58 protein-coding genes are annotated in these 57,339 nt (G+C 45.9%); 36 read left to right on the top strand and 22 right to left on the bottom strand.

Annotated features, from left to right (window positions below; translation table 11 throughout):
* Positions 1-12: 12 nt before the first annotated feature.
* Positions 13-1,434, bottom strand: coding sequence for a chromosomal replication initiator protein DnaA (gene dnaA / locus ATB74_RS21825; RefSeq protein ID WP_019825569.1), 1,422 nt, complete (start codon positions 1,432-1,434; stop codon positions 13-15).
* A gap of 311 nt (positions 1,435-1,745) precedes the next feature.
* Here dnaA and ATB74_RS21820 point away from each other — a divergent pair, with 311 nt between their 5' ends.
* From ATB74_RS21820 to ATB74_RS21705, 24 genes are all read left to right on the top strand, one after another.
* Entirely contained in the window at positions 1,746-2,495 is a 750-nt protein-coding gene (locus ATB74_RS21820; RefSeq protein WP_050649810.1) for an amino acid ABC transporter substrate-binding protein, read from the top strand.
* A gap of 135 nt (positions 2,496-2,630) precedes the next feature.
* On the top strand, positions 2,631-3,302 hold the full coding sequence (locus tag ATB74_RS21815) for an amino acid ABC transporter permease (protein WP_009848134.1): 672 nt from the start codon (positions 2,631-2,633) through the stop codon (positions 3,300-3,302).
* A complete protein-coding gene (locus ATB74_RS21810) occupies positions 3,299-4,036 on the top strand; it encodes an amino acid ABC transporter ATP-binding protein (RefSeq protein ID WP_048610829.1) in 738 nt (245 codons plus the stop codon). The genes ATB74_RS21815 and ATB74_RS21810 overlap by 4 nt, the downstream gene beginning before the upstream one ends.
* Before the next feature lie 206 nt (positions 4,037-4,242).
* A complete protein-coding gene (gene rpmH, locus ATB74_RS21805) occupies positions 4,243-4,377 on the top strand; it encodes a 50S ribosomal protein L34 (RefSeq protein ID WP_004735800.1) in 135 nt (44 codons plus the stop codon).
* Between the two features lie 45 nt (positions 4,378-4,422).
* On the top strand, positions 4,423-4,746 hold the full coding sequence (gene rnpA / locus ATB74_RS21800; RefSeq protein WP_017055478.1) for a ribonuclease P protein component: 324 nt from the start codon (positions 4,423-4,425) through the stop codon (positions 4,744-4,746).
* Entirely contained in the window at positions 4,713-4,970 is a 258-nt protein-coding gene (gene yidD / locus ATB74_RS23965) for a membrane protein insertion efficiency factor YidD (RefSeq protein ID WP_004735802.1), read from the top strand. Before rnpA ends, yidD begins: the two co-directional genes overlap by 34 nt.
* A 2-nt stretch (positions 4,971-4,972) precedes the next feature.
* Positions 4,973-6,595: a membrane protein insertase YidC gene (gene yidC, locus ATB74_RS21795; RefSeq protein ID WP_060983466.1), complete on the top strand. Its 1,623-nt coding sequence runs from the start codon at positions 4,973-4,975 to the stop codon at positions 6,593-6,595.
* Positions 6,596-6,725: 130 nt separating this feature from the next.
* On the top strand, positions 6,726-8,087 hold the full coding sequence (gene mnmE, locus ATB74_RS21790) for a tRNA uridine-5-carboxymethylaminomethyl(34) synthesis GTPase MnmE (RefSeq protein ID WP_061019746.1): 1,362 nt from the start codon (positions 6,726-6,728) through the stop codon (positions 8,085-8,087).
* A gap of 50 nt (positions 8,088-8,137) precedes the next feature.
* The gene (gene mioC, locus ATB74_RS21785; RefSeq protein WP_060983467.1) at positions 8,138-8,572 is read left to right on the top strand and encodes an FMN-binding protein MioC; all 435 of its coding nucleotides are present in this window, start codon (positions 8,138-8,140) and stop codon (positions 8,570-8,572) included.
* 482 nt (positions 8,573-9,054) lie between these two features.
* The gene (mnmG, locus tag ATB74_RS21775; RefSeq protein ID WP_060983468.1) at positions 9,055-10,950 is read left to right on the top strand and encodes a tRNA uridine-5-carboxymethylaminomethyl(34) synthesis enzyme MnmG; all 1,896 of its coding nucleotides are present in this window, start codon (positions 9,055-9,057) and stop codon (positions 10,948-10,950) included.
* On the top strand, positions 10,950-11,582 hold the full coding sequence (gene rsmG, locus ATB74_RS21770) for a 16S rRNA (guanine(527)-N(7))-methyltransferase RsmG (protein ID WP_017058801.1): 633 nt from the start codon (positions 10,950-10,952) through the stop codon (positions 11,580-11,582). Before mnmG ends, rsmG begins: the two co-directional genes overlap by 1 nt.
* 14 nt (positions 11,583-11,596) lie before the next feature.
* Positions 11,597-12,370, top strand: a complete 774-nt coding sequence (locus ATB74_RS21765; RefSeq protein WP_019825554.1) for a ParA family protein — start codon at positions 11,597-11,599, stop codon at positions 12,368-12,370.
* Between the two features lie 23 nt (positions 12,371-12,393).
* The gene (locus ATB74_RS21760; RefSeq protein WP_061019725.1) at positions 12,394-13,275 is read left to right on the top strand and encodes a ParB/RepB/Spo0J family partition protein; all 882 of its coding nucleotides are present in this window, start codon (positions 12,394-12,396) and stop codon (positions 13,273-13,275) included.
* 192 nt (positions 13,276-13,467) lie between these two features.
* Complete coding sequence (locus ATB74_RS21755) at positions 13,468-13,857, top strand: F0F1 ATP synthase subunit I (protein ID WP_060983471.1); 390 nt, start codon at positions 13,468-13,470, stop codon at positions 13,855-13,857.
* Positions 13,858-13,865: 8 nt separating this feature from the next.
* Complete coding sequence (atpB, locus tag ATB74_RS21750) at positions 13,866-14,663, top strand: F0F1 ATP synthase subunit A (protein WP_009848124.1); 798 nt, start codon at positions 13,866-13,868, stop codon at positions 14,661-14,663.
* Between the two features lie 49 nt (positions 14,664-14,712).
* Positions 14,713-14,970 carry a F0F1 ATP synthase subunit C gene (gene atpE, locus ATB74_RS21745; RefSeq protein ID WP_004411110.1) on the top strand — a complete coding sequence of 86 codons (258 nt, stop codon included), beginning with the start codon at positions 14,713-14,715 and terminating at the stop codon, positions 14,968-14,970.
* 58 nt (positions 14,971-15,028) lie between these two features.
* Positions 15,029-15,499 (top strand): F0F1 ATP synthase subunit B, encoded by a 471-nt coding sequence (gene atpF, locus ATB74_RS21740; RefSeq protein WP_010433231.1) that lies wholly within the window; start codon positions 15,029-15,031, stop codon positions 15,497-15,499.
* 15 nt (positions 15,500-15,514) lie between these two features.
* Positions 15,515-16,048 carry a F0F1 ATP synthase subunit delta gene (gene atpH, locus ATB74_RS21735; protein WP_009848122.1) on the top strand — a complete coding sequence of 178 codons (534 nt, stop codon included), beginning with the start codon at positions 15,515-15,517 and terminating at the stop codon, positions 16,046-16,048.
* 13 nt (positions 16,049-16,061) lie between these two features.
* Positions 16,062-17,603 carry a F0F1 ATP synthase subunit alpha gene (atpA, locus tag ATB74_RS21730; protein ID WP_010433235.1) on the top strand — a complete coding sequence of 514 codons (1,542 nt, stop codon included), beginning with the start codon at positions 16,062-16,064 and terminating at the stop codon, positions 17,601-17,603.
* 48 nt (positions 17,604-17,651) lie between these two features.
* A complete protein-coding gene (atpG, locus tag ATB74_RS21725) occupies positions 17,652-18,518 on the top strand; it encodes a F0F1 ATP synthase subunit gamma (RefSeq protein WP_016794171.1) in 867 nt (288 codons plus the stop codon).
* Positions 18,519-18,552: 34 nt separating this feature from the next.
* Positions 18,553-19,956 carry a F0F1 ATP synthase subunit beta gene (gene atpD / locus ATB74_RS21720; RefSeq protein ID WP_048610850.1) on the top strand — a complete coding sequence of 468 codons (1,404 nt, stop codon included), beginning with the start codon at positions 18,553-18,555 and terminating at the stop codon, positions 19,954-19,956.
* Between the two features lie 18 nt (positions 19,957-19,974).
* A complete protein-coding gene (locus tag ATB74_RS21715; protein WP_004735742.1) occupies positions 19,975-20,397 on the top strand; it encodes a F0F1 ATP synthase subunit epsilon in 423 nt (140 codons plus the stop codon).
* A gap of 182 nt (positions 20,398-20,579) precedes the next feature.
* A complete protein-coding gene (glmU, locus tag ATB74_RS21710) occupies positions 20,580-21,938 on the top strand; it encodes a bifunctional UDP-N-acetylglucosamine diphosphorylase/glucosamine-1-phosphate N-acetyltransferase GlmU (protein WP_048610853.1) in 1,359 nt (452 codons plus the stop codon).
* 220 nt (positions 21,939-22,158) lie between these two features.
* Positions 22,159-23,778, top strand: coding sequence for a sensor domain-containing diguanylate cyclase (locus ATB74_RS21705; RefSeq protein ID WP_061019724.1), 1,620 nt, complete (start codon positions 22,159-22,161; stop codon positions 23,776-23,778).
* A gap of 71 nt (positions 23,779-23,849) precedes the next feature.
* Here the strand turns inward: ATB74_RS21705 and punC are convergent, their stop codons facing one another.
* Entirely contained in the window at positions 23,850-25,061 is a 1,212-nt protein-coding gene (gene punC, locus ATB74_RS21700; protein WP_017063021.1) for a purine nucleoside transporter PunC, read from the bottom strand.
* A gap of 163 nt (positions 25,062-25,224) precedes the next feature.
* On the opposite strand from punC, the gene punR reads away from it, so the two are divergent.
* The gene (gene punR / locus ATB74_RS21695; RefSeq protein WP_017067697.1) at positions 25,225-26,139 is read left to right on the top strand and encodes a DNA-binding transcriptional activator PunR; all 915 of its coding nucleotides are present in this window, start codon (positions 25,225-25,227) and stop codon (positions 26,137-26,139) included.
* Between the two features lie 99 nt (positions 26,140-26,238).
* On the opposite strand, the gene ilvA is transcribed toward punR, so the two are convergent.
* The 5 genes from ilvA to ilvG are packed head-to-tail and all read right to left on the bottom strand — an operon-like array spanning position 26,239 to position 32,574.
* Complete coding sequence (ilvA, locus tag ATB74_RS21690; RefSeq protein ID WP_048611225.1) at positions 26,239-27,783, bottom strand: threonine ammonia-lyase, biosynthetic; 1,545 nt, start codon at positions 27,781-27,783, stop codon at positions 26,239-26,241.
* Positions 27,784-27,785: 2 nt separating this feature from the next.
* Positions 27,786-29,627, bottom strand: coding sequence for a dihydroxy-acid dehydratase (ilvD, locus tag ATB74_RS21685; protein WP_061019723.1), 1,842 nt, complete (start codon positions 29,625-29,627; stop codon positions 27,786-27,788).
* A 33-nt stretch (positions 29,628-29,660) separates the two neighbouring features.
* The gene (locus tag ATB74_RS21680; RefSeq protein ID WP_061019722.1) at positions 29,661-30,629 is read right to left on the bottom strand and encodes a branched-chain amino acid transaminase; all 969 of its coding nucleotides are present in this window, start codon (positions 30,627-30,629) and stop codon (positions 29,661-29,663) included.
* Positions 30,630-30,641: 12 nt separating this feature from the next.
* Positions 30,642-30,926: an acetolactate synthase 2 small subunit gene (ilvM, locus tag ATB74_RS21675; RefSeq protein WP_017055442.1), complete on the bottom strand. Its 285-nt coding sequence runs from the start codon at positions 30,924-30,926 to the stop codon at positions 30,642-30,644.
* A 1-nt stretch (position 30,927) separates the two neighbouring features.
* A complete protein-coding gene (ilvG, locus tag ATB74_RS21670; protein WP_061019721.1) occupies positions 30,928-32,574 on the bottom strand; it encodes an acetolactate synthase 2 catalytic subunit in 1,647 nt (548 codons plus the stop codon).
* Between the two features lie 472 nt (positions 32,575-33,046).
* Between ilvG and ATB74_RS21665 the strand changes: the two genes are divergently transcribed.
* Positions 33,047-34,570 carry a YifB family Mg chelatase-like AAA ATPase gene (locus ATB74_RS21665; protein WP_061019720.1) on the top strand — a complete coding sequence of 508 codons (1,524 nt, stop codon included), beginning with the start codon at positions 33,047-33,049 and terminating at the stop codon, positions 34,568-34,570.
* A gap of 75 nt (positions 34,571-34,645) precedes the next feature.
* Here the strand turns inward: ATB74_RS21665 and ATB74_RS21660 are convergent, their stop codons facing one another.
* The 6 genes from ATB74_RS21660 to ATB74_RS24340 all read right to left on the bottom strand — a co-directional run bounded on the left by ATB74_RS21660 (position 34,646) and on the right by ATB74_RS24340 (position 39,762).
* The gene (locus tag ATB74_RS21660) at positions 34,646-35,599 is read right to left on the bottom strand and encodes a DUF2860 domain-containing protein (RefSeq protein WP_061019719.1); all 954 of its coding nucleotides are present in this window, start codon (positions 35,597-35,599) and stop codon (positions 34,646-34,648) included.
* Between the two features lie 140 nt (positions 35,600-35,739).
* Positions 35,740-36,339, bottom strand: coding sequence for a thiol:disulfide interchange protein DsbA/DsbL (locus tag ATB74_RS21655; protein ID WP_012605095.1), 600 nt, complete (start codon positions 36,337-36,339; stop codon positions 35,740-35,742).
* Between the two features lie 55 nt (positions 36,340-36,394).
* Positions 36,395-37,381 carry a serine/threonine protein kinase gene (locus ATB74_RS21650; RefSeq protein WP_060983478.1) on the bottom strand — a complete coding sequence of 329 codons (987 nt, stop codon included), beginning with the start codon at positions 37,379-37,381 and terminating at the stop codon, positions 36,395-36,397.
* A 73-nt stretch (positions 37,382-37,454) separates the two neighbouring features.
* Positions 37,455-38,873, bottom strand: coding sequence for a cytochrome c oxidase accessory protein CcoG (gene ccoG / locus ATB74_RS21645; RefSeq protein WP_061019718.1), 1,419 nt, complete (start codon positions 38,871-38,873; stop codon positions 37,455-37,457).
* 326 nt (positions 38,874-39,199) lie between these two features.
* A complete protein-coding gene (locus tag ATB74_RS21640) occupies positions 39,200-39,463 on the bottom strand; it encodes a YihD family protein (protein WP_009848104.1) in 264 nt (87 codons plus the stop codon).
* Positions 39,464-39,594: 131 nt separating this feature from the next.
* On the bottom strand, positions 39,595-39,762 hold the full coding sequence (locus ATB74_RS24340; RefSeq protein ID WP_179946936.1) for a hypothetical protein: 168 nt from the start codon (positions 39,760-39,762) through the stop codon (positions 39,595-39,597).
* Between the two features lie 283 nt (positions 39,763-40,045).
* Between ATB74_RS24340 and ATB74_RS21635 the strand changes: the two genes are divergently transcribed.
* Both ATB74_RS21635 and trhA read left to right on the top strand, forming a co-directional pair.
* Entirely contained in the window at positions 40,046-40,837 is a 792-nt protein-coding gene (locus ATB74_RS21635) for a sporulation protein (RefSeq protein WP_060983480.1), read from the top strand.
* 144 nt (positions 40,838-40,981) lie between these two features.
* Complete coding sequence (gene trhA / locus ATB74_RS21630) at positions 40,982-41,635, top strand: PAQR family membrane homeostasis protein TrhA (protein WP_061019717.1); 654 nt, start codon at positions 40,982-40,984, stop codon at positions 41,633-41,635.
* Here trhA and ATB74_RS21625 read toward each other — a convergent pair.
* The 6 genes from ATB74_RS21625 to def all read right to left on the bottom strand — a co-directional run bounded on the left by ATB74_RS21625 (position 41,632) and on the right by def (position 48,144).
* Entirely contained in the window at positions 41,632-42,207 is a 576-nt protein-coding gene (locus ATB74_RS21625; RefSeq protein ID WP_061019716.1) for a DUF3157 family protein, read from the bottom strand. The genes trhA and ATB74_RS21625 overlap by 4 nt on opposite strands.
* 26 nt (positions 42,208-42,233) lie before the next feature.
* A complete protein-coding gene (locus tag ATB74_RS21620; protein WP_061019715.1) occupies positions 42,234-43,679 on the bottom strand; it encodes a TrkH family potassium uptake protein in 1,446 nt (481 codons plus the stop codon).
* Positions 43,680-43,760: 81 nt separating this feature from the next.
* A complete protein-coding gene (trkA, locus tag ATB74_RS21615) occupies positions 43,761-45,137 on the bottom strand; it encodes a Trk system potassium transporter TrkA (RefSeq protein WP_004739332.1) in 1,377 nt (458 codons plus the stop codon).
* 109 nt (positions 45,138-45,246) lie between these two features.
* Positions 45,247-46,527: a 16S rRNA (cytosine(967)-C(5))-methyltransferase RsmB gene (gene rsmB / locus ATB74_RS21610; RefSeq protein WP_061019714.1), complete on the bottom strand. Its 1,281-nt coding sequence runs from the start codon at positions 46,525-46,527 to the stop codon at positions 45,247-45,249.
* Between the two features lie 119 nt (positions 46,528-46,646).
* The gene (gene fmt, locus ATB74_RS21605; protein ID WP_061019713.1) at positions 46,647-47,594 is read right to left on the bottom strand and encodes a methionyl-tRNA formyltransferase; all 948 of its coding nucleotides are present in this window, start codon (positions 47,592-47,594) and stop codon (positions 46,647-46,649) included.
* Positions 47,595-47,631: 37 nt separating this feature from the next.
* Positions 47,632-48,144: a peptide deformylase gene (gene def / locus ATB74_RS21600; protein ID WP_048611208.1), complete on the bottom strand. Its 513-nt coding sequence runs from the start codon at positions 48,142-48,144 to the stop codon at positions 47,632-47,634.
* Positions 48,145-48,284: 140 nt separating this feature from the next.
* Between def and ATB74_RS21595 the strand changes: the two genes are divergently transcribed.
* Genes ATB74_RS21595 through ATB74_RS21580 form a run of 4 tightly spaced genes read left to right on the top strand, consistent with a single transcriptional unit; the run spans position 48,285 to position 51,546 of the window.
* Positions 48,285-49,376, top strand: coding sequence for a LysM peptidoglycan-binding domain-containing protein (locus tag ATB74_RS21595; RefSeq protein WP_061019712.1), 1,092 nt, complete (start codon positions 48,285-48,287; stop codon positions 49,374-49,376).
* Entirely contained in the window at positions 49,373-50,485 is a 1,113-nt protein-coding gene (gene dprA / locus ATB74_RS21590; protein WP_061019711.1) for a DNA-processing protein DprA, read from the top strand. Before ATB74_RS21595 ends, dprA begins: the two co-directional genes overlap by 4 nt.
* Positions 50,486-50,487: 2 nt before the next feature.
* Positions 50,488-50,964, top strand: coding sequence for a DUF494 family protein (locus ATB74_RS21585; RefSeq protein WP_048657837.1), 477 nt, complete (start codon positions 50,488-50,490; stop codon positions 50,962-50,964).
* Positions 50,965-50,976: 12 nt separating this feature from the next.
* Complete coding sequence (locus ATB74_RS21580; protein WP_061019710.1) at positions 50,977-51,546, top strand: DNA topoisomerase family protein; 570 nt, start codon at positions 50,977-50,979, stop codon at positions 51,544-51,546.
* A gap of 105 nt (positions 51,547-51,651) precedes the next feature.
* On the opposite strand, the gene ATB74_RS21575 is transcribed toward ATB74_RS21580, so the two are convergent.
* On the bottom strand, positions 51,652-52,782 hold the full coding sequence (locus tag ATB74_RS21575) for a 5-(carboxyamino)imidazole ribonucleotide synthase (RefSeq protein ID WP_061019709.1): 1,131 nt from the start codon (positions 52,780-52,782) through the stop codon (positions 51,652-51,654).
* Positions 52,783-52,787: 5 nt separating this feature from the next.
* The gene (purE, locus tag ATB74_RS21570) at positions 52,788-53,273 is read right to left on the bottom strand and encodes a 5-(carboxyamino)imidazole ribonucleotide mutase (RefSeq protein ID WP_004735777.1); all 486 of its coding nucleotides are present in this window, start codon (positions 53,271-53,273) and stop codon (positions 52,788-52,790) included.
* Between the two features lie 195 nt (positions 53,274-53,468).
* Between purE and ATB74_RS21565 the strand changes: the two genes are divergently transcribed.
* The 4 genes from ATB74_RS21565 to ATB74_RS21550 all read left to right on the top strand — a co-directional run bounded on the left by ATB74_RS21565 (position 53,469) and on the right by ATB74_RS21550 (position 56,157).
* The gene (locus ATB74_RS21565) at positions 53,469-54,026 is read left to right on the top strand and encodes an L-threonylcarbamoyladenylate synthase (RefSeq protein WP_060983489.1); all 558 of its coding nucleotides are present in this window, start codon (positions 53,469-53,471) and stop codon (positions 54,024-54,026) included.
* 19 nt (positions 54,027-54,045) lie between these two features.
* Positions 54,046-54,963, top strand: coding sequence for an oxygen-dependent coproporphyrinogen oxidase (gene hemF / locus ATB74_RS21560; RefSeq protein WP_061019708.1), 918 nt, complete (start codon positions 54,046-54,048; stop codon positions 54,961-54,963).
* A 76-nt stretch (positions 54,964-55,039) separates the two neighbouring features.
* Positions 55,040-55,870: a shikimate dehydrogenase gene (gene aroE / locus ATB74_RS21555; protein ID WP_060983491.1), complete on the top strand. Its 831-nt coding sequence runs from the start codon at positions 55,040-55,042 to the stop codon at positions 55,868-55,870.
* A gap of 17 nt (positions 55,871-55,887) precedes the next feature.
* Positions 55,888-56,157, top strand: coding sequence for a DUF1488 domain-containing protein (locus ATB74_RS21550; protein ID WP_060983492.1), 270 nt, complete (start codon positions 55,888-55,890; stop codon positions 56,155-56,157).
* On the opposite strand, the gene ATB74_RS21545 is transcribed toward ATB74_RS21550, so the two are convergent.
* On the bottom strand, positions 56,154-56,699 hold the full coding sequence (locus tag ATB74_RS21545) for a gamma carbonic anhydrase family protein (RefSeq protein WP_060983493.1): 546 nt from the start codon (positions 56,697-56,699) through the stop codon (positions 56,154-56,156). The genes ATB74_RS21550 and ATB74_RS21545 overlap by 4 nt on opposite strands.
* Between the last annotated feature and the right edge of the window lie 640 nt (positions 56,700-57,339).

Below are 57,339 nucleotides of genomic sequence, written 5' to 3'. Positions count from 1 at the left end.
GAATACTGTGTATTAAGAAGAAAGGGTACGAATCAAGTTCGAATAATCTTCTTTAATGTCGTGGCTCTCTTCGCGCAGCTGAGCAATCTTGCGACAAGCATGCAGTACCGTCGTGTGGTCACGACCACCGAATGCATCGCCAATCTCAGGCAAGCTGTGGTTTGTTAGCTCTTTCGCCAGAGCCATCGCCAATTGACGTGGACGAGCAACAGAACGAGAACGACGCTTAGACAATAGATCAGCGACTTTGATTTTGTAGTACTCGGCGACTGTCTTTTGAATGTTATCAATAGTGACCAATTTTTCTTGCAGTGCAAGCAGGTCACGCAGTGCTTCACGCACGAAGTCGATCGTGATCGGGCGGCCAGTGAAGTTTGCATTCGCAATAACACGGTTCAATGCGCCTTCCAGCTCACGAACGTTAGAGCGTAGACGCTTGGCAATAAAGAACGCTACTTCATCCGCAAGGTGAATTTGGTGGTCTTCGGCTTTCTTCATCAAGATCGCAACACGCGTCTCAAGCTCTGGTGGCTCAATCGCTACCGTCAAACCCCAGCCGAAGCGAGATTTAAGACGATCCTCTACCCCGTTGATCTCTTTTGGATAACGGTCAGACGTTAGGATGATCTGTTGGTTGCCTTCAAGCAGCGCGTTAAAGGTATGGAAAAACTCTTCTTGAGAACGCTCTTTGTTAGCAAAGAATTGGATATCATCGATAAGCAATGCATCAACACTACGGTAGTAGCGCTTAAATTCTTCGATCGCGTTGTTTTGCAGGGCCTTTACCATATCCTGAACAAAACGCTCTGAGTGCATGTAAACCACTTTCGCATTCGGCTTATTATCAACAATGGCGTTACCCACCGCATGCAACAAGTGCGTTTTACCTAAACCAGTGCCGCCGTATAGGAACAACGGGTTGTAGGCTGTACCTGGATTATCAGAAACCTGACGTGCCGCAGCCAAACCCAGTTGGTTCGACTTACCTTCAACAAAGTTATTGAACTTATGTTTTGGGTTCACGTTTGAGCGGTGATTCAAGTCAACCGCGACAGGCTCTTCATCACGCCAGATATTATGGACAGGCTTGCGAGCTTGTAATTGCGCAGGTGCTGATGACTCAGCGGCCACATCAGCTGCAGTACGAGTCTGAGTCGGTGCCGGTGTCGCAGGCTTTGGTGCAATCACACGCTTGCTTCCCACTTCAAAATGAAGATGTGGGATATCGTTACCGCAATATTCTTGCAGCAGACGGTTAATGCTATTTAGATACTTATCACGAACCCAATCGAGTACGAAACGGTTCGGTGCAAATAGAGTTAGAGTATTGTCATTGAGTTCCGCTTGTAACGGACGAACCCACATACTGAATTCTGTAGCTGGTAACTCTTCTTGAAGCTGTTGCAAACACTGCAACCAAAGCGAAGATGACACGGTGCCCTCACTCTATTTAAAGTAATATGAAATGACCGCTAATTTTACCTGTTGATAAGTCAGATCACCAGCAATTGATCACAGATCCAGTGAATAAGATCCAAGTTATTCACAATAAATTTGTAATTTATCGGTGGATCCACACATCTTGCCCCTAATTTACTCACACAATGATCCACTTATGCCCGGATCCTTGCTAGTTATCCCCAAATCGGGAATTCAATCTGGTTATGGTTAATAACATCTGGTTATTTATTCTAGTGAGCATTTTCCCAGTAACATCCAAACCCATAAATATAAGGAGTTACCAAATGAATAACTGGATTAAGGCTGCAATTGCGGCTATCGCACTCTCTGCTGCTACTGTTCAAGCTGCGACTGAAGTTAAAGTCGGCATGTCTGGTCGCTATTTCCCGTTTACATTCGTTAAACAAGACCAACTACAGGGTTTTGAAGTGGATTTATGGGATGAGATCGGTAAGCGTAACGATTACAAGGTTGAATACGTAACGGCAAACTTCTCTGGTCTGTTTGGTCTTCTTGAAACGGGTCGCATCGATACCATTTCAAACCAAATTACAATGACGGATGCACGTAAAGCGAAATACCTATTCGCAGACCCATACGTAGTAGACGGCGCACAAATTACCGTTCGTAAAGGTAATGACAGCATTAAAGGTATCGAAGACCTTAATGGCAAGACAGTTGCGGTAAACCTAGGTTCAAACTTTGAACAACTGCTTCGCAGCTACGACAAAGATGGCAAGATCAATGTAAAAACCTACGATACAGGTATTGAACATGATGTGGCACTGGGCCGTGCCGATGCATTCGTAATGGATCGCCTATCAGCACTAGAGCTTATCAAGAAGACTGGTCTACCATTACAACTGGCGGGTCAGCCATTCGAAACCATTGAAAACGCTTGGCCTTTCGTCGACAACGATAACGGCAAAAAACTGCAAGCAGAAGTAAATGAAGCATTAGCAGCAATGCGCGCAGATGGTACGCTAGAAAGTATCTCTCAGAAATGGTTTGGTGCGGACATTACTCAGAAGTAATTACTCACTTTCTCCATTCAAGGCCCACTGCTTTATACAGCGGTGGGCTTTTTGCTTTTGTGCACTGATTAAAAAACCTGATAGAACAGTACTTACATATAGAACAACACTGCCAATAAAAATACGAGATAGATTATGGGATTTGACTTTAATTACATGCTAGAGCTGTTGCCGATACTACTGAAGTATTTAGGCACCACGATGGAGATGGCGACTTGGGGCTTGTTCTTTGCTCTGATCCTGTCTCTGATACTGGCGAATATTCGTGTATTCAAAATCCCAGTACTCGACCAATTGAGCCAGCTGTACATTAGCTTCTTCCGAGGCACCCCACTGCTGGTGCAGCTGTTCCTCCTTTATTACGGCTTACCACAAGTCTTCCCGTGGATGGTTGGGTTAGATGCCTTCAGCGCCGCTGTGATTGGCTTAACCCTGCACTTTGCCGCGTATATGGCAGAAAGTATTCGTGCGGCGATTATCGGTATTGATCGCAGCCAGATGGAAGCCAGCCTTTCGGTCGGTATGACAACCAGCCAAGCGATGCGCCGAGTGATCTTACCGCAAGCAACTCGCGTGGCACTGCCGTCGTTGATGAACTACTTCATCGACATGATCAAGTCGACTTCACTTGCCTTCACCCTAGGTGTCGCCGAAATCATGGCTAAAGCTCAGATGGAGGCTTCTTCAAGTTTCCGCTTCTTCGAGGCTTTCTTAGCGGTCGCGCTGATTTACTGGGGCGTGGTGGTTATCCTCACTCGTATTCAAATTTGGGCCGAAGTGAAACTGAATAAGGCGTATGTACGATGATCAAATTACAAAATATCCACAAGCAGTTTGGTGACACCGAAGTTTTGAAAGGGATCGACCTAGAAATCAAGCAAGGCGAGATAATTGTCATCATAGGTTCAAGTGGTACGGGTAAATCTACCCTACTGCGTTGTGTGAATTTTCTAGAGCAAGCCGATCAAGGCACGATTTCGATTGATGATATCAAGGTTGATACTCAGAAACACACTAAGGCAGAGGTGCTTGCACTGCGTCGTAAGACCGGTTTTGTGTTCCAAAACTATGCACTGTTCGCTCACCAAACCGCGAGACAGAATATTGCTGAAGGTTTAATTACCGTTCGTGGTTGGAAAAAGCAGCAAGCCCATGAAAAAGCACAACAAATACTTGATGATATTGGCTTAGGTGACAAAGGTGATAGCTACCCAGCCGCGCTCTCTGGTGGCCAGCAACAACGAGTGGGTATTGGCCGTGCAATGGCACTACAACCCGAGCTTTTACTGTTTGATGAGCCGACTTCAGCGCTCGATCCTGAGTGGGTTGGCGAAGTGCTTAACCTAATGAAAAAGCTGGCAAATCAGCATCAAACCATGCTGGTGGTTACCCATGAAATGCAGTTCGCTAGAGAGGTCGCAGACCGAGTGATCTTCATGGCTGACGGCCATATTGTAGAGCAGGGATCTCCACAGGATATTTTTGGTAATCCACAGGATCCTAAATTAAAAAAATTCTTAAATAAGGTTGGGATCGACTAAGGATCCTTGTGATTTTAGTTATTCTACGTATAATCCCCCGACCGGAATTTTAGTTAACCCAATCATTGACACTTTTTGTGACAGTGATTACAATTCCGCCTCTTTGTTGAGAGGCGTCGGTTTTCCTTTCTTATATAAAGAAGAGAAAAAATGCCCACGCCGGGTTTAACAAAAACCTAAAACTACTGATCAGTAAGGTAATTACAATGAAACGCACTTTTCAACCTACAGTTCTAAAGCGTAAGCGTACTCACGGTTTCCGTGCTCGCATGGCTACTAAGAACGGTCGCGCAACAATCAATGCACGTCGTGCAAAAGGCCGTAAGCGTCTTTCTAAGTAATCTTTGATTATTTTGAATAAGCTAGCCTTCGGTCGGGAGTTACGCTTGTTAACTCCCGAACATTATCAAAATGTCTTCAAGCAAGCTCATCGAGCTGGCTCCCCTCATTTCACCATCATTGCCCGAAATAACTCTCTTTCAAATCCTCGCCTTGGATTAGCCGTTCCGAAAAAGCAGATTAAAACCGCCGTGGGTCGTAACCGATTCAAGCGTCTTACTCGTGAAAGCTTTCGTAACACTCAACACAAACTTCCTAACAAAGATTTTGTTGTAATCGCAAAGAAGAGCGCGCAAGATTTAAGCAATGAAGAAATGTTCAAGCTACTCGACAAATTATGGCTTCGCCTGTCTCGCCCTTCGCGTGGATAGCGCTAATACCCATCTATTTTTATAGATGGTTTATTAGTCCACTCATCGGCCCACGCTGCCGATTTACTCCAACCTGCTCTTTATATGCGATAGAAGCGTTGAAAGCTCACGGTTTTGTAAAAGGGTGTTGGTTATCAGGCAAACGTCTATTAAAATGCCATCCTTTGAACGAAGGGGGCTTTGACCCCGTTCCACCAGTCCAAAAACAAGACAGAGATAAATAACGATGGATTCTCAACGTAATATCCTGTTAATCGCATTGGCTTTGGTTTCTTTCCTACTGTTCCAACAATGGAACGTAGCTCAGAATCCAGCACCACAAGCGGTTGAGCAGGCACAATCTGGCAGCACCCTACCAGCGCCATCTTATGCAGATGATCTAGACCCGGCTCCTGGTCAAGTTGCTTCTTCTGCTAAAACTATCACAGTAACAACTGATGTACTGACTCTGTCAATTGATACGGTTGGTGGTGATGTCGTTAAAGCAAACCTAAACGATTACTCTGCTGAGTTCGATTCTGAAGATACGTTTGTTCTTCTTAAAAACGAACCAGGTCACCAATTTATCGCTCAAAGCGGTCTAGTGGGTCCTCAAGGTATCGATTTAAGCAGCACTAACCGCCCTAGCTACACGGTTTCAGCAGATAGCTTTACGCTAGCTGAAGGTCAAGATGAACTACGCATCCCAATGACTTACCAAGCGAACGGCCTTGATTACACAAAAACATTCGTACTTAAACGCGGCAGCTACGCGATTGACGTTGAATACGATGTAATCAACAACTCTGGCAATAACGCAACATTCGGCATGTACGCTCACCTACGTCAAAACGTTATGGATGACGGTGGTAGTCTAACAATGCCAACTTACCGTGGTGGTGCTTACTCTACGGAAGATACGCGTTACAAAAAATACAGCTTCGACGATATGCAAGATCGCAACCTGTCTCTTAACCTAGCAAACGGTCAAGGTTGGGCAGCGATGATTCAGCACTACTTTGCAAGTGCTTGGATTCCACGCGACGAAGCAGGCAGCAACCTTTACACTCGTGTAATTGGTAACCTTGGCGATATCGGTGTTCGCATGCCGAACAAGACCATTGCTACTGGTGACGAAGCAAGCTTCAAAGCAACGCTTTGGGTTGGTCCTAAACTTCAAGACCAAATGGCTGCTGTTGCACCAAACCTAGACCTAGTAGTTGACTACGGTTGGTTATGGTTTATTGCTAAACCACTTCATACTCTGCTTTCGTTCATTCAAGGCATCGTTGTGAACTGGGGTCTGGCAATCATCTGTCTAACTTTCATCGTTCGTGGTGCTATGTACCCACTAACGAAAGCTCAGTACACGTCTATGGCGAAAATGCGTATGCTTCAGCCTAAGCTGACTGCAATGCGTGAGCGTATTGGCGACGACCGTCAACGCATGAGCCAAGAAATGATGGAGCTTTATAAGAAAGAGAAAGTAAACCCACTAGGTGGCTGTTTACCTATCCTTCTGCAAATGCCTATCTTCATTTCGCTATACTGGGCACTAATGGAGTCTGTTGAACTGCGTCACTCACCGTTCTTCGGTTGGATTACTGACCTTTCAGCACAAGACCCATACTACATCTTGCCACTTCTGATGGGTGCTTCAATGTTCCTAATCCAGAAGATGAGCCCGACAACTGTAACGGATCCAATGCAGCAGAAGATCATGACCTTTATGCCGGTTATGTTCACATTCTTCTTCCTGTTCTTCCCTTCAGGTCTGGTTCTTTACTGGCTAGTATCGAACATCGTAACTCTGATTCAGCAAACGCTTATCTACCGCGCGCTGGAAAAGAAAGGCTTACATTCTAAGTAAGTTCGATAATAGAAAGAGATAAAGAAAGGCGACCAAAAGGTCGCCTTTTTGTTTTTAGCTGATTACAATTCAGCTAATTGATTAATCGTGAGCGCCCCTTTTTGGCTTTCACATGCTAGCAGGCACAACTATGACTACAGATACGATTGTTGCTCAAGCGACTGCACCCGGCCGTGGCGGCGTCGGTATTATTCGCGTTTCAGGCCCACAAGCAGCCCAAGTTGCGCTTGAAGTTACCGGCAAAGTGCTAAAACCACGTTACGCTGAGTACACCCCTTTTAAATCTCACGATGGTTTAGAGCTAGACCAGGGCATCGCGCTTTACTTTCCTAACCCGCACTCGTTTACCGGTGAAGACGTATTAGAGCTACAAGGCCACGGTGGCCCTGTGGTAATGGATATGCTCATCAAACGCATCCTCGCGATTCCAGGGCTACGCGCAGCACGCCCAGGTGAATTCTCGGAGCGTGCCTTCTTGAACGACAAGATGGATTTAACCCAAGCAGAAGCCATTGCCGATCTCATTGATGCCAGTTCAGAAGAAGCGGCGAAATCAGCCCTGCAATCGCTGCAAGGTGAGTTTTCAAAACGCATTAATACGCTGGTGGATTCTCTGATTCACTTACGCATCTATGTTGAAGCCGCTATCGACTTCCCAGAAGAAGAGATTGATTTCCTTGCTGACGGTAAAGTAAGCGCTGACTTACAAGCTATCATCGACAACCTCGAAGCGGTTCGCCAAGAAGCCAATCAAGGTGCCATCATGCGTGAAGGCATGAAGGTGGTGATTGCAGGTCGTCCTAATGCCGGTAAGTCGAGCTTACTGAATGCATTATCGGGTAAAGACTCCGCGATTGTGACTGATATTGCTGGCACCACGCGTGATGTCCTGCGTGAACATATCCATATTGATGGTATGCCACTGCACATAATTGATACCGCAGGCCTGCGTGAAGCCTCGGATGAAGTAGAAAAAATCGGTATTGAACGCGCTTGGGAAGAAATTGCCCAAGCCGATCGCGTTTTATTTATGGTCGATGGCACCACTACCGATGCAACCGACCCGAAAGATATCTGGCCCGATTTCGTTGATCGTCTGCCGAATAATATCGGAATGACCGTGATTCGTAACAAAGCCGATCAAACAGGTGAAGATCTTGGAATTTGCCATGTTAATGATCCAACTCTGATTCGACTGTCAGCAAAAACGGGACAAGGCGTTGATGCACTACGTAATCACTTAAAAGATTGCATGGGCTTTGCTGGTGGCAATGAAGGTGGCTTCATGGCACGTCGTCGCCACTTAGATGCCCTAGAACGCGCATCTGAGCATCTAGATATTGGCCAGCAACAGCTCGAAGGCTATATGGCAGGGGAAATTTTGGCAGAAGAACTGCGTATAGCGCAGCAACACCTTAACGAGATTACTGGTGAGTTCAGTTCCGATGACCTACTCGGCCGTATCTTCACCTCTTTCTGTATTGGTAAATAACCTTTAAAGGCCGGCTCATGCTGGCCTTTTTCTTTAGTAAGGACAGCTTAATGATCCACATTATTACAGGCAGCACCTTAGGTGGTGCAGAGTACGTTGGCGATCACCTTAATGATCTTCTTGAAGAGCAAGGCCACGAGATCACCCTTCATAACCAGCCTGAATTCGATGATATTCCCCAACAAGGCTTTTGGTTGCTGGTAACTTCAACTCATGGTGCGGGTGAATTTCCAGATAATATTAAGCCGTTTATCGACGCATTGACCCAGCAATCTCCAGATTTAAGCCAGGTTCGCTTTGCTGTCGTGGCGCTTGGTGATTCGAGTTACGATACCTTCTGTTTGGCGGGAAAATCAGTCCACAGCCAGATGAAAGAGCTCGGTGCTCAGCCTATTTCTGACTGTTTTACCATCGATGTATTGGAAACTCCGGTACCAGAAGACGCAGCAGAAGCTTGGTTCAGCGATCATAGCGACCAGTTTTAACCTCTCTCTTCTCTCAAAAAGCGGCTTATGCCGCTTTTTTTGTCTCTGAACATCGCGATTGTGAATAACTTTTTTTCAAAAACATCGAAAATTAGCGATCTATTTTCAATTTCTGCTGTGGATAAGATCATACATATACGGTGATTAACCTATAGTTATCCAAATAACAAGTTTTAGGCTAATTTCCCCCTGTGAATAAGTAGCCATTTTGATCCCAGCTAATCCTCATCCTGATCAAAGTTAGATCACATCATTTGATCCAAAAAAGATCCATGATCTCGTTGATCATTTTCGACTTATCCACAGACACCCTCGACCCTAATAATAGATCTAATAAAAGATCTCCTTAAAGATCTTATCTATATTAATTAAAAACAGCTTTTTCGAAAAATCCCAAAAACGTTTTCTCAGGCTATGAAAACAGGTAGAATATCGCTCCTTTTTATCAATCTAGAAAACGTTTGAATACCTGAGGTCGGTTCATGCTTTATCACGAAAAATTTGACGTCATCGTTGTTGGTGGTGGCCATGCAGGAACGGAAGCCGCACTCGCATCTGCACGTACTGGTCAAAGTACGTTATTACTTACTCATAATATCGATACACTAGGACAAATGTCTTGTAACCCAGCCATTGGCGGGATCGGTAAGGGCCACTTGGTAAAAGAGGTCGATGCAATGGGTGGATTAATGGCGCAAGCTATTGATCATGCAGGTATTCAGTTCAGAACGTTGAACGCATCAAAAGGCCCTGCGGTTCGTGCTACTCGTGCACAAGCTGACCGCGCACTTTACAAAGCCTTTGTTCGTAATGTTCTTGAAAACACGCCAAACCTGACTTTATTCCAACAGTCGGTTGATGATTTGATCGTTGAACAGGATCAAGTGGTGGGTGTGGTAACACAGATGGGCCTTAAGTTCCGCGCAAGCGCTGTGGTTCTGACTGTGGGCACATTCCTAGGCGGAAAGATCCATATAGGTATGGAAAGTTCTTCTGGTGGCCGTGCTGGTGATCCACCATCGATCGCATTGGCTGACCGTCTTCGTGATCTTCCATTCCGAGTTGATCGCCTGAAAACAGGTACACCTCCTCGTATCGATGCGCGTAGCGTTGATTTTTCTGAGCTTGAGGTTCAGCACGGTGATAACCCGACGCCTGTTTTCTCGTTCATGGGTAGCCGAGCTCAACAACCTCGTCAAATTCCATGTTACATCACGCATACCAATGAAAATACGCATGACGTAATTCGCGCTAATCTCGATCGCAGCCCAATGTATGCGGGTGTGATTGAAGGTATTGGCCCTCGCTACTGTCCTTCGATTGAAGACAAAGTGATGCGTTTTGCTGACAAGAACAGCCACCAGATTTTTATTGAGCCTGAAGGTCTAACGACTCATGAGCTATACCCGAATGGTATCTCTACCAGTCTGCCTTTTGATGTACAGGTTCAAATTGTTCGTTCGATGAAGGGTTTTGAAAATGCTCATATCGTTCGCCCTGGCTATGCGATTGAGTACGATTTCTTTGATCCTCGCGACCTTAAGCTGACTTACGAAACTAAGTTTATCAAAGGTCTATTCTTTGCGGGTCAAATCAACGGTACCACTGGCTACGAAGAAGCAGCTGCACAAGGCTTAATGGCGGGTCTGAACGCGAGTTTGTTTACTCAAGGCAAAGAAGGCTGGAGTCCGCGTCGTGACCAAGCTTACATGGGCGTGCTTATTGACGACCTATCGACTATGGGTACCAAAGAACCTTACCGCATGTTTACGTCTCGCGCGGAATACCGTTTGCTGCTTCGTGAAGACAATGCTGATATCCGTTTGACTGAAAAGTCGCGTGAACTTGGCCTTGTCGATGACGCTCGTTGGTCTCGTTTTAACGAGAAGATGGAAAACATGGAGAAGGAGCGTCAACGTCTGAAAGAAACATGGATTAATCCAAAATCTGAAGATATTGATCAACTGAACCAAATTCTGAAAACACCAATGTCTCGTGAAGCGAGTGGTGAAGATCTTCTTCGTCGCCCGGAAATGACTTATTCACAGCTAACTGCACTGGATCGTTTTGGTCCTGCATTGGAAGATCAACAAGCGTCTGAGCAAGTTGAGATCCAAGTGAAGTACGATGGTTACATTCAGCGTCAACAAGACGAAATTGAAAAATCACTGCGTCATGAAAACACCAAACTGCCTGCTGATATCGATTACAGCAAGGTGAAAGGACTTTCTAACGAAGTGGTTCTTAAACTAACGACAGCTAAGCCTGACTCAATTGGTATTGCTTCGCGAATCTCAGGTATTACACCTGCAGCAATCTCAATTCTGTTGGTTTACTTGAAAAAACACGGCCTGTTGAAAAAGGGTGAGGAAGCATAATGAGCGCATTACGCGAAAAACTGGATCACCTGATTGGCCAGACTGAACTTGAAGTATCTGAAAAACAACGTGGTCAATTGGTTGGCTACGTTGAGTTACTGAACAAGTGGAACAAAGCTTATAACCTAACATCTGTTCGTGACCCGCAAGAAATGATGGTGAAACATATCTTAGATAGCATCATTGTTAGCACTCACTTACAAGGCAAGCGCTTTATCGACGTTGGCACGGGACCTGGTCTTCCTGGGATTCCGCTCTCAATCATGAATCCAGACTGCGAGTTTTACTTGCTAGACAGCCTAGGTAAGCGTATTCGTTTTATCAAACAGGTGATTCATGAATTGGGTATCGACAACGTGGTACCAGTTCAAAGTCGCGTTGAAGAGTTTCAACCAGAAGAAAAGTTTGATGCAGTGCTCAGTCGTGCATTTGCGTCAATGACAGACATGGTAGAGTGGTGTCACCATTTACCTAAAGAGCAATCCGGTGTATTTTTGGCTCTTAAGGGACAACATCCTAGAGATGAAATCGACCTGTTACCTGAATGGTGTTCAGTGACAGACATTAAAGCTTTGCAAGTGCCAGAGCTTGATGGAGAGCGTCATCTAGTTACTTTATCGCGTCAGGGATAATCAGCGAGGCCATAGTGGGTAGAATCGTAGCAATTGCCAACCAAAAGGGTGGCGTAGGAAAAACAACAACTTGCATTAATTTAGCAGCATCAATGGCGGCAACAAAACGCAAGATATTGGTTGTTGACCTCGATCCTCAAGGTAATGCCACTATGGCGAGCGGTGTCGACAAGTATCAAGTTGAAGCAACTGCTTACGATTTGTTGGTTGAAGACACCCCATTTGATGAAGTAGTTTGCCGAAGTACGTCTGGCAATTATGACCTCATCGCCGCGAACGGTGACGTTACTGCAGCAGAAATCAAGTTGATGGAAGTGTTTGCTCGTGAAGTTCGTTTAAAAAACGCACTCGAATCCATTCGCAATAACTATGATTTCATCTTTATTGATTGCCCACCCTCATTAAACCTTCTTACAATCAACGCGATGGCTGCGGCCGACTCCGTATTGGTTCCTATGCAATGTGAATACTTTGCTTTGGAAGGTTTGACTGCATTGATGGATACCATCAGTAAGCTAGCGGCTGTTGTAAACGAGAACCTGAAGATCGAAGGTCTTCTGCGTACTATGTACGATCCTCGCAACCGCTTATCGAACGAAGTATCTGATCAACTCAAAAAACACTTTGGTAGCAAAGTCTACCGAACTGTGATCCCTAGAAATGTGCGTCTGGCAGAAGCCCCAAGTCACGGCAAGCCAGCAATGTACTACGACAAATATTCCGCAGGAGCTAAGGCTTATCTTGCTCTTGCAGGCGAAATGTTGCGTCGTGAAGAAGTCCCAGTATAGGTCCAATCAAAGGAATTCGCTCAATGTCTAAGCGTGGTTTAGGAAAAGGGCTAGATGCATTGCTTGCAACTAGCTCATTGGCTCGTGAAAAACAGCAAGTTGCTTCTCATAGTCAGGCGTTGTCGGCTGATGGTGAGCTTATCGAACTGGCTGTTGGTTGCTTGAAGCCTGGTGTATATCAACCGCGTAAGGATATTGCGCCTGAAGCGCTAGAAGAGCTGGCTGCATCAATTCAATCTCAAGGCATTATCCAACCTATCGTTGTTCGCCCATTGGCGCACGACCAGTTTGAGATTATTGCTGGTGAACGTCGTTGGAGAGCGGCTCGTCAAGCTGGCCTTAAACAAGTGCCATGTCTGATCAAGAGAGTCGAAGACAAGGCTGCGATCGCGATGGCATTGATTGAGAATATTCAGCGTGAAGACCTGAATGTCATCGAAGAAGCACAAGCGCTAGAGCGCTTACAGAACGAATTTGAACTGACACACCAACAAGTCGCTGAAGTGATTGGTAAATCGAGAGCGACGGTTAGTAACTTATTACGTCTAAATCAATTAGAAAATGAAGTAAAAGGTTTAGTTTCAAATAAACAACTGGAAATGGGGCATGCTCGAGCATTACTTGCGCTTGAAGGTGATACCCAGGTTGAAGCAGCAAACACTGCAGCGACCAAAAAAATGACCGTGCGTCAAACCGAGCAGCTTGTTAAAAAGTGTTTAAAACCAGACGTTGAGCCAGAATCGAAGCCTGAAGACACAGAAGCTATCGAACTTTCACGAAGACTCACGGAAAAATTGCAAGCAAACGTTTCAGTCACTCGTTCTGTTAGCGGTAAGTCAAAAGTAATAATTACTATTGATGAGCCTCACAAATTAGAGCAACTTATTGCTAAACTAGAGTACTAAATGAGATAATTGATTTAGGTCAATTATGTAATAAAAAAGTGATTTCGTACAAAAGTTGTCGGTTTGTATGCAAAAATGTAAATGATTGCTGCGTTGTTGTTGCAATCAATTTGGCTGAACGTATAATTTTCGCCAATTTCTCGGCACGCTTTTAAGCGAGTGGTAAAGTGGGCTTAAAAGAGGAACGAATACATGGTAGCGGCGTTAGCAAGACCAGGACGAGTGCTTGCAAAGCAAATGTTATTGATCGAGCTTAGCGCGGTTATATTAGTGGCGGTAGGGTTAGGTTTAGCTGTTAATCCTGATTGGGGTTTTGCTGCATTAATCGGTGGCGGTATTTTTGTCATCGCGAATGTAGTTTTTTGTGTGTGTGCTTTCCTATTTTGTGGAGCTCGCGCAACTAAGTTAGTTGCGGCGTCGTTCTATGCAGGCGAAGCGCTAAAAATTCTAATCACAGTTCTACTATTCTCTATTGTCTACATGTATATGCAGGTGGAATTAATTCCCCTCAAACTGACCTATTTACTGGTTCTAGGTATTAATATCTTTGCGCCAGTGCTTTTCATTAACAATAAAAAATAGGATGAGTTATGGCTGCGCCAACAGCATCCGGATACATTGAACACCATTTACAAAACCTTTCTTTAGCTAAGTTTGGTCTTGTAGAGGAGACAAGTTTCTGGAACGTACATATAGACAGTCTGTTTTTTTCGGTGTTGACAGGGATGTTATTCCTTTGGGTTTTTCGCTCAGTCGCTAAGAAAGCAACAGTAGGTGTACCTGGTAAGCTTCAGTGTTTTGTTGAAATGGTAGTGGAATTCGTTGGTGACAACGTTAAAGAAACTTTCCATGGCCGCAACCCTCTGATTGCCCCACTAGCACTGACTATATTCTGCTGGATTATCATTATGAACTTGATGGACTTAGTGCCTATCGATTTCTTACCATATCCTGCAGAGCATTGGCTAGGTATCCCTTACTTGAAAGTGGTTCCTACTGCTGATGTTAATATAACAATGGCAATGGCTTTAGGTGTTTTTGCTCTGATGATCTACTACAGCATCAAAGTAAAAGGTCTAGGCGGATTTGCTAAAGAATTGGCACTGCATCCATTTAATCACCCAATCATGATTCCATTTAACTTGGTACTTGAGGTAATTTCGTTACTAGCGAAGCCACTATCTCTAGGTATGCGTTTATTTGGTAATATGTTTGCGGGTGAGGTGGTGTTTATTCTTATCGCGGCAATGCTACCGTGGTATTTACAATGGGTAGGTGCACTACCTTGGGCTATCTTCCATATCTTGGTTATTTTGATTCAAGCGTTTGTTTTCATGATGTTGACAATCGTTTACTTATCAATGGCTCATGAAGATAGTGATCACTAAAAAATTTTTAAGCTTTATTCTAACTATTAATGTTAATCGGAGAACGTAAATGGAAACTGTACTAAGTTTTTCAGCAATCGCTGTTGCTATTATTGTTGGTCTTTGTGCCGTAGGTACTGCAATTGGTTTTGCTATTCTTGGTGGTAAATTCCTAGAAGGCGCTGCGCGTCAACCTGAAATGGCTCCAATGCTACAAGTTAAGATGTTCATCATCGCTGGTCTACTGGATGCTGTTCCAATGATCGGTATCGTAATCGCACTACTATTCACGTTTGCTAACCCATTTGTTGGTCAACTAGCAGGCTAATTAACTCTCAATAGTTAATTAAATTTTTGTAGTTGATTCTTAACGAGGGGTAGCTGTTGTGAATATGAACGCAACTCTGTTAGGTCAAGCAATTGCTTTTTCATTGTTTGTTTGGTTCTGCATGAAATATGTATGGCCACCAATCATGCAAGCAATTGAAGAACGTCAGAAAAAAATTGCTGACGGTCTAGTAGCCGCTGAACGCGCTGCTAAAGACTTGAACCTGGCACAAGCCAACGCTTCTGAGCAAATGAAAGAAGCAAAGCGCACTGCAACTGAGGTTATTGATCAGGCAAACAAACGTAAAGCTCAAATTATTGATGAAGCACGCGAAGAGGCTCAGGCAGAACGCCAGAAAATCTTAGCGCAAGCTGAAGCAGAAATTGAAGCAGAGCGTACACGTGCCCGTGATGACCTGCGCAAACAAGTCGCAACTCTGGCTATAGCTGGTGCTGAGAAAATCCTTGAGCGTACAATCGATAAAGATGTACACGATGATCTTCTTAACAACATTACTGCAAAACTTTAAAGCAAGGGGCTGTATATGTCTGATTTGACTACAATCGCACGCCCCTATGCTAAAGCAGCGTTTGACTTTGCGGTAGATAAAGGTGAGCTAGACCAATGGGGTCAGATGCTTACTTTTGCTGCCGAAGTGGCACAAAATGATGATGTTCATAATTTATTAAGCGGTTCTATGACTGCTGAAAAATTAGCTGAAGTATTCATTGTAATTTGTGGCGAACAATTTGATGAATTCGGTCAGAACTTAATTAAAGTGATGGCAGAGAATGGCCGCTTAATGGCTTTTCCTGATGTTTGTAAAGAGTTCTTTATACTCAAAAAAGAGTATGAGAAAGAGATCGACGTTGAAGTAACTTCAGCGGTAGAACTTTCTGAAGAACAACGCGCAGAGATCAGCAGCAAATTGGAACAGCGCTTAGCGCGCAAAGTTCAGCTGAATTGCAGTATAGATGAGACTCTACTTAGTGGAGTTATTATTCGAGCCGGAGACCTAGTCATCGATAACTCAGCGCGCAGTCGTTTAGACCGCCTGAGCGATGCATTGCAGTCTTAATGGGGATTGGAGCATGCAACTTAATTCCACTGAAATTAGCGATCTAATTAAACAACGTATTGAATCTTTCGACGTTGTTAGTGAAGCTCGCAATGAAGGTACTATCGTTTCTGTAAGCGATGGCATCCTTAGCATCCACGGCCTAGCGGACGTGATGCAAGGTGAAATGATCGAACTACCGGGTGGCCGTTACGCTCTAGCACTAAACTTGAACCGTGATTCGGTTGGTGCTGTTGTAATGGGCCCGTATGCTGACCTACAGGAAGGCATGAAAGTTACAGGTACTGGTCGTATTCTAGAAGTACCAGTAGGTCCTGAAATGCTTGGTCGTGTTGTAAACACGCTAGGTGAGCCAATTGATGGTAAAGGTCCAATCGAAGCTAAATTGACTTCGCCTGTAGAAATTATCGCACCAGGTGTAATCGACCGTAAATCGGTAGATCAACCTGTTCAAACTGGTTACAAGTCTGTTGACTCAATGATCCCTATCGGTCGTGGTCAACGTGAACTAGTAATCGGTGACCGTCAGACTGGTAAAACAGCAATGGCGATCGATGCGATTATTAACCAAAAAGATTCTGGTATTTTCTCTATCTACGTAGCTATCGGCCAAAAAGCGTCGACTATTGCTAACGTAGTTCGCAAACTAGAAGAGCACGGCGCACTAGCAAACACTGTTGTTGTTGTTGCATCTGCTTCTGAATCTGCAGCGCTGCAATACCTTGCACCGTATGCTGGTTGTGCGATGGGCGAATACTTCCGTGATCGCGGTGAAGATGCACTGATTGTTTATGATGATCTATCTAAGCAAGCTGTAGCTTACCGTCAAATCTCACTACTACTTAAGCGTCCACCTGGTCGTGAAGCGTTCCCAGGTGATGTTTTCTACCTTCACTCTCGTCTACTAGAGCGTGCTGCTCGTGTAAGCGAAGCATACGTAGAAAAATTCACTAACGGTGAAGTGACAGGCAAGACTGGTTCTTTAACTGCTCTACCTATCATCGAAACGCAAGCTGGTGACGTATCTGCATTCGTACCAACGAACGTAATCTCGATTACTGATGGTCAGATCTTCCTACAAACTGAGCTATTCAACGCGGGCGTACGTCCAGCTGTTGACCCAGGTATCTCAGTTTCTCGTGTAGGTGGTTCGGCGCAGACTAAAATCATCAAGAAGCTATCTGGCGGTATCCGTACTGCTCTAGCTCAATACCGTGAACTTGCAGCATTTGCTCAGTTCTCTTCGGATCTTGATGAAGCGACTAAGAAGCAGCTAGACCACGGTCAAAAAGTTACAGAACTGATGAAGCAGAAGCAATACGCTCCTATGTCTGTATTTGACCAAGCTCTAGTAATCTTCGCTGCAGAGCGTGGATACCTTCAAGACGTTGAACTTTCTAAAGTTCTAGACTTTGAAGCTGCTTTACTGTCGTTTGCTCGTGGTCAATATGCCGATCTAGCAACACAGATCGACACAACGGGTGCTTTCAATAAAGAAATCGAAGCTGAGCTGAAGAAGCTTGTTGACGATTTCAAGGCAACCCAGACCTGGTAATTGGTAGGTGGTCTTAGGGCCACCTCATACCATTAACGGAGAGTAACGATGGCCGGCGCAAAAGAGATACGTAATAAAATCGGTAGTGTTAAAAGCACACAGAAGATTACGAAAGCAATGGAAATGGTAGCAGCTTCAAAAATGCGTCGTTCTCAAGACGCAATGGAAGCTACTCGTCCATATGCAGAAACAATGCGTAAAGTGATCGGTCATTTGGCTAATGGTAGCCTCGAGTATAAGCATCCTTATCTTGAGGAACGTGAAGCCAAACGTGTTGGTTACATCATCGTTTCTACAGACCGTGGTCTTTGTGGTGGTTTGAACATTAACTTGTTCAAAAAAGCCATGAACGACATGAAAGATTGGTCTGAGAAAGGTGCTGACGTTGAACTTGCAATTGTAGGTTCAAAAGCGACAGCATTTTTCAACAACAGCGGCGCGAAAGTAGCAGCTCAAGTTTCTGGTCTGGGCGATCGTCCAAGCCTTGAAGACTTGATTGGCTCTGTAAGCGTTATGCTGAAGAAATATGATGAAGGCGAATTAGATCGCCTGTTCGTAGTGTTCAACAAGTTTGAAAACACTATGGTTCAAGAACCAACGATCGATCAATTACTTCCTTTGCCTAAATCAGACAGCGAAGAAATGAAACGCAGTCATTCTTGGGACTACATTTATGAGCCCGAGCCAAAACCACTACTAGATGCACTATTGGTTCGCTATGTCGAATCTCAAGTGTACCAAGGTGTGGTTGAGAACCTTGCTTGTGAGCAAGCGGCTCGAATGATTGCAATGAAATCAGCAACAGATAACGCTGGTGACATTATTGATGACTTAGAACTTGTGTATAACAAAGCGCGTCAAGCGGCGATTACACAAGAACTTTCTGAGATCGTTTCAGGCGCAGCTGCGGTTTAAGCTTAGGTAAAACTAAATAGTTAGAGGATTAACGATGGCTACAGGTAAGATCGTACAGATCATCGGTGCGGTAGTCGACGTAGAGTTCCCACAGGGTGAAGTACCTCGTGTATACGACGCTCTGAATGTTAATGAAGTACAAGAACGTCTAGTTCTTGAAGTTCAGCAACAACTTGGCGGTGGCGTAGTTCGCGCAATCGTAATGGGTAGCTCTGATGGTTTACGTCGTGGTTTGACAGTTGAAAATACTGGCGCTCCAATCTCAGTACCAGTAGGTACTAAGACATTGGGTCGTATCATGAACGTCCTAGGTGACGCGATTGATGAGTGTGGCGAGATTGGTGCTGAAGAGCATTACGCCATTCACCGTGAAGCTCCAAGCTACGAAGAGCAGTCTAACGAGACAGCTCTTCTAGAAACTGGTGTTAAAGTAATCGACTTGATTTGTCCATTCGCTAAGGGTGGTAAAATCGGTCTATTCGGTGGTGCTGGTGTAGGTAAGACCGTTAACATGATGGAACTTATCAACAACATCGCACTTCAACACTCAGGCCTATCTGTATTTGCAGGTGTAGGTGAGCGTACTCGTGAAGGTAACGATTTCTACTTTGAGATGCAGGAAGCAGGTGTTGTAAACATCGAAAAACCTGAAGAATCAAAAGTAGCGATGGTTTACGGTCAGATGAACGAGCCACCAGGTAACCGTCTACGTGTTGCACTGACTGGTCTAACAATGGCAGAGCGCTTCCGTGACGAAGGTCGTGACGTTCTATTGTTCGTTGATAACATCTACCGTTACACACTAGCAGGTACTGAAGTATCAGCACTTCTAGGTCGTATGCCTTCTGCGGTAGGTTACCAACCTACACTAGCTGAAGAAATGGGTGTTCTACAAGAGCGTATCACGTCAACTAAATCTGGTTCTATCACGTCTGTACAGGCGGTATACGTACCAGCGGATGACTTGACTGACCCGTCTCCAGCAACAACGTTCGCTCACTTGGATGCAACGGTTGTACTTAACCGTAACATCGCATCTATGGGTCTATACCCAGCGATCGACCCGCTAGATTCTACTTCACGTCAACTGGATCCATTGGTAGTTGGACAAGAGCACTACGACATCGCTCGTGGCGTTCAGTCTACTCTTCAGCGCTATAAAGAGCTGAAAGATATCATTGCTATCCTAGGTATGGACGAGCTATCTGAAGAAGATAAGCAAGTTGTATCTCGTGCTCGTAAGATTGAGAAGTTCCTAACTCAGCCTTACCACGTAGCGGAAGTATTTACAGGTGACCCAGGCGTTTACGTACCTCTTAAAGAGACTCTACGTGGCTTCCAAGGTCTTCTATCTGGTGAATACGATGACATTCCAGAGCAAGCGTTCATGTACTGTGGTGCAATTGACGAAGCTATCGAGAATGCTAAGAAGCTATAAGGCTAACTAGGAGGCGATATGGCAGCAATAACCTTTCACCTAGACGTTGTAAGTGCAGAGAAACAAATTTTCTCAGGCCTTGTAGAGACGTTTCAGGTGACCGGTAGTGAGGGTGAGCTTGGTATTTTCCATGGTCATACTCCACTGCTGACCGCTATCAAGCCTGGTATGGTGCGTATTGTTAAGCAGCACGGCCACGAAGAAATCATTTATGTTTCTGGTGGTATGGTAGAAGTTCAGCCTGGTACAGCGACTGTACTGGCTGATACAGCTATCCGTGGTGAAGAGCTAGACGCAGCAAAGGCGGAAGAAGCTAAACGCAAGGCTGTGGAGAATATCCAAAATCAGCATGGCGACATAGACTTCGCACAAGCGGCCGGTGAACTGGCTAAAGCCATTGCTCAGTTACGAGTTATCGAACTGACAAAACAGCGTCGTTAATCTTTTTAAGATTATAGACTCTGAGATAAAGGCGACCTAAGGGTCGCCTTTTTGTATTTTTAGATTCTCAAAAATGCTTCTTTTACGTATCACTACTGGTTAAATGGTTATTGCGATTTAATTTTTTGCCCAAAAACGGTTACAATATCGGCTTAATAAAAATAACGTTGGATAGGTTTACAATGAAGTTTAGCGCGGTAATTCTCGCGGCGGGCAAAGGCACTCGCATGTATTCAAACACACCAAAGGTTCTGCACACACTTGCGGGTAAGCCAATGGTGAAGCATGTTATCGATACATGTAATGGTCTAGGCGCTCAAAACATCAACCTGGTTTACGGCCACGGTGGTGATCAGATGAAGGCTACCTTAGCTGAAGAATCTGTAAACTGGGCACTGCAAGCTGAACAGCTCGGCACAGGCCACGCTGTGGATCAAGCATCTGCACATTTCGCTGATGATGAAAAAGTATTGGTGCTCTACGGTGATGTTCCACTGATCTCACCTGAAACCATTGAAAACCTATTAGACGCTCAACCAAACGGTGGCATCGCGCTACTTACTGTCGTGTTAGACAACCCAATGGGTTACGGACGTATTATTCGTCGTAATGGCCCTGTTGTGGCTATCGTTGAACAGAAAGATGCAACGGATGAGCAGAAGCTTATCAAAGAGATCAACACTGGCGTTATGGTGGCGACTGGTGGCGATCTCAAGCGCTGGTTGTCTGGCCTAAGTAACGACAACGCACAGGGTGAATATTACCTGACTGACGTTATCGCAGCGGCTCACGACGAAGGTCGTGCAGTTGAAGCGGTACACCCAGTAAGCCCAATTGAAGTGGAAGGCGTAAACGACCGCTCTCAACTGGCTCGTCTAGAGCGCGCTTACCAAGCTGAGCAAGCAGACAAGTTATTGAAGCAAGGCGTAATGCTACGCGACCCAAGCCGCTTTGATCTACGTGGTGAACTGCAGTGCGGTATGGACGTTGAGATTGACACTAACGTTATCATCGAAGGCAGCGTCAGCATTGGCGACAACGTGATTATCGGCACTGGTTGTGTATTGAAAGACTGTGAGATCGATGACAACACCATTGTTCGCCCATACAGCGTGATTGAAGGTGCAACAGTTGGTGAAGACTGTACGGTTGGTCCTTTCACTCGTTTACGTCCTGGTGCTGACATGCGTAATAACTCGCACGTTGGTAACTTTGTCGAAGTGAAGAACACTCGCCTTGGCGAAGGTTCTAAAGCGAACCACTTAACGTATCTAGGCGATGCTGAAATTGGTCAGCGCGTAAACGTGGGTGCGGGTGCAATTACTTGTAACTACGATGGTGCGAATAAGTTTAAGACCATCATCGGCGACGACGTATTCGTTGGTTCAGATAGTCAATTAATCGCGCCTGTTACGATTGGTAATGGTGCAACTGTTGGTGCTGGCTCTACAGTAACACGCGATGTTTCTGAAAATGAGCTGGTTATCAGCCGTGCGAAAGAACGTAAGATTGCTGATTGGAAACGTCCAACTAAGAAATAATCTCTAACGTTCAAAAGATATTGTTAAGAAAGCCAGTAGCATCGCTACTGGCTTTTTTGTATCGGTCACTCACTGCTAACAAAATAATCAATTTGGCAATTGTATTTTTTTAATAGATTGTTAATATTCAGGCGGTGGTTCGGTATAAATGGGTTGATGTACGGTGATATTGGTTGAAAAGAAATGGCAAACATTGCCGATCATTATTTTGTCTTTTTCAATGTTAATAGGTCTCTATGGCTTTTATGTAACGTTGGAAAAGCTGGTTGTTGAGAATGAGCGTGATCATCTTGTCTCTTTGATGTCAGACGTTATCTATGAAATTCGTGAGGATAGTCAGCTATTTACAGCTGATATGGATGTCGATGATTACATCGGAGACTTAACGCAAGCCAACACTCGACTCCGAATCCAAGTGATCAGTCCCGATGGCGTCGTGATTGGTGATACGGATCTTTCAGACCATGCACTAGCTAGAGTTGAAAATCACGGTAACCGCCCTGAATTCAAGCAAGCCCTTCAACAAGGTACCGGCAGCGATGTCCGTTTTAGTACCGTGACCTCCATCGACCGAATCTACTATTCAATGAAAGAGAGCATTAACGGGCAAGACTTCGTTATCGTGATCTCTTCGCCAATGCATCAACTGAAACAGATGAATTTCCAATTGATGGGAATTCTGGTTGGTATGGTGTTACTGAGTTTGAGCTTCTTGATCGGCACCTCTTACGTGAGCAACCGCCAAATTGTTCATCGAGTGGAGGAAGAACAGAAGAAGCAAGATGAGCGCATTCGCCAACGAACCCATGAAATCGAGTTAATGCACCGCCTCGCGAATATGCTTGCCGCGTGTAACAACATGGTGGAAGCCCAACAGATCGTGTCGGATATCTTGCCGCGAATTCTCGGTAACGTGAACGGCAGTGTTTCTTTGATGCGCGCATCGCGTAACCAGTTGATCACTCAGCTCGATTGGGGGGAGACTTGGCCGGGAAGCGCGAGCTTTGCTCCAGAAGAGTGCTGGTCACTGCGTAAAGGACGTGCACATCAATCGAATGATGATTTCCACTCGTTGACCTGTGGTCACATGCATGAGATGGAAAACAATCAAACCCTGTGTATTCCGTTAACGGCACACGGCAACACCATCGGCATCATGCACCTTTACTTCGGTGTTGGTGACATCAAGATAGATCCCATTACCGAGCAATTGGCGTTCAGCGTTTCAGAGCACTTAGGCTTAGCATTGGCTAACTTGAGCCTGCAAGAGAAGCTTCGCTCACAAGCATTAAGCGATCCGCTGACTGGTTTATTCAACCGTCGTTTCTTCGAACAAAAACTAGAAGAGCACTCAATGAATTCGGCCACCAGCGAGCAGCCATTATCGCTATTGATGCTCGATTTGGATCATTTCAAACGCTTCAATGATAACTTTGGTCATGATGCGGGTGATTTCGTATTGAAAGAGATCAGTGCGCTACTCAAACAGAGTGTCAGCGAAGACGAGATTGCTTGCCGACTCGGTGGTGAGGAGTTAGCGGTACTGCTTCCACATTATTCAATGCAAGAAGCGACGGAGTTTGGTCAAACCTTGTGTGATGCGGTGCGTTCAATGCACCTTGAACATAAAGGTCTGTCATTAGGTCAGTTGGGTGTTTCAATTGGTGTGGCGACTTATCCTAAGCCAGCGTCTGATACCGAATCTCTGGTTAAGATGGCCGATAATGCTTTGTACATGGCGAAAGATATGGGCCGCAGCCGAGTGGTTAACTATGATGAATACAGCCGTCATAAAGCGCCTGCGTTAGAAGTAGTCGATGGTGAAGTTGCTGTTAAATAAGTAGAAGTAAAATTTAGATATAAAAAAAGAGCGAGTAATCTCGCTCTTTTTTGTTTTCGTTAACTTAGAAACTAGTCTTGTTTCTCGTCAGCGACCACTCGAGAGTTATCAGGTGTCGCGAAGTGTTCAGAAAGCTCTTTGTTCGAAACAATATAACCAACCCACAATGCACCCAAACAGATTACAACCGCGATACCTGTCGCGCTTAGTGCTTGGCTAGCCATTGCTGCGACCAATGCACTTGATAGGCCACTGATGCTGATTTGCAGGCTGTTTTGTAGACCAGCAGCTGTCGCAGGGCTCTGTTTAGCGCTTGATAGGGCGCGGTTTACTACGATTGGGTAAAGTGCACCGTTTGCTACAGCAATCAAACAGAAAGGCGCAAGTAGAGGCCAGATTGACGTCAGTTCCCATTGTGATGCGATGAAGATAAGCATCGCCGCTACGCTGAACAAACCGATAAGGTTTCTTAGTACAACGCCATCGCCATATTTCTTCACCGCTTGCTTACCGAAGTAACCACCCGCCATGAACGCGATTGTTTGTGGGATAAAGCTCAAACCGATATCTTTTGCTTCATAACCTAGCTGAGCCATGATCTCTGGCATACCCGTTAGGTAAGCGAAGAACGCTGCAGATGCAGATGCAAACATTAAAACATTACCCATGTAAGGCTTTGATTTAAGCAACATCTTGATGTCTGTCTTAATCGATGTCTGTTTTACTTCAGGCGCTTCTTTTGGTTGAGCCATTGTTGTCGCCACTAGCAGTGCACCCATCAAGGTTAATGTGATGAAGATGCTGTGCCAGCCAAAGCTATCCGCCAGTAACACACCTAGCTGAGGTGCTAGTGCTGGAGATAGCGCAACCAAAGGCATGATGGTTGCAAAAATTTGCTGGCTACTGCTTTGCGAGTAACGCTTGATAACCATTGCTTGCCAGATTACCGCTGGGGCACATACGCCGATCGCTTGAATGAATCGCAGGGTCAGTAGATGCCATACCTCGGTGCTGAATGCTAAGCCGAATGAAGCTGCAGTAAAGATAACAAGACCAACCGCCAGCGTATTGCGGTGACCATACTTGTCACTCGCCAGACCCCAAAGAAGCTGACCCATTGCCATACCGCCAAGGAATACCGTTAGAGACAGAGCAATCTGCTCTGGGCCGGTTGCGAAATCAACTTCCATTGCCTTAAATGCAGGAAGGTACATATCGGTCGCAATAAAGCCAAGCATTGAAAGAACTGCAAGGTAGACCAATTGAAATTTAGAAATATTCATAAGATGCCATTAAGCTAAAGGTAGTGATGTTTTTATCATCAAAAAAATTGTTTGATATACAGAGGTGAAAGCCCCTGTTTATTTATGCTGACATTCTATTTTTCAGACCTGATAAAATAAAACGCTAAAATATGTGGTTATCAATCAAAAAATTTGAAGGCTTATGTTCTCAAAATCCTCTTTAGAAATGCTCGATACGGTTGCTCGCTTAGGCAGTTTTACTGCGGCGGCAGAACAATTGCACAAAGTACCATCGGCGATCAGCTATGGTGTTAGGCAGGTTGAGCAAGAACTGGATGTTCTACTTTTCAGACGCTTACCAAGAAAAGTAGAGCTGACACCTGCAGGTGAATTGTTCATTGAAGAGGCACGTGCGTTACTGAGACAGATGGAAGAGGTCAGTGCTCAGACTCGCCGAGCGGCGCGTGGCTGGAAGAAAACCTTGCGCCTAACGCTCGATAACGTGGTTAAGCTCGACAAGATGAAGCCGATGATTGAAGAGTTCTACCAAACCTTTGAGTTTGCAGAGCTTCAGATCAACATGGAGGTGTTTAATGGCTCTTGGGAAGCGATTGCACAGGGCAGAGCGGATATTGTGATTGGTGCGACCTCGGCGATTCCGGTCGGTGGCGACTTTGAGGTTAAAGATATGGGACGCCTAGATTGGGCGTTTGTAATGTCGCCAAGCCACCCGTGTGTGCGAGAGCAAAACCTCAATGAAGAATTTGTTAGCCAGTATCCCGCAATATGTTTGGACGATACCTCTAGCGTGCTCCCTAAGCGACACACAGGCCACTACTCAAGTCAAAGACGCCTGTTGTTACCTAATTGGTATAGCGCAATTGAATGTCTTAAGAATGGAGTCGGGGTGGGTTATATGCCGAGGCACATTGCCGCGCCAATTATCGAGCAAGGCTTGCTGGTGGAAAAAATACTGCCTGAACCGAGCCCGCAGAGTCATTGTTGTTTGGTCTGGCGAAAAGACGATAACCATAAACTGATCGAATGGATGGTGAAGTACCTAGGATCGAGTGAGCAACTTCACCAAGATTGGTTGGATCATCGCAAGGCGATCTAATGATCTGTTTACAAGAAGATCCTTTTCAAGTTTGAGCTGAATCAGCACCAATAAAAAGAGCGAGTAAATACTCGCTCTTTTTGATTCGGTCGTTAACTCTTAAGACAAGAAGAACTTGTAGGAAGGGTTATCGGTTTCATCTTTACACTGGTAGCCAAGTTCTTCTAAGTGTGTTGAGAACTGAGCCAAATCATCGTCATCAAGTTCAAAGCCACACAATACACGGCCGTAGTCGGCACCATGGTTACGGTAATTGAATAGGCTGATGTTCCAGTGGGTCCCTAAGGTATCAAGGAATTTAATCAATGCACCTGGGTATTCTGGGAACTCAAAGCTGTATAGACGCTCTTTCAGTGGTTTTGATGGTTTACCGCCAATCATGTAGCGAATGTGCAGTTTTGCCATCTCATCATCAGACAGGTCGACAACTGGGTAGCCGCCCTCGCGTAGGTCATTGATGATGTGTTCGAGTTCTTCTTGGCCGCCTTGCAGACGTACACCAACGAAGATATTCGCGAGGCTTTCGTCGTTGTGGCGGTAGTTAAACTCCGTCACTGCTCGGCCACCAATGATATTACAGAACTCTAGGAATGCCCCTTGTCGCTCTGGAATCGTCACTGCAAGTAGACCTTCTCGCTTCTCACCCAGCTCACAACGTTCAGAGACATATCGCAGGCCGTGGAAGTTGGTGTTAGCACCAGACAGTACCGTTGCCAATTGCTTGTCTTGCAGTTGGTTTTGTTCTGCAAATTTCTTCAAGCCAGCCAGAGCAAGCGCTCCCGAAGGTTCAGCAATCGCACGAGTGTCTTCAAAGATGTCTTTCACCGCAGAGCAGATCTCATCACTAGAGACTGCAATGTGACCGTCAATGTACTGTTGGCAAAGACGGAATGTCTCTTCACCAATGCGTTTAACCGCCACACCATCAGCAAACATGCTGACCTGATCCAGTACCACAGGTTCACCAGCATCGAGAGCCGCTTTTAAGCAAGATGAATCTTCGGGTTCTACTGCAATGACTTTAATCTCTGGCATCAGCTGTTTTACTAATACAGCAACACCCGCAGCTAAGCCACCACCACCAACCGGCACAAAGATATAATCCATGTGACCGTTTTGCTGCAGCATCTCCATGCCCATCGTACCTTGCCCTGCAATCACCAAAGGGTGATCGAAAGGAGGCACAAAGGTGAAGCCATGTTCAGCAGAAAGACGCTCGGCTTCTGCCTTGGCTTCATCAAAGTTGCTGCCGTGCAGAACCACGTTACCGCCAAAGCCACGTACCGCATCAACCTTGATGTCTGGTGTGGTTTTTGGCATCACAATCGTAGTCTGAATGCCCAACTTAGAGCCAGATAGCGCCATACCTTGAGCATGGTTACCCGCCGATGCAGCAATCACACCTGCGGCTTTTTGCTGCTCAGAAAGGCTTGATACCATGTTGTAGGCACCACGTAGCTTGAACGAGTGCACCGGCTGACGGTCTTCTCGTTTAAGCTGAACCTGATTACCAATGCGCGCGCTTAAACGTGGCATATCCTGCAGAGGTGTCACGATTGCCGCTTCGTAAACCGGCGCTCTCAGGATCTGACGCAGATAATCTGCGCCAGTTTGTTTCTGGGGACTGGAGGTGTCATCACTCATAGTTAGCCCTCAAGCTTAGACTTATCACGTACTGCGCCTTTGTCGGCACTGGTCGCCATGCTTGCGTAAGCTTTCAGTGCGAAAGATACTTCACGCTGACGGTTTTCTGGTTTCCAGCCCAGTGCGTCTTGCTTAACACGACGTGCTTCTAGCTCTGCTTCTGGCACATCAAGTGTGATTGAGCGGCTAGGGATATCGATAGTGATAATATCGCCAGTGTTCACTAGACCAATCACACCCCCACTTGCTGCTTCTGGAGAAGCGTGACCGATAGATAGACCTGATGTACCACCAGAGAAACGTCCGTCAGTTAGAAGAGCACAAGACTTACCTAGCCCCATAGATTTTAGGTAAGTGGTTGGGTAAAGCATTTCTTGCATACCCGGACCACCCTTAGGGCCTTCGTAACGAATAACAACCACTTCGCCCGCTTTCACTTTGCCACCTAAGATGCCATCAACAGCACTGTCTTGGCTTTCAAATACGATTGCAGGGCCTTGGAATTTAAGGTTTTCTTCATCAACACCCGCGGTCTTAACGATACAACCATCAACGGCGATGTTACCTGAAAGTACCGCTAGGCCACCTTCTTGGCTGAATGCGTTCTCTTTGGTACGAATACAACCCTCGACGCGGTCATCATCAAGGCGATCCCAACGACAGTCTTGCGAGAATGCTTTGGTGGTACGGATACCTGCAGGACCAGCACGGAAGAACTTAAGCACGGCTTCGTCTTCTGTCTGCATGATGTCGTATTGAGCTAGCTGCTCTTGCATGCTTAGACCAAGAACGGTGCGAGTCTGGTTGTTCAGTAGACCTGCACGGTCTAGTTCACCAAGGATAGCCATTACACCACCAGCGCGGTGAACGTCTTCCATGTGGTATTTAGGTGTTGAAGGGGCAACCTTACATAGGTGTGGAACGCGGCGAGACATCTCGTCGATATCACCCATATCAAAATCAATCTCACCTTCTTGAGCAGAAGCCAATAGGTGAAGAACGGTGTTACTAGAACCACCCATTGCGATATCCAGTGCCATCGCGTTTTCAAACGCAGCACGGTTAGCGATGTTGCGCGGCAGTGCTGATTCGTCATCTTGCTCATAGTAACGCTTAGTTAGGTCAACGATGCGCTTACCGGCATTGATGAATAGCTCTTCACGGTCTGCGTGGGTTGCCAGCATAGAACCGTTACCCGGCTGAGATAGGCCAAGCGCTTCTGTCAGACAGTTCATTGAGTTTGCTGTGAACATGCCTGAACATGAACCACATGTCGGACATGCAGAGCGTTCTACCTGCTCACTTTGCTCATCAGAGATTGTTGGATCGGCACCTTGAATCATTGCGTCAACAAGGTCTAGCTTGATAATCTGATCTGAAAGCTTGGTTTTACCCGCTTCCATTGGACCGCCAGATACAAAGATCACAGGGATGTTAAGACGCATTGCTGCCATCATCATTCCCGGGGTGATTTTGTCACAGTTCGAGATACACACCATCGCATCTGCACAGTGCGCATTGACCATGTATTCTACTGAGTCTGCGATAAGCTCACGTGATGGCAGTGAGTACAGCATTCCGCCGTGACCCATTGCGATACCATCATCAACTGCGATGGTGTTGAATTCTTTAGCGATACCGCCCGCTTTCTCGATTTCACCCGCAACCAATTGACCCATGTCTTTAAGGTGAACGTGGCCTGGAACGAATTGAGTGAACGAGTTTACAACTGCGATGATTGGCTTACCGAAGTCATCATCTTTAACACCAGTTGCACGCCATAAAGCGCGCGCACCAGCCATGTTGCGTCCGTGGGTAGTCGTTGCTGAACGATAGATTGGCATTGCTTAAATCCTTATAAAATATTTGGCTGTTGCTTACTTAGTTGTTTGCATTTGGCTTTCTGAAGTTTGGTCTGCTGGGTACACATAGTCTAACCAGCCCCACTTATCTTCAGTGGTTCCATTGAATAGACCAAAGTAAGCCGCTTGAACTTTTTCAGTGATAGGGCCGCGTTTGCCTTCACCTACTGTAATTTTGTCTACGCTGCGAACCGGAACGATTTCCGCCGCTGTGCCTGTCATGAATACTTCATCGGCAAGGTATAGCGCTTCACGAGCAATGTTCTCTTCACGGATTTCATAACCCATGTCTTTTGCTAGTGTCATGATCGAATCACGAGTGATACCCGGTAGAATTGCGCTGGTCGCTGGTGGCGTTGATAGCACGCCATTACGCACTACAAAGATGTTCTCACCTGCACCTTCAGAAAGGTAACCATCAACACTCAGTGCGATGCCTTCATCGTAACCATGACGACGAGCCTCACCACCAACCAGTAATGAAGATAGGTAGTTACCACCCGCTTTTGCTGCGGTTGGAATCGTGTTTGGAGCAGCACGGTTCCAGCTAGAAATCATCGCATCAACGCCATTTTCTAGCGCTTCTTCGCCTAGGTAAGAACCCCAAGGGAAAGCAGCGATGATCAACTCCATCTCAGTGTTTTCTGGTGGGCAGACACCCAAACCAACGTTACCTACGAAACCTAGAGGGCGGATGTACGCCGACTCTAGCTTATTTTGGCGTAGTGTTTCGCGAGTCGCTTCCATAATTTCTTCCTCTGTGTAAGGAATAGGAAAGCGGTAGATTTTTGCTGAGTCTTTTAAGCGCTTAGCATGTTCAGGGTGACGGAAGATGACCGGACCCTTTGGTGTGTTGTAGCAACGAACACCTTCAAATACAGAAGTGCCGTAGTGCATTGCGTGAGTCAGGACGTGAACGTTCGCCTCTGCCCAAGGAACCATCTCACCGTTAAACCAAATATAGTCTGCTGTTTTAGCTGTCATGTTTGCGGTTCCTTATGCGTTTATCTTTTGTTGTAAGTTGTTGTTTGGCAGTTCATTACGGCTGATCGAGATAACGTCAACGGTACGCACATCCCACAGCTTTTCGATTTGGTTTACCAAGAACGAGATCGGACGGTCACTGTCTACGATGATCTCAACACTCGCCACTTTGCTTTCGTGGTTTTGAGTGCCCGCAACTTGCTTAACAATGAAGCCACGGTGGCGGATAACACGAAGAACACGCTCTAGCAGTACAGGCTTATCATCGGCTTTGATGTCTAATAGGTATCTTTTCATGTTATGTGTTCTCCAACATCTCACTGTTTGAAGCACCAGGCGGTACTAGTGGCCATACGTTTTCTTCTTCATCGATAAGAACATGAAGTAGGTAAGCGGTTTTACTCTCTAACATCTCTTTCAATGCTGGTTCTACTTCTTCTTTACGAGTGATGGTTTTGCCCGGGATGTCGAACGCTTTCGCGAGCATCACGAAATCAGGGTTGTCATCCAAAATAGTTTCACTGTGGCGGCCATCAAAGAACAGCGATTGCCATTGGCGAACCATGCCTAAGCGAGAGTTATTAAGCAGTACCATCTTCACTGGGATCTGGCGACGCTTCAACGTGCCAAGTTCTTGCACATTCATCATGAACGAGCCGTCTCCAGAGATAAGAATCGATTGGTCATCAGGACGTCCAACCGATGCCCCCATAGCAGCAGGTAAACCAAAGCCCATGGTGCCTAAACCGGCAGAGGTGATAAAGTTTTGTGGATCGCGAGGCTGAATGTGCTGGGCTGCCCACATTTGGTGTTGGCCAACATCCGTCGAAACGATAGAGCTTGCTGGCATCATGTCTGACAGTTGCTTCAATAGCAGTGGAGCAAAGATCAGATCGCCGGGATGGTCGTAGCGCCATTTGAATGAGCTACGAAGGCCTTCTGAGTGGTGAACCCAAGAGGAGATATCTTGGCTTAGTTCTAGTTGAGGCATTATCTTGTTGATGTCACCACGAATTGGCGCATCGGCAAGACGCAGTTTGCTGAACTCTGCTGCATCGATATCGATATGGATAACTTTCGCGTGTGGTGCAAAGGTGTCAAGCTTGCCGGTTACTCGGTCATCAAAACGAGCGCCAACAACAATCAACAGGTCACTCTCTTGAACCACTAGGTTGGCGGCTTTAGTGCCGTGCATACCCAGCATGCCAAGGTAATGTGGGTCGTCACGTTCAATGCTGCCTAGGCCTTTCAGTGTGCTCACTGCAGGCATTGGATTAAGGCGTAGAAACTCGCGAACCGCATCGGTTGCTTTAGCAAGTTGAACACCACCACCGACGTATAAAACAGGACGGGTCGCTTGAGACAAGAAGTGCTGTGCCTGTTCGATGGCGTCTGTTGTCGCAACAGGGATCGCGGGTGGAATAAATTCAGGAAGAATTTTGACTGGAGCTTCAGCTAGTTGAACATCTTTTGCAATATCAACGATAACTGGGCCTGGGCGGCCTGATTTAGCTACCACAAATGCTTCAGCGAGTGTTGGAGCTAGCTCTTCTATATCTGTTACTAGGTAGCTGTGTTTAGTACATGATAGAGACATACCAATCACATCCATTTCTTGGAATGCATCGGTACCAATGTGGGAACTTGCAACTTGACCAGTGATGGCAACCAGTGGGATAGAGTCCATAAAGGCATCAGCAAGGCCAGTGACTAGGTTAGTAGCACCTGGACCAGACGTTGCCATACAAACAGCGACATCTTGCGTTGCTCGAGCCATGCCGATCGCGGCCATAGCAGCGCCTTGCTCATGGCGACATAGGATATGTTCAACCCCGCCGTCATAGAGTGCATCGTAAATTGGCATGATGGCACCACCTGGGTAACCAAATACGGTTTTAATTCCTTGTTGCTTGAGTGCGGATACGACTAGTTCTGCGCCTTTCATCGGAATTCTCCCGTATTACCTTTATTTTGGTAACTGTTTCCTTTGTCTCTGCACATCTTGTGCTCCCATTCTTCCTGTAAATCGGCAAAGCCGAAAATGCTCAAAAATATAAAAATCGAATGTTTAAATTAGAAAAAACCCCCGGACTTGTCAGTGCGGGGGTTTTTTCTAATTCGTGGTTACTTTCTTCCCACTCGCCCCCGCGCAGTCTTAATAATGACTACGATAATCAGGTTAATCAGTGCGTAAATGCGAGCGTTAAAAATCATAATATTCGAGTTTTCTCGTTTATTGTCTTCAGTAAAAGTCTATATCTCTAGTGTTATCACACAAATCTGCCGCATGACAAGGAAAATGTCATTCTTTTTTCACATTAAAACACCATTCCATCAAGCTATATAACAACCTTATAGCTTTGGTGAGCAACGAATATCCAGAGCGAATACTTTTAAATCAAAGACAAAGGAAAGTTATGGGACTCGCGATAATTCATAGTCGAGCTAGTGTTGGTGTAGAGGCGCCAGAAGTGACTGTTGAGGTGCATATAAGTAATGGAATGCCTGGCTTTACGTTAGTGGGTCTACCTGAAACAACGGTTAAGGAATCTAAAGATCGAGTAAGAAGTGCGATCATCAATTCTCGTTTTGAGTTTCCATCAAAAAGAATCACGGTCAACCTCGCTCCTGCCGATTTACCCAAAGAAGGAGGTCGTTTCGATTTGCCAATCGCGCTTGGGATTTTAGTGGCATCTGATCAGCTTCCGACATCAAAAATAGCTCAACATGAATTTATCGGTGAGTTGGCACTGTCTGGAGAGCTGCGTTCAGTAAAGGGCGTGTTGCCTGCGACGTTAGCTGCCGATAGCGTCGAACGATGCTTAGTTGTTCCACACCATAACGGTGATCAGGCTGCGCTAGTGGGCAAGGGAGCCCATAAATCTGCGCAAACCTTGTTGGAGGTTTGTGCTGACATGTGTGGACAGACTCAGCTTGGCCTATATAGAACGGAACATCATCAGGCTGATGTTTCAGTGTTTCGCGACCTACAAGATATTATCGGCCAACAACAAGGCAAGCGAGCTCTGGAGATAGCAGCCGCTGGAAATCACAACTTACTTTTCCTTGGCCCTCCAGGAACTGGCAAGACTATGTTGGCGTCTCGTCTGCGTGATTTGTTACCTGAAATGAGTGATGACGAGGCGATGGAAACTGCATCGGTCGCTTCGTTAACGCAGCAAGAGATCAATCAGTACAACTGGAAGCAACGACCTTTTCGATCCCCTCACCATTCAAGCTCAATGGCGGCATTGGTGGGAGGAGGCTCAGTACCTCGCCCCGGAGAGATCTCTTTGGCGCATAACGGCTTATTGTTCTTGGATGAGATGCCAGAGTTTGAGCGTAAGGTGCTCGATTCATTACGTGAGCCACTAGAGTCAGGCGAGATTATTATCTCCCGTGCTGCGGGCAAGACGCGTTTCCCTGCGCGCTTTCAGTTGGTCGGTGCACTCAACCCAAGCCCAACAGGTTACTACGAAGGTAATCAAGCGCGGGCTAACCCACAGATAATCCTGCGTTATCTCAACCGTTTATCTGGCCCCTTGCTAGATAGATTCGATATGTCATTGGAGATACCTCTATTGCCCAAGGGAATGTTGGCCGAAGGAGGTGATCGTGGTGAAACTACCCAGGTGGTAAAGCAAAGGGTCAAACAGGCTCGTCAAACCATGTTATCTCGCAACCATAAATCGAACGCTTTACTCGGCAGTCGAGAAATTGAGAAGTATTGTCCACTGCGACGCGAAGATGCAGAGTTTCTCGAAACAGCACTGCATCGTTTAGGGTTATCGATTCGCGCCTATCACCGAATCATCAAGGTCGCACGAACTATTGCTGATCTGGATGGTAACGAGCAGATAGAAAAGAAACACTTATCGGAAGCTCTCGGTTACCGCGCGATGGATAGATTATTGAAGCAACTTACGGCACAAGCTGTGTAGTCATTGTGTTGTGGTAAACAAAAAAGCCTGCTTGTATGCAGGCTTTTTGGAAATAGTAGTTGATACTCGCTGAAGTTAGAACTTGTAGTTCAAGCCAACTGAAACGATGTATTGAGACTCATCATAGAAGGTAATGTTCGAGTCACTCGTGCTGTAGCCTGCAAGAGAAACAAACGACCAGTTTTCCCAATCCATGAATTGATCATATTCATACGCGGCGAATAGATTGATGTTGTCGTCACTGCGTTTCTTTTGGAAAGTCATGCTGCTCGCATCGTAAGAGCGTTGGTTGTAACCCGCCGTTAGTGCGTATTGATGACGTCCCATGCCGCCAAATAAGCTTACCTCACCGCCAAACTGTTCATAAGAGGCAGCTTTGCCATCCGCAGAACTTGATTGGTAGATCAGTGATGGTACTAACATCATGGTATGACTGATTGGTTGACGATATTGACCTTTCAGGTAGAAAGTATCGGCGTCGCGTTTTAGCGCGTCTTCAACTCGATCATCTTTGACATCTTTGGTGGCGTAGGCCATGTCTAAAGAGAAGGCAGAGCCAGCGATGCTCTCTAGTGTTAAACGAAAGGCATTACCCGTCTCGTCGGTTTTGCTGCGAGCTGACGTCGTGTTGTACGGATCGGCCCAAGTCTCGCCAGACATAATAGTTGGCAGAATCGAAGCATCGATGGTCATGCCTGACTCTAGTTGGTATTTATAACCAACCTCAAGCACAACAGTACCCGTCGCCACATCATCACGCGCGGTACCTGTGTATACTTGTTGGTTCAACTTCTCACCAAAGGTGTAAGCAACACTACCGAGAGGTGCAACTAAAAACGAGCTCTCAGACGAAGCTTTCTGATTGTTTGATGAGATCTTACTGTCGGCATCGGTATTAAAGTTTGAGGTTGAAGATGTGACCCCGGTGTTGATAGAGATTTCACCACTGAAACCTTGTTGGTCTGCAAGCTTGGCAAAAGCGGGAGTGGCTGTAACGCTCAATGCCAAAAGAGTTATTTTTATTTTCATTTAAGGGTTCCTTGCTCACCGATTCTTAGGACAGGTTATTAATATCAGTAAAGCACTGCATTTTCTGGCTGATTATTTATCAATAATGGTTTTTGAACTAGCAATAAAAAAGGAAGCCGAAGCTTCCTTTCATCTATTCCTTACTTTTTCAGCAGGAAGTTAACGAGCTCGAAGTACTCATCGAGAGAGCTGATACCTTGAGCATCTACTAGGTAGCGGTTGTTTACCACGACAGCAGGTACGCCTGAAAGGCCGCTGTCTTTGAATGCTTTGTCGAAGCGACGAACCATCGAATCTACTGCAAAGCCGTTATACGCAGCATCGAACTTCTTCGCATCAACACCTTCGTCTAGGAAGATTTGTCGCAGTTCTGCTTCATCACGTGGTGGCTTGTTCATGGTGTGGATGCGGTTAAACATCACTGGCACCATTTTGTCTTCAACTTTCAGTGCAATCATCGTCGCATAAGCCTTGCTCATTGGCAGACCCATATTGCCACCCATGAATGAAACATGGTTCTTTTGTAGCTTAGCGTCTTTAGGTAGCTGTTGTTTTAGCTGCTGGATGATTGGCTCAAAGCTATTACAGTGTGGGCAGTAGAAAGAGAAGAACTCTGTCACCATTGGTTTTTTTGATGCTTCTAGGTCGAGAACTTTGTAGTGTTCACCTTCGTTAAATTTCGCAGCGTGAGCTGAAAGGCTCAACATGATCAATGAGAAAAATGCGAATAGCTTTTTCATTTATCCAATCTCCATTATGTTTGAATTTTTATCTAGTTGTATGTTGCGATTGCTGTTACCACTGAGGCATTAACGAAAGTGGTGGCTCTTGCAGGGTAGCAATTTGCTCTTTACAAGCAAGTACTTGTTGCTCCCAATATTTCGGATCATTAAACCATGGGAAGGCGAGAGGAAACGCTGGATCGTGCCATCGTTTCGCCAACCATGCCATGTAATGCACCATACGTAGACCGCGTAGCGGCTCGATTAGTTTCAGTTGTACGGTATTAAAATCGCAAAACTCTTGATAACTCTCTAGCAGAATATCCAGTTGCATCAGCTTATCTTGGCGTTCGCCGTTAAGCAGCATCCACAGATCTTGTATTGCAGGGCCGTTACGTGCGTCGTCAAGGTCGACGAACATTGGCCCATCACGCCATAAGATATTGCCTGGGTGGCAGTCACCATGCAGGCGGATATTCTCAATGTTGCTCGGCCACTGGCTCTCTAGCTCCTTGATCAGAAGGTCGACGTCATTGAAGAACGCGTTTTCTAGATGCGTCGGGATAAACTGAGAGTTCTCTAGAATCTTACGTGGCTGATAAAGGTATTCATCTAAGCTGATGGTTGGGCGATGCTGGAATGTTCTTCCCGCGCTGGCTTTATGAATACGACCAAGAAAACGGCCTACACCTTCCAGTTGGTCTAGGTTATCCACTTCATACTGCCTGCCGCCGACACTTTCAAACAAGGCAAATAGGTAGCCTTGGTATTCATGTAAGGTTGCACCGTTGATTCGCATTGGAGGTGCAACTGGCATCTCTTGTTCGATAAGCTCGAGTGCGAAGTCATGCTCTTCTTGGATCTGTGCTTTGTTCCAGCGTTGCGGACGATAAAACTTAACGACGTAGCGCTTGCGATCTTCATCGGTGAACTGATATACACGGTTTTCGTAACTGTTGAGAGCGAGAAGCCCGGATTCAGCGCGAACTCCGATGCTCTCCAGTGCGTACCACATGAAGTCAGGAGTCAGGTTATCAAAGTTAAAGGCTTGCATCGTCATAGAATAAAAAAGGCTCATTACTGAGCCTTTTTCCATTTATTGGGTTGTTATACCAAGCACTAAGGTGCAGGTATCAGAGCTTCTTGATAAAGCGGCTTTCGACTTCCATCGTAAACTCTTCATTATCCGAGAGTATAAACTGAATTGTCGAAACTGGTGAGCTCAGTTTTTCTGGGTCGGCGCCTAAACTGATAGGTAGGTTCAAAACCTCGCCTGGATCGACAGTAATCGTCTGTTTGCCATACCAGATCGAACCGGGCAGTCCGCTAACATCGAGTTTGTACTCTTGCTCTTGTTGAGTCTTGTTGATCACTTTCAAGGTGTAGGTGTTTTCAACCAACCCTTGGTTATTGACCCTAAATAGCTGATTTCTGTCACGTAGAACACTGAGGCCAGCAGGATCAACACTCGCGATTTGCACGAAGAATAAGCCCAGCATCACGATTAAGATGGCTCCATAGCCCAACAGCTTAGGACGCATTACCTTGGTTGAGTGACCTTCAAGTCTGTGCTCGGTGGTGTAGTTGATCAGGCCTTTTTCATAGCCCATTCGTTCCATGGTGTTGTCACAGGCATCAATACACGCGCCACAGTTAATGCATTCGTATTGTAGGCCGTCACGGATATCGATACCCGTTGGGCACACTTGAACGCATAAATTACAGTCAATACAATCGCCTAGACCAAGCTCTTTTGGATCAGCCTTGCGAGATCGGGGGCCACGGCTTTCACCGCGTTCTGTATCGTAGCCCACAATGAAGGTGTCTTTATCGAACATTGCCGATTGGAAACGCGCGTAAGGACACATGTGCAGACAAACAATTGAACGCATCCAACCTGCATTAGCATAAGTACAACCAGCGAAGAATAGTACCCAGAACACAGGCCAGAACGAAGAGTTAAAGGTAAAGAAACCAACCACTAGCTCTTTGATTGGAATGAAGTAACCGACAAAGGTTAAACCGGTCGCAATCGCAATCGCCCACCATGCAATGTGCTTGATGGTTTTTCTGATCATCAGGTTGGTGGTCAGTTTGCCTGAATCTTGTTTTCTTCGCTTATTGGCAGCACCTTCGAGTTTCTCCTCGAACCAGATGTACATGAAGGTCCACACGGTTTGTGGGCACAGGTAGCCACACCACACGCGGCCTAAAAAGGTGGTGATAAAGAACAGGCCAAACGCGGCAATCATGAATAAGATGGCGAGCAGGGTCAGATCTTGTGGGTATAAAGTTGTACCAAAGAAGTTGAACTGTTGGCTGCCGATATCGAGCAAGATAGCTTGTCGCTCACCAAATGGAATCCATGGGATAAGCGCAAAAAGTAAAAGTAAGAACCAACCGCCATAGCGACGCAGTTGTTGGAATTTACCTTTGCTTTCTCGAACATAGATTCGGTTACTTGGGTTAAATCGATCTCCATTACCTTTATGTGTTTTCGGGTTAAAGGTTTTAGGAGTCACATCTTTGATATCGATTTTATCCTGACTCATGAACTATCCTTTTTGTGGCTTGTTTGCCCGGTTAAGTTGGGCATGACGACATTACTTGAAAGTATGGTTTAGAGAACCTGTTGAAATTGAGCTTGGTGCATTTGTTGTTATCGCACTCACTCTTATTATTTTAGAAGATTCTTATGGATGGCGATTATAGCGACAATCTTGTTCTCATTTCTTTAACGCTATCAACCTTTAACAACAAAAGTCATAACAGTTGTGACGAAAAAATAGCGAACAGAAACAAAAAAGCGACCGAGTGGTCGCTTTTTAAAATTGAGTATTTTATCTATACAGCAATTGAGTTCTAAACAAATCGGCGACTAAAGAAGGCCACGCGCTTTTAGAATTGCGGTTTTGAAATCATCTTCTTGGTCTTTTTTCAGACCCGGGATCATTTCATCTTTTTCGCTGTTACGCATTTTAAGATGGTAGATAAGAACATCGTCAGTCAGTTCTTCAAGTTTGCCTTGGTAGCCTGCTTCTTTTGATAGCTTAATGATGAACTCTAATAGATTAAGCTCTTGATCTTTTTGCCACTCAGGCTCCATCAGTTCAAGCAGTTCTTCAATGCGGTGACACTTCATACTTTACTTCTCCACAAATTTTATAATGATTTGTGGTTAAGGTATCAAATCGGATAGGGAATACCAATGTGTAAACACATTTCAAGGCGGGTCTGGGCAAGAAAAAAGCGCAGTAAAAACTGCGCTTTTTGTTAAGCGGCTCTAATCACTTTTGTTGTAGTCGGTGCTAATAAAGCAGTCTTCTCAACTAGAGTCATTGTAGGAGCCAATTTCTTAGCCGTTGGAGCAGCAGCAAAGCCACTACGACGACGCATCGCACTACGGTTGGTGTGCGAGAACCTGACAGCTGTTGGGCGCATTAATTTACCTAACGGTCAGGCATATCCATTGCCAATCTAATGGCCTGATTTACCATGAGCTCTACCTCAATTGTTTGAAGCGTCACTCGTCTGGCTTTCGCCAATCCGAAGAATAAATCAGGATAATGATATGCATGCATATCAAGGCTTAGATTATCACTATCTAAGTTATCGATCGACGCCTGAGTGATAATTAAACGATATTAGAGCTAAAATAGTGTGAGCAGTATATTTGAGTTTGAACCTCTTTCAGGCTTAAGATGATGCTTTAAAGGAGGTGCATATGTCGTTCTTAAAGAAAACGTTAGCAAGTTTTGGTATTGGGTCGGCCAAGGTCGATTCTGTGTTGCAACAGGAAGTGCTGTATCCAGGGCAGAAGGCGAGCATTATTGTGCATGTGTATGGTGGCGCTCAGCCACAGGAGATCGACAACATCGATCTTAATCTGTGTTGTCGTTACGTAAAAGAAGTCACCATGAACTCACAAAGGCAAGAGGGCGGTCAAACACGCCGTATGCACCAGACCTATTCATTAGCAAAATGGAGTCTGCCGTATGCCTTTGTTATTCAGCCGGGTGAAACCCGTGATTTTGAATGTGAGTTTGATGTCCCGCTGAATACACCGGTCACGATTGGTGACTCAAAGGTGTGGCTTGAAACCGGGCTGGACATTGCGATGGCGATTGATCCATCGGATAAAGATATCTTAACGGTTCGTCCTGATGCACTCCTCGATGGTATTTTTAACGAACTTGAAGCCCAAGGCCTGCGCATTCGCCAAGTGGAATGTGAAGCGGTAGAAGGTTTTGAACTGCCGTTCGTTCAAGAGTTTGAGTTTGTTCCGACGACTGGTCCTTATCACGGCCGCTGGCGGGAGCTTGAGGTTGTTGCTCATCGTGATGAAACTGAACTTAAGCTTTGGTTTGAGATAGACCGCAATCGCGACGGTGCCAAAGGCATGTTGGCGAGCTTGTTGGGAGTGGGTCAGCTACAGCGTCAATTGAGTGTGCCACTCGATACCTCTCCGGAAGAAGCTGGCAAGATGGTACTTGAGTATCTAGATAGCGCCTCTTAATTCGCTTTTTGGTTTTTTAGCTTTGGAGAGCCTAGCCTCATCACACCGTTTAGACGACATTGATGTCATAAAAATTTAAGCTTACACGTGTAAGCTTAATGTGCAATACTAGGTCAATTGAACATTTACTCTAGTAGGATACTCATGTCTGCATCATCAGCTAGCGAATACAGCGACATCGAAGAACGCGCTAATGCGATAACCCATGGCTTGGGCGTCGTGCTTGGCGTGGTTGGCCTAATTTTGTTGCTGATCCGCGCGTTTGATTATCAAGCAGACATGCTGACGGTTGCCAGTATGGCAATCTACGGCAGCAGCATTATCCTGCTCTTCCTTGCTTCCACGCTTTATCACTCGATCACTACAGAAAAAACCAAGCGTTTATTAAAAACCCTCGATCACTGTGCGATTTATTTACTGATCGCAGGTAGCTACACGCCGTTTTTATTGGTTGGTTTAAGAACCCCATTGGCGATGGGCTTGATGGCGGTTATTTGGGGAATTGCGCTGGTCGGTATCATCATGAAGATAGCCTTCGTCTATCGGTTTAAGCGCCTATCGCTGTTCATTTATTTAGCGATGGGCTGGTTGTCGTTGATTGTGGTGTATCAACTGGCGATGAGTATCGAGATGGGCGGCTTGGTGTTATTGGCGCTCGGCGGTGTGATCTACTCGTTGGGTGTTATTTTCTATGTGGCAAAACGCATCCCTTACAACCATGCCATCTGGCACTTGTTTGTATTGGCGGGTTGCGCTTGCCATTTCTTCGCGATTTATTTGTACGTGACTCCGGTTTAGCGAGCCAGTACTTCAGTAATCTCAGCTTTAATCTGATATTCAGGGTGTTGTTCTAGGTCGATCTTGATTAGCTTGCCTTCTTCCCCCGTCTTTGGTCGTAGGTATGTGTCGGCCATTCGTTTGATTGATTTCCACACAGCAACTTCTTCTTCTGCCAACAACTCACCTTCTGTAGTAAATACGCTGATGTTAAGTGATACCAAAATGACAGCTTGAGTGCCTTGATTGGTGATGGCTGTCGGAATGATAAGCTCACCATCTTCATAGCGACTTGCACCCAGCACAACATCCACTCCTGATTGAGACAGCTGTAAGCTTGGCTTCTTACTATTAACCACAATCGTAGTGCCACGCGTGTTCGTTGCGACAGGTACGGCTACGACAGGGGGGGCTGCAACGGGCACGGTGACCTCTGATGTTGTCGCTGCTGCTTCCGTTTGCTGTGGCGCCACGTATTGCCACGTAAAATCATCTTTGAGTAACACTTGCTTGCCATCAGGCAGTGTGACCATTTGGTCGGCGAAGGCTGAACTGCTCAGCAGTGCGCTTGCGATAAGTAGGTATGATTTCATATCTGTTTCCTTAAATATTCGTGCAATTAGCGTCGCCAGAAGGCCGGGAAGAAAAGAACGATCAGCGTCAGTATCTCGAGTCTTCCCATCAACATGCCAAGGCTTAATAACCACTTAGCAGCGTCTGGCAGCGGCGCAAAGTTCCCCGTTGGACCGATCACGCTGCCCATACCTGGGCCCACGTTGGCTACGGCTGTGATAGCACCTGAGATGCTTGTTATTGGGTCTAACCCCATCGCACTCAAACCACCAGCAATTAAGATAATCGTAATAAAGAACATCAAACCAAATGCGACCAGTGAACGCACAATGTCATCATTCACTGGTCGTTGGTTGTAGCGTTGAACAAATACACCCGATGGGTGGATTAGCTTCATCATCTGTTTATGAAGCATGGTCATTGCGATCTGGAAGCGGAAGATTTTGATACCGCCAGAGGTTGAACCCGAGCATGCGCCCGCCATCATTAAAAAGGCAAACAGCGTGGTAGGTAAAGCGCCCCACGCGGTGAAGTCTTCTAAGCCAAAACCGGTTGTGGTGACCACGGATACGATATTGAACATCGAAACACGCATCGCATCCATGACTGTGTAGCCATCTCTAACCACCAACCATGTCGATATTACGGCACTGGTGACCAAGAATAGATATGTGAAGCCTCTCACTTGCGCATCTTTATATAGGATTGAGAGTTTTCTACCACGCAGTGCGCTAACAAACAGTAGGAATGGCAAACCGCCAAGGAACATGAACAGGGTTCCCACCCAGTGAGCACTGTTAGAGAAGTGGTTCATCGAGCCATCTGATGTTGAGTAACCACCTGTAGAAAGTGTCGTGAAGGCGTGATTGATCGCGTCAAAGATACCCATGCCTGCAAACAGGTAACTAATGATGCATAAGCCAGTTAGAACCAGATAAACCGCCACGATGTTTTTCGCGACTGTTTTTGCTCGAGGGCTACTTTTATCTGACCAATCGGATGATTCGGTTTGGAACAGGCGCATACCACCGACGTTGAGCATTGGCAGAACCGCAACCGCCATAACGATGAAGCCGATGCCACCTAACCATTGCAGTATTGAGCGCCACAGCAGAATGCTTGGTGCCATGCTGTCTAAGCCGCTTAATACGGTTGAGCCTGTTGTGGTGATACCAGACATGGTTTCAAAATAGGCGTCAGTGAAGCTGATGTGGTTGATGAAGACAAACGGCAGTGCAGCAAAGGCACTGGCTATTGTCCATACCAGAGAGGTGATCAGGAACATGTCCCGCACCCCAAGTCGGAACTTAGCGGAGCGGCCCAAGCTCAAGCAGATGAACGCCATAATGTGCGTGATCACTACTGATTGACCAAACTCGAGGAAGCCACCGGTGCCTGTGAAAAAGGCAACCAATGTGGGGATGTACATGAAAAGGGCGAGTTTTGATAACACTAACCCTATCACTAATAATATCGGACGAAAGTTGACCATAGCTTAATAGACCATCGCTTTGTGTCGGAGCGCCGTTCCCACAAAAAGAAAGTTGCGAGAACGATGCTTACGAGAACAAGGCTATAAGAAGAACGGGCTCGGTTGGAATAGAGACTCAACATCAGGTACGTATTTCTTGTCCACTAGGAACATCACTACGTGGTCATCCTGTTCGATTACGGTTCTATCGTGCGCGATAAGTACTTCTTCTCCGCGAACAATGGCACCAATGGTGGTGCCCGGTGGTAGTTTGATATCGCCAATCGCTCGGCCAACGACTTTCGATGTGGTTTCGTCACCGTGGGCAATGGCTTCGATTGCCTCAGCAGCGCCGCGACGTAGAGAGGATACGTTAACAATATCAGCACGACGAACGTGAGTAAGTAGCGCAGAAATGGTCGCCTGTTGTGGGGAGATTGCAATATCAATCACGCCACCTTGTACAAGGTCGACATAAGCACCGCGCTGAATCAGTACCATTACCTTCTTGGCACCCATGCGCTTAGCCAGCATTGCTGACATGATGTTGGTTTCATCTTCATTGGTTAGGGCAATGAATACATCAACTTGATCGATATTCTCTTCGGTTAGCAGCTCTTGGTCTGCGGCGTCACCACAGAATACGATGGTGTTTTCTAATTCTTCAGACAGCTTCTCTGCACGCGTGTAGCTGCGTTCGATAAGCTTGATGCTGTAGCTCTGCTCAAGGCGTTTCGCTAGGCTTGCACCGATGTTACCACCACCAACAATCATGATGCGGCGGTACGGTTTTTCTAGGCGTTGTAGCTCACTCATGACTGAGCGGATGTGGTTACTTGCCGCTACGAAGAACACTTCATCATCGGCTTCAATGATGGTGGTGCCTTGCGGGCGAATAGGGCGACCTTGACGGAAGATAGCCGCCACACGCGTATCGATGTGCGGCATGTGCTCACGCAAAGCAGACAGGGCATTACCAACCAGTGGACCACCGTAGTAAGCTTTTACCGCCACTAGGCTGACTTTCTGTTCTGCAAAGCTCACCACTTGTAGTGCGCCTGGGTATTGGATCAAACGCTCAATGTAGCTGGTCACCAGTTCTTCCGGTGCGATCAGGTGATCGACGGGGATAGCGCCAGATTTGAATAGCGCTTCTTTCTCTTCCAGATATTCTGGAGAACGAATACGGGCAATTCGGTTTGGTGTGTTGAAAAGAGAGAAGGCAACCTGACATGCAGCCATGTTGGTTTCATCCATGTTGGTTACAGCAACCAACATGTCGGCATCTTGCGCACCCGCCTCACGTAGTGTGTTTGGGTGGCTGGCATAACCGTTTACAACCCTAAGGTCGTACTTATCCTGAAGTTCACGAAGTCGGTCAGCATTACGGTCGACAATGGTGATGTCGTTGTTTTCACCAACCAGGTTTTCAGCAAGGGTGCCGCCAACTTGTCCAGCACCTAGGATAATGATCTTCATAGCCTTTCTCTTTTCTTTACCGTGGTAATTCTAGTTATCTAACTTTGTTTTGATAATGCACTAGAAAGAAACAGCGGCTAAGAAATAAATTCTTAGCCGCTGTTAGTTGTTATGCCTGTTTTACTAGAACTGCGTAGTAGAAGCCATCCATATCTTCTTCCCCAGGCAGTATTTGACGACCCGGATTTTCGATATCAGACCCAACCAGCGTTGCGTTCTCTGTACGTGCTAGGAACGCTTTCACTTGCAGCACGTTTTCTTGCGGCGTGATAGAACATGTCGCATAAACCATAGTGCCGCCTTCTTTCAGCTGACGCCACATTGCATCCATAATCTCGCTTTGCAGTTCAGCCAGTGCATCAATGTCAGATGCACGACGTAGCCACTTGATGTCAGGGTGACGGCGAATTACGCCGGTCGCTGAACAAGGTGCATCAAGCAGAATACGGTCGAACTTATCACCCATCCACCACTCTTCAGGGTAACGAGCATCGCCACAAATTACGTCGGCACGCAATTGTAGGCGCTCAAGGTTATCGTAAACACGGTCTAGGCGTTTAATGTCGCAGTCAATCGCAACCACTTCAGTATCGTTGGTATGCTCAAGAATGTGTGCCGTTTTACCACCTGGCGCAGCACAGCAATCTAGGATCAGCTCACCATTTTTTGGTGTTAGGTAATCAACCGAAAGCTGAGCAGCAGCGTCTTGCACAGATACCCAACCTCTGTCGAAGCCAGGAAGCAAAGTTACATCACAAGGTGCCGCTAATTTTATGGCATCGGCTGCTTCAGGGTGCAATGTGTATTCAATGTTTTCGTTTTTAAGCAGTTCAACATACTCGTCACGTGTGTGGTGTTGGCGGTTAACGCGCAGCCACATTGGTGCCTTGCTGTTGTTTGCTTCAACCAGTTGCTCCCATTGTTCTGGGTAGCTCTCTTGAAGCATTTTTAGAATCCAACTTGGGTGGCCGTATTTGCCTGCATTGTGGCTAACGGCTTTCTCGTCTAGTTCTTCTTGGTCACGTAGATAGCTACGTAGCACTGCGTTGATCAAACCACTAAGGCTTGGGCCGCGTAGTGTTTTAGTACCCTCAACCGTTTCAGCAACCGCGGCATGCGAAGGGATACGCATGAAGCTTAGTTGGTAAATGCCCACCAAGATTAGGTGGTGGAATACACGCTTTTTACCTTTTAGCGGGTTTTCCATCAGTTCGTTAGCGATTGACTCTAAACGAGGCAGGTAACGAAGTGCGCCGTAGCAAATCTCTTGCAGTAGAGCATGGTCTCGCGGACGGATCGTTTTTTGAGCCGCAGGGAGAGCGTGTGAAAGAGAGTGGCCTTTATCGACAACTTGGAATAGGACATTTGCAGCAGCAGCGCGAACATTCATGAGGGATACCGAATATTTATTTGAATACATGAGGACATCTCTGCCCTCGTAAAGGTTTTCTAAACAGTGTTTTTATAAGCTACACGTTTTTAAGTACACAGTGAGTAGCTTTAAAGTGGTTAAGAAAGTTGAGTGCCAACTTCAAACCAGCTTGCACGTGAGTTCAAGATATCCTGAACTGACATGGCTTTTTTGCCTGGAACTTGTAGTTGTTCAAGAACAAGTACGCCTTGTCCTGTCGCTACATAGATACCAGTTTTATCCGCTTGCAGAATGGTACCTGCAGGCTTATCAGAAGTTTGCTCTGCCACACGGCTTTGCCATACTTTAATACTGTTCTCAGCAGCTTCAAAGTGGCTCATTGGCCATGGGTTGAAGGCACGAACGCAGCGCTCAATATGCACAGCTTCATCACTCCAGTTGATACGCGCTTCTTCTTTGCTTAGCTTCTTCGCGTAGTTAGCAAGCTCATCGTCTTGCTTCTCTGCAACCGCTTTGCCAGAAGCGATGTCCGCTAAACATTCAACAAGCGCATCAGGGCCAAGGCCCGCTAACTTTTCGTACATTGATGCGCTGGTATCTGTCGCTTCGATAGGCAGTGTTGCGATACTTAGCATGTCGCCAGTATCTAGGCCGATATCCATCTGCATGATCGTCACGCCTGTCTCTTTATCACCCGCCCAAATAGAGCGTTGAATCGGAGCTGCACCACGCCAGCGCGGTAGGATAGAGCCGTGTACGTTGATACAACCTAAGCGAGGTGTATCTAATACAACCTGCGGAAGCAATAAGCCGTAAGCGACAACAACCATGATGTCAGCGTTCAATTCAGCTAGCTCTTGCTTAGCCTCATCTGACTTGAAGTTTTCTGGTTGGTAAACCGGAATATTGTTTTCAAGTGCGATGTTTTTTACTGGGCTCGCAGTGAGTTTTTTACCGCGGCCTGCTGGGCGATCTGGCTGTGTGTAAACAGCAATAACTTCATGCTCCGAAGACAACAACGCCGCCAAGTGACGGGCGGCGAAATCCGGAGTACCTGCGAAGACAATTCTTAAAGACTGACTCAAGGTAGGCTTCCTTCTAATTTAGTAATAGCAGCGGTGATTAACCCTGTTTCTCGTTGAAACGTTTAATCTTCGCTAGCTTATCTTGGATACGTTTACGCTTTAGTGGCGATAGGTAATCAACAAACAACTTGCCTTCTAGGTGGTCAAGTTCGTGCTGAACACAGATAGCCAGAAGGTCGTCAGCGTCGAATGTGAATTCGTTGCCGTCACGGTCTAATGCTTTAACCGTTACTTCTGCAGCGCGAGGTACTAGAGCTCGAGCGCCTGGTACAGACAGACAGCCTTCTTCGATACCATCTTCGCCACGTTTGTCGGTAATTTCAGGGTTGATTAGAACCATAGGTTCGTCACGTGTTTCTGAAATATCGATAACAACGATGCGCTGGTGGAAATCCACTTGCGTTGCCGCAAGGCCGATACCTTCTTCGTCGTACATGGTTTCAATCATGTCATCAACGAACTTTTGAATCTCTGGGGTAACTTCTTTTACCGGTTTCGCCACGGTACGTAGACGATCATCTGGTAATGTTAATACTTGTAATACAGACATATACACTCGAAATATTGAACTGTGCCGAAACAGCTTAAACCTTGTTGGCTCAATTCTAGACATTTTAGAGGTCAAATGACAGCATCCTGAAGGTAATTCTCAAATCAGATGTCATATATTCAGACCAAGGAACCTAGGTCATGCGTCATTTTTCTCCCATTTTTTCTCTTGTTTGTGCCTCTCTTTCGTTCGCCGCTACGGCTGAAAATAGTGCTCAACCCTTAACCATAAAGCAGGGCGCACCTGAGGCGTACGTGGTGGTGAAGGGCGATACTTTGTGGGATATCTCCGCGATGTATCTTGATAGCCCATGGCTGTGGCCGAGGTTATGGCAGGTAAACCCTGAGATAGAAAATCCTCACCTTATTTACCCCGGAGATAAATTGTCGCTGGTTTGGATTAATGGCGAGCCGGTATTGAGTCTTAAACCGGTTATCAAGCTGAGCCCTAAGATTCGTGTCTCGGAGAAGAAAGCGGTGCCTACCGTCAATGAGGGACTGGTTCTGCCGTATCTACAATCTGATCGCTTGGTTGAGCAGCAAGATATCCAATCGGCTCAACGAGTATTGGGAACCAGCGATGGCAAACGCTTCTTATCGGGTGAGGACCGATTGTTTATCTCGGGCAACCAACAGCATCAAAAATGGGGTATCTACCGTGCTGTCGAGACTTATCAAAGGCAACAACCCCAAGTGAGTATGACCTCGCTACGTTTGGTCGCAACGGCGCGTCTAAAAGAAGTCGATGATGAGTTCAGTGGCTTGCAGATAGAGACTCAGCTGCAAGAGGTGCTGCTTAACGATCTAGTGTTGCCGGAGCTTGGAGTCGATCAGGTCAATCTCTCAACCACGTTTTACCCTGCACCTAGTGCGGCGGGTCAGTTTGCTAATATCTTTGGCTCATTAGATGGGAGCCAGTACCGCGCGAAGAATCAGGTGGTTGTTATCAACAAAGGTTCACAGGATAACCTTCGCCAAGGCTCTATGTTTACGCTCAGTGAAAGTGGTGCAGTCGTGTTTGGTAAGCAAGGTGAGTACAGCTATAAAGAGTCGGCGGCGAGCGATAAAGTTCAGTTACCAAGTACCTCGCTGGGTAGCTTGATGGTCATTCGTCCTTATGAATATTTTAGCCTCGCGTTGATCACTCAAAGCTCTAAGCCGGTTAGCAATGACATTCTGGCTGTATCGCCTTTGGACCTTGCTTTGACGGAAGAGGTTAAGGGCATCGAGTGAATGAGCAACAACTGAGTGCTTGGCTAACTCTAAGCTTTGTTCCGCAATTGGGTGGCAAACGCCTTTCTCGCTTGCTGAGTATCGATTCCCCTTCGAATATTGTTGGCTACTCAAGTCAGCAACTCCAAGCGCTTGGTTTGTCAGCTAAGCAGATATCTTATCTAAGAGAACAAGCCCCAAGAGAAGTAGAGGCTTGCTTAGCATGGCAAGCAAAACAATCTAACCATCACATCATAACCCCGAATTGCCCACATTATCCCAAACTCCTCAATGAGATTGCCTCTGCGCCCAGTGTTCTTTTCGTTAAAGGACACGTCGAAAAACTGATTGAACCTCAAATCGCTATGGTCGGCAGTCGTAACGCCAGTCTCGAAGGGCTGCAAACTGCGAAGTCCTTTGCCAAAGAGTTTGTCCAAAACGGCTTGATTGTCACCAGTGGCTTAGCGCTCGGTATTGATGGCTACGCTCATGATGGAGCTTTAGATAAAGGAGGGGAAACTTTTGCGGTGTTGGGCTCAGGCTTGGACTCCATTTACCCTGCACGACACCGAAATCTCGCGGAGAGGATCTGTGAGAATGGTGCGTTGATTTCAGAGTTTCGCCCAAGCGCTAAGCCTCGACCTGAACATTTCCCTCGGCGTAACCGTATTATAAGTGGGTTGTCTTTGGGGACTCTCGTTGTTGAGGCGGCTGAGAAAAGCGGTTCTCTGATTACGGCGCGCTATGCGATGGAGCAAGGTCGCGAAGTGTTTGCACTGCCAGGTTCGATTCATAACCCAACCAGTCGCGGGGGCAACAGTCTAATCAAAGCTGGGGCATGTTTGGTACAGAGCGCTCAAGATGTTCTAATTGAAATAAAGAGTCTGTTAGACTGGTCTATAGATCAGCAGCCCAGTTTGTTCGAGCCTACGCCGAACAAGAGTGAAAATGAACAATTGCCATTTCCACAGCTGTTAGCTAACGTAGGATTAGAGGCGACACCCGTTGATATTTTGGCACAGAGAACCCATATACCTGTGCATGAGGTCATGATGCAGCTTTTAGAGCTTGAGCTCTCAGGGCATGTTGTTGCAGTTTCCGGTGGCTATATTCGAAAGGGGAGAGGCTAGCTATGATGATGGACATACTGATGTACTTGTTTGAAACCTACATCCATAGCGATTCTGAATTGCAGGTGGATCAAGATGAGCTGGAAGATGAGCTTCTTCGAGCAGGGTTTCACCAAGACGATATTTATAAGGCCCTCCATTGGTTAGAAGATCTTGCTGCACTGCAAGATACCGACAACCAAGCGGCGATTACTATGTGCTCCAATACTTCGATGCGTGTTTACACCAGTCGAGAGGTATCGCGTATTAATATGGAGTGTCGAGGTTTCTTACTGTTCCTTGAGCAGATCAACGTGCTCACGACAGAGATTCGTGAAATGGTGATTGATCGTGTGATGGGGCTTGAGACCAACGAATTTGAATTGGATGATCTGAAATGGATTATCTTAATGGTGCTATTTAATGTGCCGGGTAATGAAAGTGCTTACACGCAAATGGAAGAGCTGTTGTACACCAAAGAGCAAGGTATCTTGCATTAATACAGGCTTGTCATGAGTAGTAAGATTGATAATCAGCTTTTTTCAGCACATGAAAATGCGTTAGAGCATGAACCATGTCCGCAGTGTGGTGGGGAGCTTCAGCTTCGCCATGGTAAGCACGGCCCATTTTTAGGCTGTAAGCAGTATCCGAGCTGTGATTACATCAAGCCTCTTCATCAAAATGATGGTCATGTGGTGAAAGAGCTGGGCGTGCCGTGCCCTAAATGCCAAAACGAGTTGGTATTAAGGCAAGGTCGCTTTGGCATGTTCATTGGTTGTAGTAGTTACCCAACGTGTAATCACATCGAATCTTTGGATCAACCGAAAGAACAACCTGAAGAGCAGCCACTTGTTGCCTGCCCTGAGTGTGGTCGAGGCCATTTGGTTGAGCGTAAATCTCGCTACGGCAAAACCTTCTATGCGTGCGATAACTACCCTAAGTGTAAGTTCGCCGTTAATCAGCCACCTGTTATAGGTCGTTGTGAACAGTGCCAGTTCCCGTTGTTGCTGGAAAAGAAAACGGCCAGTGGTACTAAGAAGCAATGTGCTGATCGTAAGTGTCATCACATTCAATCTCAGTAGTGATGTTAATTGCAGTAAGTGAATGACCAGAAATAAAAAAACGGCGCTCAATGAGCGCCGTTTCTATATCCAATAAACTTTTTATATCAATAAACCAATGTAGGCTTACTTCATCTGTTCAGCAAACTCATGCACAGCAGGGTAGGCTTGCTTATCAAGAATATCAGCCAATGAGCACAATGCTCTTTGTAGCTCTGCGTTGTAGTCAGCACTCACGTTAATGTGGCCCATCTTACGACCTGCACGCTTCTCTTTGCCATACCAATGAACATGACAGCCACCTAGAGCCAGAATAGCCTCAGGTAGGGTATCTTCACCAAGAATGTTGATCATTGCGGTCGGGCGAATCAGTTTGGTGCTGCCTAGTGGCATACCACACACGGCACGTAGATGGTTCTCAAACTGACAAGTTTCAGCGCCTTGCTGTGTCCAGTGGCCTGAGTTATGAACACGTGGTGCAATCTCATTAACCAGCAGTGAACCTTGAACATCAAAGAACTCAAGTGCTAGCACGCCGACGTAGTCCAAACGCTCTGCTACTGCAGTGAACATGGTTTTTGCTTGCTCTTGCAGTTCAATGTTGTCAATGGCTGTTGATAAGCTCAACACGCCGTCGGTGTGCACATTTTCAGCCAGTGGATACACTTGTATCTCGCCATTGGTACCACGAGCACCAACCAGTGATACTTCGCGGTCAAATGGAACAAACTCTTCTGCCACAATGGCTTGGTTATCTGTTGCAGCAATGCACTCAGCCATTTCTGCCCAAGTCGCGTTAACATTGTCTAATGTCTTTAAGCGCCATTGACCTTTGCCATCGTAGCCGCCAAGCGTGCTCTTCAATACCATTGGTAAGCCAACGTGAGCGATCGCAGCATCAAAGTCTTCGCGAGAGTTAATCACGTAGTACTTAGCATTTTTCACGTTCGCTTCGTCTAACAGCGTTTTTTCAAGGCGACGGTCACCGCCGGCTTTGATTGCTTCTGTTGTCGGTAAGAACTTACCGCTGCGCTCACATACCTCAAGTACATCGTGAGGGATATGTTCGAATTCAGCAGTAATGACGTCCGCACGCTCAATCGCATTTTCTAAGCCGTTGCCTAGAATCGCTTGCGTTAATGGGTGAACAATATTTTTGCTGCCAACATCAAAAGCAGAAATTTCAATATTCAGTGGTGCCCCAGCTAGGGACATCATGCGAGCAAGTTGGCCCGCGCCTAACACAAGAACATGCATGGGAATTAGTCCTCTGCAGGGTTTGGATTAGCCAGAACCGTTTCTGTTTGCTCAGAGCGGAACGCTTCTACTTTTGCCATTACTTCTTCATTGTGTGTACCAATGATTTGAGCGGCTAGGATGCCTGCATTGGCAGCGCCAGCTTCACCGATAGCCAAAGTACCTACCGCGATGCCTTTTGGCATCTGCACGATAGAAAGCAGAGAATCCATACCTTTCAGTGCTTTAGACTGAACAGGAACACCCAAAACTGGTACGCTTGTGAAAGCAGCAGCCATGCCCGGTAGGTGTGCTGCGCCGCCAGCACCTGCAATAATCACTTTAATACCGCGCTCTTTCGCACTGGTTGCGTAGTCTGCAAGCAACTGAGGTGTGCGGTGAGCAGAAACCACTTTTGTTTCGTACGCTACGCCAAACTGATCCAACATTTCTGCAGCTAGCTTCATTGTTGGCCAATCAGATTTAGAACCCATGATAATACCGACAGTCATCTCAAACTCCTTCAGGTACGATTTAATTAGTGATTAGATATTTTGCGCGCATTATACGGGTAAAATTGCTTAAGGAAAACGTTTGCGTCAGTCTAAGTTGTTAATTGATACATTTTATAAACAAATAGCTTTAGTCACAGTGAATGATAATTTGTACACTTAGTGAGTTAGATAACTGAATTAATGAGGCAACCCGTGGATAACTTTCAACATACTTTGCAGGCATTACAACAAGGTGAAGTCATTGCTTACCCGACTGAAGGCGTTTTTGGGGTCGGTTGTGATCCTGATAATCCACATGCCATCCAGAAATTACTCGAGTTAAAACAACGCCCAGTTGAAAAGGGTTTGATCCTAATTGCGGCAAGTTACGAGCAACTGTTACCTTACATTGATGAAAGCCAATTGACGGAAGAACAGTTGGCAACAGTGAAAGCGACATGGCCAGGTCCAGTCACTTGGATCATGCCAACCAGCAGCAAAGTTACTGACTGGGTAAGTGGTCAGTTTGATTCCATCGCGGTACGAGTGACTGATCACCCTTTGGTTCAAAGAATGTGTAATGAGTTTGGTAAGCCGTTAACCTCTACCAGTGCTAACTTGACCGGCGAGCCGCCTTGTATGACGACTGAAGAAGTTCAGCAGCAACTTGGCCAACATTTGGTGGCTATTTTAGAAGGTCAAACGGGTGGTCGTGAGAAGCCAAGCGAAATTAGAGATGCAAAAACGTCGAAAATATTAAGACAGGGTTAAACTCTGCAGAGGAAGAAAGATGCCAGCAATTGATAAAGAAGCAGTAAAGCAGTTTTTACTGAGCCTACAAGATTCTATTTGCCAACAGCTTGAACAAGCTGATGGCGCAGCACTGTTTGAAGAAGATGCATGGCAGCGTGAACCTGGCGAGCGCCTTGGTGGCGGTGGTCGAACTCGTGTAATGACCAACGGTGCGGTATTTGAGCAAGGTGGGGTTAACTTCTCTCACGTAGCGGGTAAGGCAATGCCTGCCTCAGCCACCGCTCATCGCCCCGAATTAGCCGGGCGCAAGTTTGAGGCGATGGGGGTTTCATTAGTTATCCATCCTAAAAACCCATATATCCCAACCTCACACGCGAACGTTCGATTTTTCATTGCGGAAAAAGAAGGGGAAGACCCAATTTGGTGGTTTGGTGGTGGTTTTGACTTAACGCCATTTTATCCTGTCGACGAAGACTGCCAATCTTGGCATCAAACAGCCAAAGATCTTTGTGCGCCATTTGGTGATGATGTTTATCAAGAGCACAAAGAATGGTGTGATAAGTACTTCTATCTTCCACATAGAGACGAAACACGCGGTGTGGGTGGGTTGTTCTTTGATGATCTTAACGAGTGGGGCTTTGAAAAGAGCTTTGCTTATATGCAGGCGGTCGGTGAAGGTTTTGCAGCCGCATACTTACCAATTGTAGAACGACGCAAAGAGACGCCTTATGGTGAGCGCGAGCGTGATTTCCAACTTTATCGTCGTGGTCGCTATGTTGAATTTAACTTAGTGTATGACCGTGGCACCCTATTTGGTCTGCAAAGCGGTGGTCGCACAGAGTCTATATTGATGTCGATGCCGCCATTGGCTCGTTGGGAATACCGCTACGAACCACAAGCGGGTTCACCGGAAGCTCTGCTTTATAGCGACTACCTAAAACCTCGAGTTTGGTAGTTCTTCCTTCCTTATAGGGATAGTGATAGGGTCATCTATATAGATGACCCTTTTATTATTTCTGTTAGGTAAGGATATGACACAGCAAGTAGATCGTTATGCCGTTTTCGGTAACCCTATTGGGCAAAGCAAATCGCCATTCATTCACACATTATTTGCTCGCCAAACCAGCCAACAACTTACCTATACAGCATTACAGCCAGAGCATGGTGAATTTATCACTGCTGCCAAAGCCTTTTTCAGTGAAGGTGGTCGAGGATGTAATGTCACAGCGCCTTTTAAAGAAGATGCCTATCAGTTTGCTAATCGCCTAACTGAGAGAGCTGAACTGGCCGGTGCCGTAAATACCCTTAAGAAGTTAGATGATGGAGAGATCATTGGTGATAACACCGATGGTGAGGGTTTAGTTCAAGACCTGCTTCAACATCAAGTAACGCTAAAAGGAGCACGTGTTCTTCTTCTTGGCGCTGGTGGTGCTGCAAGAGGAGTGATTCAACCTCTTCTTGACCAAAAGCCACAACAGTTGGTGATCGCTAACCGAACCAGTTCAAAGGCAGAACTATTGGCTGAGATGTTTTCGTCGCATGGAAATATCAAAGGTATGGGGCTAAGTGATGTAAATGATGGCTTTGATGTCATTATTAACTCGACCTCATCTGGTCTAAGTGGGCAGCTTCCTGAAGTGTCTGACGTTATTTTCAATTCTAATAGTGCCGTTTATGACATGGTTTACGGATCGGGAACTACGGTATTCAATCAATGGGCATTAGATAATGGTGTTCATGCTGCTTATGATGGTTTGGGTATGTTAGTGGGGCAGGCTGCAGAGAGCTTTATGCTTTGGCGTGGCCTTCGCCCGGGAACAAAACAGATTTTAAGAGAATTACGTAAAAACCTAGAGATGTAACGAGGTATTTATAAAAAATGAATCAATCAATTCTATTTCCTGATATCCAAGATTGGGATGAAGAGAGCCGAACAATCACCTTCCCAGCACAACAGTCGGGTGCATTGATCGAATGTGTCATGTCTATTGAAGAATTATCACGATTGGCAGGTAGAGATATAGAAGAAGGCGATCAAGCTTTAGTTATCTTTTCAGAGTTACGTTTCGATATTGAAGAGCTAGCGGAAGAGTTAATAGAAGAAGAGGAGTATGACTCCTCTAATCGGATTCAGATCAAAGCGCTTTAGACTGGAAGTACAGAGTCTAGATAATCGTTTTTATTCTGAACATAGTTGTCAGCTGACTTCTGTAAAAAGGCACGTTCTTTATCATTTAATGGGCGTGCTTGTTTTACTGGGCTTCCTACATATAGATAACCGCTTTCAAGTACCTTGTTTGGTGGTACTAAGCTACCAGCACCAATCATCACTTCTTGTTGGATAATCACGCCATCCAACACGATCGCTCCCATACCAACCAGTACACGATCTTCAATCGTGCAGCCATGCAGCATTACTTTATGCCCGATAGTGACATCATTGCCTATTAATAGAGGATAACCCTCAGGGTTTTCTGCATTCTTATGAGTGACGTGCAAAACACTGCCGTCTTGGATATTCGTTCTCTCTCCAATATGAATGTGGTTCACATCTCCTCGAGCTGCAACCAAAGGCCACACACTAGAGTCATCACCGATTTTGATATCACCAACCAGTACCGAACTTGTATCTATATAGACACCTTGCCCAATCTGGGGGGATATTCCTTTATAACTGCGTATTGAACTCATAAATCCTCCTTTATATAGGCACCTTAAGCCCTTAATTAAGGGGAATACTAGTGAAAATGGGGTGTTTTGAACAAAAAACGCTCGAACAATCAAAAAAGTAAGAAAAACTTCAAAAAGGGCTTGCCAGTGTGATCGAAATCTCTATAATGCCACCTCGCTGACACGGGATGGCTTCTTAGGAAACCAAAACGAATCAGCAGGTCAAATTAGCCAAGCTAAGCGCTTGAAAAAAGTTTTGAAAATAGTGGTTGACACTAAAACTTAAATCGCTAAAATGGCCGTCCGATTTGAGCGAAGCTCAAAAAGGAAAAGCTCTTTAAAAATTTAAACCTATCAATCTGTGTGGGCACTCGTTGATGAATATCAAAACGTTATTACTTAGGTAGTAACAGTTACTTCGGTAACAAAATTGATTTCAATGAACTGAGTGACCAATACAAATAACCTCGGTTATTTGGCACAGTCAATTCATTATCATTCTGTTGGGATGGTAATAGCTTTAGAATTACATAGTAGTTTTGAAGTCAGTATTCGTTGAGTCACAAAATCTTAAATTGAAGAGTTTGATCATGGCTCAGATTGAACGCTGGCGGCAGGCCTAACACATGCAAGTCGAGCGGAAACGACACTAACAATCCTT

Origin of the sequence: Vibrio splendidus, assembly GCF_001557875.1 — a bacterium.
In the GTDB taxonomy this organism is placed as follows: Bacteria; Pseudomonadota; Gammaproteobacteria; order Enterobacterales; family Vibrionaceae; genus Vibrio; species Vibrio splendidus_F.
This window is presented reverse-complemented; position numbering and strand designations above follow the sequence as displayed.

What these genes read in the sequence shown, in the direction of transcription:
- mnmG (WP_060983468.1), top strand. Translation starts at nt 9,055, where the DNA reads ATGCTTTATCACGAAAAATTTGACGTCATCGTTGTTGGTGGTGGCCAT.
- ilvG (WP_061019721.1), bottom strand. Translation starts at nt 32,574, where the DNA reads ATGAAAGGCGCAGAACTAGTCGTATCCGCACTCAAGCAACAAGGAATT.
- atpG (WP_016794171.1), top strand. Translation starts at nt 17,652, where the DNA reads ATGGCCGGCGCAAAAGAGATACGTAATAAAATCGGTAGTGTTAAAAGC.
- ATB74_RS21680 (WP_061019722.1), bottom strand. Translation starts at nt 30,629, where the DNA reads ATGACAGCTAAAACAGCAGACTATATTTGGTTTAACGGTGAGATGGTT.
- ATB74_RS21580 (WP_061019710.1), top strand. Translation starts at nt 50,977, where the DNA reads ATGAGTAGTAAGATTGATAATCAGCTTTTTTCAGCACATGAAAATGCG.
- trkA (WP_004739332.1), bottom strand. Translation starts at nt 45,137, where the DNA reads ATGAAGATCATTATCCTAGGTGCTGGACAAGTTGGCGGCACCCTTGCT.
- ATB74_RS21620 (WP_061019715.1), bottom strand. Translation starts at nt 43,679, where the DNA reads ATGGTCAACTTTCGTCCGATATTATTAGTGATAGGGTTAGTGTTATCA.
- ATB74_RS21810 (WP_048610829.1), top strand. Translation starts at nt 3,299, where the DNA reads ATGATCAAATTACAAAATATCCACAAGCAGTTTGGTGACACCGAAGTT.
- ATB74_RS21705 (WP_061019724.1), top strand. Translation starts at nt 22,159, where the DNA reads ATGTTAATAGGTCTCTATGGCTTTTATGTAACGTTGGAAAAGCTGGTT.
- atpD (WP_048610850.1), top strand. Translation starts at nt 18,553, where the DNA reads ATGGCTACAGGTAAGATCGTACAGATCATCGGTGCGGTAGTCGACGTA.
- ATB74_RS21575 (WP_061019709.1), bottom strand. Translation starts at nt 52,782, where the DNA reads ATGCATGTTCTTGTGTTAGGCGCGGGCCAACTTGCTCGCATGATGTCC.
- rsmB (WP_061019714.1), bottom strand. Translation starts at nt 46,527, where the DNA reads ATGAATGTTCGCGCTGCTGCTGCAAATGTCCTATTCCAAGTTGTCGAT.
- punR (WP_017067697.1), top strand. Translation starts at nt 25,225, where the DNA reads ATGTTCTCAAAATCCTCTTTAGAAATGCTCGATACGGTTGCTCGCTTA.
- ATB74_RS21640 (WP_009848104.1), bottom strand. Translation starts at nt 39,463, where the DNA reads ATGAAGTGTCACCGCATTGAAGAACTGCTTGAACTGATGGAGCCTGAG.
- glmU (WP_048610853.1), top strand. Translation starts at nt 20,580, where the DNA reads ATGAAGTTTAGCGCGGTAATTCTCGCGGCGGGCAAAGGCACTCGCATG.
- ATB74_RS21545 (WP_060983493.1), bottom strand. Translation starts at nt 56,699, where the DNA reads ATGAGTTCAATACGCAGTTATAAAGGAATATCCCCCCAGATTGGGCAA.
- yidD (WP_004735802.1), top strand. Translation starts at nt 4,713, where the DNA reads ATGGCTTCGCCTGTCTCGCCCTTCGCGTGGATAGCGCTAATACCCATC.
- ilvD (WP_061019723.1), bottom strand. Translation starts at nt 29,627, where the DNA reads ATGCCAATCTATCGTTCAGCAACGACTACCCACGGACGCAACATGGCT.
- atpE (WP_004411110.1), top strand. Translation starts at nt 14,713, where the DNA reads ATGGAAACTGTACTAAGTTTTTCAGCAATCGCTGTTGCTATTATTGTT.
- ATB74_RS21625 (WP_061019716.1), bottom strand. Translation starts at nt 42,207, where the DNA reads ATGAAATCATACCTACTTATCGCAAGCGCACTGCTGAGCAGTTCAGCC.
- ATB74_RS21635 (WP_060983480.1), top strand. Translation starts at nt 40,046, where the DNA reads ATGTCGTTCTTAAAGAAAACGTTAGCAAGTTTTGGTATTGGGTCGGCC.
- ATB74_RS21655 (WP_012605095.1), bottom strand. Translation starts at nt 36,339, where the DNA reads ATGAAAAAGCTATTCGCATTTTTCTCATTGATCATGTTGAGCCTTTCA.
- ATB74_RS21660 (WP_061019719.1), bottom strand. Translation starts at nt 35,599, where the DNA reads ATGAAAATAAAAATAACTCTTTTGGCATTGAGCGTTACAGCCACTCCC.
- ATB74_RS21755 (WP_060983471.1), top strand. Translation starts at nt 13,468, where the DNA reads ATGGTAGCGGCGTTAGCAAGACCAGGACGAGTGCTTGCAAAGCAAATG.
- ATB74_RS21665 (WP_061019720.1), top strand. Translation starts at nt 33,047, where the DNA reads ATGGGACTCGCGATAATTCATAGTCGAGCTAGTGTTGGTGTAGAGGCG.
- ATB74_RS21585 (WP_048657837.1), top strand. Translation starts at nt 50,488, where the DNA reads ATGATGATGGACATACTGATGTACTTGTTTGAAACCTACATCCATAGC.
- hemF (WP_061019708.1), top strand. Translation starts at nt 54,046, where the DNA reads ATGCCAGCAATTGATAAAGAAGCAGTAAAGCAGTTTTTACTGAGCCTA.
- rsmG (WP_017058801.1), top strand. Translation starts at nt 10,950, where the DNA reads ATGAGCGCATTACGCGAAAAACTGGATCACCTGATTGGCCAGACTGAA.
- ATB74_RS21550 (WP_060983492.1), top strand. Translation starts at nt 55,888, where the DNA reads ATGAATCAATCAATTCTATTTCCTGATATCCAAGATTGGGATGAAGAG.
- atpH (WP_009848122.1), top strand. Translation starts at nt 15,515, where the DNA reads ATGTCTGATTTGACTACAATCGCACGCCCCTATGCTAAAGCAGCGTTT.
- ATB74_RS21815 (WP_009848134.1), top strand. Translation starts at nt 2,631, where the DNA reads ATGGGATTTGACTTTAATTACATGCTAGAGCTGTTGCCGATACTACTG.
- ilvM (WP_017055442.1), bottom strand. Translation starts at nt 30,926, where the DNA reads ATGAAAAGATACCTATTAGACATCAAAGCCGATGATAAGCCTGTACTG.
- ccoG (WP_061019718.1), bottom strand. Translation starts at nt 38,873, where the DNA reads ATGAGTCAGGATAAAATCGATATCAAAGATGTGACTCCTAAAACCTTT.
- ATB74_RS21760 (WP_061019725.1), top strand. Translation starts at nt 12,394, where the DNA reads ATGTCTAAGCGTGGTTTAGGAAAAGGGCTAGATGCATTGCTTGCAACT.
- mioC (WP_060983467.1), top strand. Translation starts at nt 8,138, where the DNA reads ATGATCCACATTATTACAGGCAGCACCTTAGGTGGTGCAGAGTACGTT.
- ATB74_RS24340 (WP_179946936.1), bottom strand. Translation starts at nt 39,762, where the DNA reads ATGCGCCCAACAGCTGTCAGGTTCTCGCACACCAACCGTAGTGCGATG.
- atpA (WP_010433235.1), top strand. Translation starts at nt 16,062, where the DNA reads ATGCAACTTAATTCCACTGAAATTAGCGATCTAATTAAACAACGTATT.
- trhA (WP_061019717.1), top strand. Translation starts at nt 40,982, where the DNA reads ATGTCTGCATCATCAGCTAGCGAATACAGCGACATCGAAGAACGCGCT.
- rpmH (WP_004735800.1), top strand. Translation starts at nt 4,243, where the DNA reads ATGAAACGCACTTTTCAACCTACAGTTCTAAAGCGTAAGCGTACTCAC.
- def (WP_048611208.1), bottom strand. Translation starts at nt 48,144, where the DNA reads ATGTCTGTATTACAAGTATTAACATTACCAGATGATCGTCTACGTACC.
- ilvA (WP_048611225.1), bottom strand. Translation starts at nt 27,783, where the DNA reads ATGAGTGATGACACCTCCAGTCCCCAGAAACAAACTGGCGCAGATTAT.
- ATB74_RS21820 (WP_050649810.1), top strand. Translation starts at nt 1,746, where the DNA reads ATGAATAACTGGATTAAGGCTGCAATTGCGGCTATCGCACTCTCTGCT.
- atpB (WP_009848124.1), top strand. Translation starts at nt 13,866, where the DNA reads ATGGCTGCGCCAACAGCATCCGGATACATTGAACACCATTTACAAAAC.
- aroE (WP_060983491.1), top strand. Translation starts at nt 55,040, where the DNA reads ATGACACAGCAAGTAGATCGTTATGCCGTTTTCGGTAACCCTATTGGG.
- mnmE (WP_061019746.1), top strand. Translation starts at nt 6,726, where the DNA reads ATGACTACAGATACGATTGTTGCTCAAGCGACTGCACCCGGCCGTGGC.
- punC (WP_017063021.1), bottom strand. Translation starts at nt 25,061, where the DNA reads ATGAATATTTCTAAATTTCAATTGGTCTACCTTGCAGTTCTTTCAATG.
- purE (WP_004735777.1), bottom strand. Translation starts at nt 53,273, where the DNA reads ATGACTGTCGGTATTATCATGGGTTCTAAATCTGATTGGCCAACAATG.
- ATB74_RS21715 (WP_004735742.1), top strand. Translation starts at nt 19,975, where the DNA reads ATGGCAGCAATAACCTTTCACCTAGACGTTGTAAGTGCAGAGAAACAA.
- ATB74_RS21595 (WP_061019712.1), top strand. Translation starts at nt 48,285, where the DNA reads ATGCGTCATTTTTCTCCCATTTTTTCTCTTGTTTGTGCCTCTCTTTCG.
- ATB74_RS21650 (WP_060983478.1), bottom strand. Translation starts at nt 37,381, where the DNA reads ATGACGATGCAAGCCTTTAACTTTGATAACCTGACTCCTGACTTCATG.
- yidC (WP_060983466.1), top strand. Translation starts at nt 4,973, where the DNA reads ATGGATTCTCAACGTAATATCCTGTTAATCGCATTGGCTTTGGTTTCT.